Here is a 54,180-nt window from a genome sequence, read left to right on the forward strand (position 1 = left end):
CCCCGTCGAAGTCCTCCGCGGCGTGCACGTTCGTGCAGTACGCCAGGTGCACCGTCGCACCGTCGGCGTCGCGCAGCCGCATCACGAACCCCCGCGCAGGATCGAGTTGCCCGCGAACGTCGCCGCGGTGTCTGTCTCGTCGAGGTCGAGGCGGCCGGACTGGCCGTAGAACTCGACCGGGTTGCGCCACAGCACCCGGTCCACGTCGTCGTCGCTGAACCCGGCCGCCAGCATCGCCTCCCCCGTGCGCAGGGTCAGCAGCGGATCGGACTTGCCCCAGTCGGCGGCCGAGTTGACCAGCATGCGCTCCAGGCCGTACTCACGCAGGATGGCGACCATGCGGTCGGGCGACATCTTGGTGTCGGGGTAGATGGAGAAGCCCATCCAGCAGCCGCTGCCGGCGACCTCGCCGACGGTCGGCTCGTTCAGGTGGTCCAGCACGACCATGCCCGGGTCGATGCCCGACTCCTTGACCACGTCAAGGCTGCGCCGGGTGCCGACGACCTTGTCCCGGTGCGGGGTGTGCACCAGCGCGGGCAGCCCGAACTCGCGGGCCAGCTCCAGCTGCGCGGCGAAGACCTCGTCCTCCTCCGGCGTCATCGAGTCGTACCCGGTCTCGCCCACCGCCACGACCCGGTCCTTGGCCAGGTAGCGGGGCAGCACGGCCAGCACCTCGCGGCAGCGCGGGTCGTTGGCCTCCTTCGGGTTCAGCGCGATGGTGCAGTGGTGCGCGATGCCGTACTGGCTCGCCCGGAACGGCTCCCAGCCGATGAGCGCGTCGAAGTAGTCCGTGAACGACCCGGGGTTGGTGCGGGGCTGGCCGAGCCAGAAAGCCGGCTCGACCAGCGCTCGCACACCGGCCGCCGCCATCCGCTCATAGTCGTCGGTGGTGCGCGAGGTCATGTGGATGTGCGGATCGAAGATGCGCATCAATGCAGCCTCTCCAGGAGGTCGACGGCGTCGTCGGGCATGGTGCGGCCGGCCGCCTCGCGCTCGCGGCGCAGCGCCGCGAGCATCCGGCCGAGCTCGGCGTCGGCCCGGGACGCCAGTCCGTCGACGCCGGACAGCGGCAGGCCCATGAACACGCTCTTGAGCACGCCCTGGCGCCATTCGGCGTCGGGCAGGTCCCGGGCGCCGGGGCCGAGCGCGGCGGCCACCAGCCGGGTGTCGTTGCTGCGCAGGGCGTCGCGCAGCAGGTCGGGGTCGGGGCAGGCCAGCAGCACGGCCCGCTTCTCGTCGTTGTCGCCGTAGCGGTACAGCTCGGCGGCCTCGTCGCGGCCGGGCGCGGCGGCGCGCAGCAGGCGCACCCGGGCGTCCTCGGCGGCGGCGCGCCCGACTCCGCGGCGGGCCGCGGGCAGCAGCGTCGCGATCGCGGCGGGCTCGGTCTCGAGGCGGTGCAGCGCGTCGCCGAGCCACTGCGCGGCCCGCAGGAAACTCAGCGACCGGGCCGCGACGTCGGGGGCGGCGTGCGAGTGGCGGGGCAGCTCGACGGCGACCAGGCCGCGGTATCCGGTGTCGGCCAGCGCCCGCAGCACCGGCGGGAAGTCGATCTCGCCCGCACCGAACTCCAGGTGCTCGTGCACGCCCCGGCGCATGTCGTCGATCTGCACGTTGACCAGGTGCGGCCCGGCGATACGCACGCACTCGGCGACGTCTTGCGGCTCGTTGGCACGGCAGTGGCCGATGTCGAGGGTCAGCTTGAGGTCCGCGCCGACCAGCTCGCGCAGCCGGAACCAGTCGGCCAGCGTCTCCACGAGCATGCCCGGCTCGGGCTCGAACCCGGCCGCGACCCCGCGCCCGGCGGCGTACCCGACGACGTCGGCGCAGCCCTCGGCCAGCAGCTGCCAGGCGACCTCGGCCGACACGTGCGGCGGGCGCACCCCCGCCCAGAAGGACACGGCCTGCGCGCCGAGCCCTTCGGCGATGTCGATCGCCCGCTTGAGGAAGTCGATCCGCCGGGACGCGTCGTCGTGCAGGAAGGTCGGCGCGTGCTTGCGCCGCGGGTCGAGCAGGTAGCGCGCCCCGGTCTCCACGACCACGGCCAGCTCCCGCTCGGCGAGCAGCCGCGCGGTCCGCGCGACCCGGTCTTTCACCTCGGGGGCGTACGGGTCCAGGTGTGCGTGGTCGAGCGTCAGCGCGACGCCCGCGTAGCCCAGCTCGGCGATGACGTCGAGCGCGTCGGCCAGCCGGTGGTTGGCGAAGCCGTTGGTGCCGTAGCCGAAGCGCAGGCTCATGTCGGGGACACCTTCCTCGCGAGCTTGGCCGCGGCCGGGGCGGCGGTGGCCACCACGGCTCCGGCCAGCGGTCTGCCGTGCCGTGCGATGAGCGCGCCCTGCAGCGCGGGCAGCGAGGTGATGCCGGCCCCGACCGCGGCGCGCACCCGGCCCGCGTCGGGGTGGCGCAGCACCTCGCGCTGGGCCTTGCCGAACCGGGTGGCGTACCAGCCGGCCAGCAGCGCGGGCAGCCAGCCGCCGCTGCGGCCCGCCGCGTGGGTGGCCACCGCCGCGGTCGCGGTCATGGTCAGCGCGGGCAGTACCCGGTCGGTGCCGCTGACCTCGCGCCGCGACAGCGCGGTGACGGCGTAGGTGTGCGCGGCGACCGCCAGCGCCGGGCGGGCGGCCTTGCGCAGGTCGCCGGTGCTCGCGCCGAGCAGCACGTCCAGTCCCCGGCACAGCGCCATGCCGGCCGGCCCGACCGGTGAGTTCTTCCACTTCACGTCGTACGCCCACACCGCCCCTGCGAGCAGCCCGGCGGTGGCCAGGGTGCGCTTGCCGCCGCTGGCCGCGGCCAAGGCCAGCCCGGCGACGGTGAGGCCGCCCGCGACGGCGAGCGCGGTGTCGGGGCTGATCCGCCCGGACGGGATGGGGCGTTCGGGGCGCTCGACGGCGTCGAGTTCGCGGTCGGCCCAGTCGTTGGCGGCCATGCCGCCCCAGTACAGGCAGACCGACGCGGCCGCGATCCCGGCGGTGCGGGCGTCGAGCGTGCCCGCGGCGGTCGCGCCCGCTATCGCGTCGCCGGGCACCGACAGCGCGGCCGGTGCCCGGACCAGCTGTGCGAGGTCACGCAGTTTCATCGCGGCCCTCGCCGGGCACGGGCCAGCCCTGCACCCATTCGCACAGGTCGCGCCACTGCTCGGCCAGGCCGTGCGGGACGTCGCCGATCGGGTCCTTGAAGAAGAAGGCCAGCTGCGGCAGCGGGCCGGACAGGCCTTGGGCGTGGGCGGCGGCGGTGAGCCGGGCCAGGTCGAGCACGAGCGGCGCGGCCAGCGCGGAGTCGCAGCCGTGCCAGGTGAACTCCAGCCGCATGCGGCTGCCGAGGAAGCCGCTGAAGGTGATGAGGTCCCAGGCGGTCTTGAGGTCGCCGATGTCGGGCACGTAGTCGATGCGGGTGTGGCCCTCCGGCTCGTAGCCCAGCGTCTCGCGCAGCACCCGCTGCTTGCTGGCGACCTTGGCGGCGTTGGCCTCGGGCCGGGCCAGCGTCGCGCCGTCGCCGCCGCCGAGCAGGTTGGTGCCGGACCAGGACCGCACGTGCAGGTTGCGCATCGCGAACATGGGTGCGAGCACCGACTTGAGCAGCGTCTCGCCGGTCTTGCCGTCGCTGCCCGCGTACGGCACGCCATGGCGCGCCGCGAGCTGGTCGAGCGCGGGCAGCCGGGCTCCCGTGGACGGGGTGAAGTCGACGTAGCCGCAGCCGGCGGTGAACGCCGCGTACGCGTACCGGGAGCTGGGCGGCAGCACCGGTTCGTGGTGCAGCGCTGCGGCCAGCGCCGCCGCGTCGGCATTCGCCGGGTGCTCCGGCGGGATGGCCTCGGTCGAGGACACGTTGACCACCACCACCCGGGTGAGCCCGTGGCGTTCGCGGAAGTCGGCGAGGTCCGCGGCGATGCGGGCGACGGTGTCGTGCTGGGTCGCCCCGTCGGGGGCGTGCCGCACGTCGGCTTCGACGCCTGCCAGTTCGTCGGCCACGGCGGCGACGACCGCGGCGGGCAGGACGCCGGCGGCGACGAGCGCGTGGGCCTTCTTGACCAGCGACACGCAGGACACGTCGTGGCCGCCGAAGACGAGGTCGGACAGGGCCGGCAGCGCCGGGTGGCGCAGCGGGGGCAGTTCGGTGACGCAGCCGACCGGGTCGGCGAGCGAGGCCCGCACCGCCAGCGCGCCGACGATGCTGGTGACCGCGACCGAGCCGCGGGCGCCGACGAGCCATATACCAGTACGCACAGGGCCTCCTGTAACGCGTTCGTGGCGGCCATATTAAATCCAGATCTGCAAAAGTTTCTAGATAGGAACTCGTACTTTTTCTAGATCTAGCAAAAGTTCTGCGCTCATCAGCAAATCGGAGGGTCGCCGTCGCGAAAGTTGTCACGGTAGCCTTCCATGACCCGGTGCATTCCTATAGGATTCGACACCGATAGATATCGGATCCGTGTTTCGGCGACCGGCTCCGGTTCGCGGGTGAGAACCCGCCGAACGCCGTCAGCAGGGGCGTGCCCGCGCCCCCGAGGACGTGTCCTGTCCGGTCGCCGCACCCGCGTGGCCCTCGCCAGCGCGGACGGCAGTGCGGACCAGCACGCCTCGCGGCGTCCGCCGGTCCGAGCCCGCCCTCCGCGCTACCCTCATCGAAGGAGCGAGCCACATGCGAAAACGCGTACTGTCCCTGGTCGCCGGACTGGTCACGGTCCTGGCGACGACGCTGTTCGCCCCGGCCACCCCCGCGTCGGCCGCCCCGCTGACCAAGGTGCTGGTCTTCTCCAAGACCGCCGGCTTCCGCCACTCGTCCATCCCCAACGGCATCGCCGCGATCCAGGCACTCGGCACGGCCAACGGCTTCACGGTCACCGCCACCGAGGACGCCGCCCAGTTCACCACCGCCAACCTGGCCCAGTACCAGGCCGTCATCTGGCTGTCGACGACCGGCGACGTGCTCAACGCGACCCAGCAGACCGCGTTCCAGAGCTACATCGCCGCGGGCGGCGGCTACGTCGGCGTGCACGCCGCGGCCGACACCGAGTACGACTGGGCCTGGTACGGCGGCCTGGTCGGGGCCTACTTCCACTCCCACCCCGCGATCCAGACCGCGCAGCTGCGGATCGAGTCGCCGGTCAACGCCTCGACGGCGCACCTGCCGGCCACCTGGAGCCGCAGCGACGAGTGGTACAACTACCGCACCAATCCCCGTTCGGCCGTGCGCGTGCTGATGAACCTCAACGAGGGCAGCTACAGCGGCGGCAACATGGGCGACCACCCGATCACCTGGTGCCAGAACTACGGCGGCGGCCGGGCCTGGTACACCGGCCTCGGCCACACCGAGGCCAGCTACACCGAGAGCAACTTCACCCGCATGCTGCTCGGCGGCATCCAGATCGCGGCCGGCGCGGTCACCGCCGACTGCTCGCCGGCCACTCCGCCGCCCGCCGGGATCAGCCTGCGCGCCCGCGCCAACAACAAGTTCGTCACCGCCCCCAGCGGCGGGGCGGGCGCACTGATCGCCAGCGCCACCGCGGTCGGCACCGCCGAGCGGTTCGAGCTGATCGACCGCGGCAGCGGCAACATCGCGCTGCGCGCCCTGGTCAACTCGCGGTACGTGTGCGCGGACAACGCCGGCGCGAACCCGCTCATCGCCAACCGCACCGCGATCGGCGGCTGGGAGACCTTCGCGCTGATCCGCAACTCCAACGGTTCGGTGAGTTTGCGGGCCCAGGCGAACGGGAAGTACGTCGTCGCGGAGAACGCCGGAGCGGCGGCACTGATCGCCAACCGCACCTCGATCGGCCCGTGGGAACAGTTCGACCTGGTCAGCCCATAGTTCATGGGGGTCAGGCCGCCCGGTGAGACCGGGTGGCCTGACCCGGCTTGATCTTTGTCACAGAACTGTCATGGTTCGCAGGGTTATCACCCTGCCCGGTGGGGAATGGCTGCACTCACCGGCAAGGAGGTACCCCAGGTGGAAGACATGGTCCCGGCGACCGCGGCACAGGCAGTGCCACTGGTGGAGGTGCAGGTAAAGGGCGATCTGGACGCGCAGGCCGCCCCCGAGGTGAACCGCCTCCTGGAGGAGGCCCTGGCGCTGCGTCCCGAGCAGATCGTCGTCGACCTGGCCGACTGCGACACGATCGACGCGGCGGGCATCCTGCTGCTGCTGGACGCGCACCGGCGGGCCGTACGCGACGGCGGCGCGGTCGCCCTGCGCTCGCCGTCCGAGCGGGCCCGGCGCTCCCTGCGGCTGGCCAAGCTCGACCGGATCATGCAGCTGCTGCCGTACGCGGTGGTCGAGGAGCTGGCTCCGGCCGGGCCGGTGGTCGCGTGACCGCGCGCTACGAACTGATCGTGGCCGGTGACCGGGTCCCTGCCACCGATCCCGACGGCAGCAGCGACCATGTGGACGCCGCACTGGCCTCGCTGCGCCCGTTCGTCGCCGCGCAGGGCGGCACCTGGGCGGCGGTGACCGACGGCGTGAACCCTCCCGACGCCGACGCGCTGCACGTCGACGCCGGGGCCGACGACGCGCGGTTGGGCGCGGGCCTGCTGCGCGCGCTGTACCACCATCAGCCGGCCGAGTTCCCGACCGGCTGGTTCGAGCCGTACGAGCAGGCCAACACCGCCATCGCCGACGCCGTCGCGGGGTCCGCGGGGCTCGGCGGCACGGTCTGGGTGCACGGGCACCAGCTCCAGCTGCTGCCGCGGATGCTGCGCCGCCGGCGGCCCGATCTCGCCACCGCGGTGCACCTGCACAGCGCGTTCCCGCCCGCGGAGTCGTTCGCGCGGCTGCCCGAGCACCGCGAGCTGCTGGCCGGCCTGCTCGGCGCCGACGTCGTCGCGCTGCCGCACCGCCGCGCGGTGGACAACCTGCTCGACCTCGCCGGCCGGGTGCACGGCCTGCCCGTACGCGACAATCAGATCGCCGTGGGCAACCACCGGGTGCGCGTGGTGGCCTGCGCGCTGCCCGCCGACACCGGCGGCATGCGGCGGCTGACGCGGCTGCCCCAGGTGCGCGAACGCGCCGCCGAGATCCGCGCCGCGCTGCGGGTGGGCGGGCCGGTGCTGCTGTCGATCGCCGGCTGGAACCCGTCCGACGCCGTTGAGCAGCGGCTGCACGCGTTCGACCGGTTCCTGGCCGAGCACCGGCCGGAGCCCGCCACCGTCGCGCTGCTGCACGTCGCGCTCGGCGACCCGCACACGCCCGATGAGCAGGAGCAGCGCGAACGTGTCGACCGGCTGATCGCGAAGATCAACGGTACGCACGCCAACGTGGGCCAGGCCGTCGTGCACTACGTCCGCGACAACCCCGACCGGCGCGAGCTGGCCGCGCTGTACCTGGCCTGCGACGGCCTGCTGGCCACACCCGTGCACCACGGCACGGTCAACCCGGCGCACGAGTTCGTCGCGGCACGCGGCACGCTCGGCGCGACCGTGGTGCTCAGCGAGCTGACCAGCGACGCCGCCGACGTGCCCGGGGCGATCGTGGTCAACCCGCACGACACGGCCGCCTACGCCGAGGCCGTCGCGACGGCCGTGGGCCTGTGCGGTCCCACGCCGCAGGCCGGTCCGGCGCCCACCGAGACGGGCCTGGACGGTTGGGCCCGGCATGTGCTCAGCGTCGTGCGCGCCCGCGCCTCGGCAGGCCCCGTCCCAGCGGTGGTCCGCCCGCGGCGGGCGCCCACCACCCCCGGGCACACCAGGCCCGCCGTCGCCGACCGCGCCGAGCACCCGGGAACCGCGCCGGGCACGCCCGGCCGCACCGCGTCGCGGCCGGCCCGCCCGTGAGCCTGACGCCGTGAAAGCCCGCCCCGGGCCGCGAGCCGGGGGCGGGCCGCGACGGGAAGGAAGAAGATCCACCGTGACGACGATGCTCGACCAGTCGCAGCTGCTGCGCCGCGCGCACGGCTCCATCCTCATGGCCGCCCGCGCCGACCTGCTGGCCGCGCCGCTGCACGACGCGGCGATGCCCGATCCGGCGCAGGTGGAGGCGGTGCTGCGCGAACGGCGCGCCCGCCCGCCGCAGCCCGGCGCGGCCGCGACCCAGCTGCTGATCCTGGCCGAGCACCTGGGCCGCCACGCGGGCCGGGTGCACGACGACACGCTCGCCCTGGAGCTGGCTCGCGAATGGCCCGAGGACCGGCCCGAACTGGCCGACACCGGCACCGCCCGGGTGCTGTCCGCGGTGCGCCGCGGCGCGCGCTGGTCGCAGGTCGCCCCGACGGTCCACGACGGACAGGGCAGCTTCGGCAGTGTCGCCGCGGTGCGGGCGGGTGCGGTCGGCCTGCTGCCCGACACCGGCATGGGAACGGTCGCCGCGCTGGCCCGCCGCACGGCCGGAATCACGCACACCCATCCGCTGGCCCGCGACGCGGCTGCCGCGACCGCGACCGCGGTGGCGCTGGCCGCGCGCGGGCAGCCGCTGGCGCCCGCCGACAAGTACCACTTCCTCGACCTGGTCGGCGCGCAGCTGCGGACCAGCGAGTTCCGCGCGGCGCTCGGCGAGGTGCAGACCCTGGTCCGCCACCGCAGCGCCCCGGCCGACACGGCCGCGACGGTCGGTTCAGGACGCGCCGCGCTGCGCTGCGTGCCCGCCGCGTTGACGGCGTTCCTGCGCCACCCCGACGATCCGGTCGCCGCCATCCGGTACGCGATGATGATGGGCGGTCAGGCCCGGACCGTGGCGACGATCGTCGGCGCGGTCTGCGGGGCCCGCCACCCCGAGCACAACCTGGCCGTGGCGGCCCGGCCGGACGTCACCCGCGGGCTTCGCATCCAGGCCGCCGCAGCGGCGCTGGCCCGGCTGGCCACCGGCCGCCGGGCCGCCGGGCTGCGGCGGGGCCGTCCCGAGGGCGGCCCCGCGGCGCAGCTCAGCCCCAGTTCTGGCCGGCGGGCTGGCGGGTGACCGCGTTGATCCGGTTGAAGAAGTTCGTCGTCGCGATCCACAGCACCAGCGAGGCCAGCTCGGCCTCGCCGAAGTGCTTGGCGGCCGCCTCCCAGACCTGGTCCGGCACCGCTTCGCCCTTGTCGGCCAGCCGCGTGGCGTGCTCGGCGAGGTCGAGGGCGGCGCGCTCGGCCTCGGTGAAGTAGTCGGTCTCGCGCCACGCCGCGACCGCGAACAGCCGCTCGTCGGTCTCGCCGGCCTTGCGCATGCCGCGCGCACCGGAGTCGACACACGCGCTGCAGCCGTTGATCTGGCTGGCCCGCAGGTGCACCAGGTCCAGGGTGGACTTGGCCAGGCCGGCCGAGTGGGCGGCCTTGTAGATCAGGTTGATGCCCTTCACGGCGTCCGGCAGCAGTGCGGCGGGGTTGGTCATCCGAGCCTGCATGGTGTCCTCCAATAGGATCTTGTGGCCGGGCCTGTCACATCGGCCCGATCTCGTTCGTCATCGGTATGACGGGCCGCTTTCCGAAGATGTGACAGATGTGGCCTGGATCACGATTGACGGAGATTCGGGGAGATATGCACGACATGGACGAGCAGGACCGGCTGGCCGAGCGCTTCGAGCAGGACCGGGCGCGGCTGCGCGCGGTGGCGCTGCGGATGCTCGGCTCCTCGGCCGAGGCCGACGACGCCGTGCAGGAGGCCTGGTTGCGGCTGAGCCGCACCGACGTCGGCGAGGTCGGCAACCTCAGCGGCTGGCTGACCACCGTGGTCGGCCGGATCTGCCTGGACATGCTGCGCTCGCGCACCACCAGGCGCGAGGACCTGCTCGACGACACCGCCGACGCCAACCTGCCTCCGGTCGGGGCCACCGCCGTGCCCGACCCGGAGCACGAGGCCGTGCTCGCCGACTCGGTCGGGCTCGCGCTGCTGGTCGTGCTCGACACGCTCACCCCCGCCGAGCGGCTGGCGTTCGTGCTGCACGACATGTTCGCCGTGCCGTTCGACGAGCTGGCCCCGGTCATCGGCAAGTCACCCGACGCGGCCCGGCAGCTGGCCAGCCGCGCCCGGCGGCGGGTGCAGGGGCAGGCGCCGACCGGCGACGTCGACCAGGCCCGCCGCCGCGCGGTGGTCGAGGCCTTCCTGTCCGCCGCCCGCGAGGGCCGGTTCGAGGCGCTGGTCACCATGCTCGACCCCGACGTGGTGATGCGCGCCGACGCGACCGCCGTGTCGTACGGCTCGACCGCCGAGAAGCGCGGTGCGGCGACCGTGGCCGGCTACTGGAACGGCCAGGCCGCCGAGGCGCGCACCGCGCTCATCGACGGCATCGTCCAGGCGGTATGGGCCCCGAAGGGCAGGGTGCGGGTGGTCCTCGCGTTCACCGTCGTCGACGGCCGCATCGCCGCCATCGACCTCACCGCCGACAAGGACCGGCTCGCCGAGCTCGACGTGACGATTTTCTGAAGCCGCGACCGCGTGGCCGGGAGGCGTCCCTCGGCGTGCCCGGCCACGCGATGGTGAGCGGACAGCGTCGACCTGCTCGACGGCGGCGGGACGGTCAGGCCGCGTCGCGCAGGCGGCCGATCTCGGTCAGCAGGTAGCGCAGCTCGGGGCCGCTGGACGTGCCGAACGCGGCGGCACGTAGGTGCTCGATCGCGGCCGGGCGGTCGCCGGCCATCTCCAGCAGATGACCGCGCACGGCGGCCAGGCGGTGGTGGCCGGCCAGCGGCCCGTCGAGGGTGTCCAGCACCTTCAGGCCCGCCTGAGGACCGTCGACCATGGCCAGCGCGACGGCGCGGTTGAGGGTGACCATCGGGTTGGGCTGGACGCGCTCCAGCACGCCGTAGAGCGCGAGGATCTGCGGCCAGTCGGTCTCGGCGGCGGTGGCGGCCTCGTCGTGGACCGCGGCTATCGCCGCCTGCAGCTGGTACGGCCCCACGGCGCGCTGCCGCAGCGCCGCGCTGACCAGTTCGACTCCCTCGGTGATCGCGGCCCGGTCCCAGCGGGCGCGGTCCTGCTCGGGCAGCGGGATCAACTCCGCGTGCGGGCCGGTGCGCGCGCCGCGGCGGGCGTCGTTGAGCAGCATCAGCGCCAGCAGGCCGGTGACCTCGGGTTCGTGCGGGAGCAGCCGGTGCACCTCACGGGCGAGCCTGATCGACTCCTGGGACAGGTCGGTGCGCACCAGCTCGCCGCCGCCGCTGCTGGCGTACCCCTCACTGAAGATCAGGTAGAGCACGTGCAGCACGGCGTCGAGCCGGGGCCGCCAGTCCGCGCCCGAGGGCAGCCGGAACGGCTCGCCGGAGGCGTGGATGCGCTGCTTGGCACGGCTGATCCGCTGGCCCATGGTGGCCTCCGGGACCAGGAACGCCGCGGCGATCTCCGCGGTGGTCAGGCCGCCGACCGCGCGCAGCGTCAGCGCGATCGCCGACGGCGGTGTCAGCGCCGGATGGGCGCACCTGAACAGCAGCTGCAGGGTGTCGTCGTGGCCCGGGTCCGCCTCGTCGGCCGCGCTCGCCCGCACGGGCTCCCAGTCCTGCTCCTCGCGGCGGCGGCGGGCGTCGTCGGCCCGCCACATGTTGATCAGCCGCCGGGAGGCGGTGGCCACCAGCCACGCCTCGGGGCTGTCCGGCAGCCCCTCGGCGGGCCAGTGCAGGTGCGCCGCGAGCAGCGCCTCCTGCACGGCGTCCTCGGCGGTGTCGAAGTCGCGGTACTTGCGGGCGACCATGGCGAGGACCCGCGGCGCGAGTTCGCGCAGCAGGTCCTCGATCGGCCGGTCGGCCATCAGGCGTCGGCCGTCGGCGGCCCGACGATCGGGCGCACCTCGATCGGGATGCCCAGCGGCTGACCGTCCTTGCCCGGCGCGGACGACGCCTTGGCCGCGATCTCGTACGCCCGCTCGGGGCCCGCGCAGTCCACGATCCAGAAGCCGATCAGGAACTCCTTGGCCTCCGGGAACGGGCCGTCGGTGACCGCCGGTGCGCCCTTGCCGTCGTGGCGGACGATGCGCGCCTGGTCGGGGAAGGTCAGCCCCTCGTTGAAGACCATCTCGCCGGCCTCGCGCAGCTCGCGGTCGAAGTCGTGCTGGAACTCGAGGTGCCGCTTCACGTCCTGCTGCGACCAGTTCGCGATGCCCTCGGTGGCGTCCTGCCCGGTGTGCATCATGATCATGTACTTCATCGCGGTACTCCTCTTGGCGATCCGTGGTGGCGGCGGCCGCCCTTCGGGCCTGTCCCGCCACCCTCTCACCGGGTAGACACCGCGGGCCGCGCGCCTTCGACATCCGCGCGGCACATTTCTCAAGATTTTTGTCCCGGCGTAGACGTTGGCCTATCTCATCGAATCCGAGCGCCGGATTTTCGATGAGATAGGCCAACGTTTATGCGGCCAGGGCCCGGTTCGCTCAACAGAGCCCTCGGTCACGGCCGGCCGCTCAGTCCGGCCAGCTGCCGGTGAGCGCCTTGACGCCGTGTGCGCCACCGCGGTCCACCGCAGCCTTGACCAGGCCGAAGACCGCTCCCTGCAGCGCCGCGGCGATCAGGATCTCGGCCCATCCCTTCGTCGGGTCGGTGGCGTGCGGCGCCTCACGATTGCCGGAGACGACCCGCCAGACCTGCTTGAACGCCACCCCGGCGACCGCACCGGCCACGGCGCCGCCCACCATCCCGATCGGCTTGTAGACCAGCTTCTGCGTGTTCATGGCAGGCGCATACCCGGTTCAGCCGACGTGTACCGCCAGCTTGCCGACGCTGCCGGCGGCGAAGTCGGCGAACGCCTGCGGCACCTCCGCCAGGCGGTAGATGCGTTGCACCGGCACCTCCACCCGGCCCGCGACCACCTCGGCGGCCAGGCGCTCCAGCCCGGCCGGGGCGAGGTCGGCGTTGACCGGCAGCGCGACCACGTCGCGTACGCCCATCTGGTCCGGGCCGATGCCGAGCAGCGAGGCGAACCGGCCGCCCGGCGCGATGAGGTCGGCCAGCGCGAACGGGTCGCCGGCCAGGTGCACGGCCGCTTTGACGCCGCCCGGGGCGATCGCGGCGACCTGGCCGATGAGGTCGCTGCCGCGGTCGATGACGTAGTGCGCGCCGAGGCGGCGTACCAGCCGGGTGCCTTCGCCGGGCTCGGCGGTGGCCAGCACGACCGCGCCGCGTGCGGCGGCCAGCTGCACCGCGACGCTGCCCACGCCACCGGTCGCGCCCATGATCAGCACAGTCTCGCCGGGTGACGGCGCGATGGCGTCGACGACCGTGGCGGCGGCCGCCCCGGCCAGGCCGAGCGCCCCGGCGGTGGTGAGGTCCAGCCCGCCCGGCACCCGGGCGAGGCTCGCGGACGGCACCACGACGTACTCGCCGAAGCCGCCCGCGTGCAGCGGATGGTCCAGCACCACCCCGAAGACGGCGTCGCCGGCGGCGAAGCCGGTGACCCCGTCACCGACCTGGTCGACGGCGCCCGCGAAGTCCCGGCCGAGCACCACCGGGAAGCGGTGCTCCAGCAGTGTTGCCATGTATCCGCTGATCACCGCGGTGTCGAACCCGTTGAGCGAGGACGCGGCCACCTTGACCCGCACTTCGCCCGGCCCGGCCGACGGCGTCGGCACGTCCGCCAGTTTCGCCGCCGCACCCAGTTCCGCGCTGATGATCGCGCGCATATGTACTCCTCACCTGGTGTCCACGATGGAATACGCGCGACGTTAGGGCAGCGCGCCAGGCGCTCGATACTGTCCGTAACGACGTTGCCACGCGCCCTCCGGCCGTACGGCCTGACCCGTCGGAGGTCGCCGCCCTCCGCATGGACGTCACTTTCAGTGATCGCCGACGCCGATCAGATCGCCCCCCTCGGCGGAAGCGCCGACGACAGCGGGCCCACCGCCTGATATTGCTGATCCACATCGGACCGATGCCGATCTCATAGAGAGCGCTCTCTTGACGGCGGCACGACTCCGCCCTAACGTGACGGTTGTCAATTTATTAACAGTGCTTACCAAAAGTGTTCTGCCCGGAACTCCTGGTAGCACGCCCCGCACGTTCCCTGGGAGGTAGTCCCATGCGCAGAACGACCCGACTGCTGGCCCGCCTGACCGTGGCCGCAATCGCCGCCGCCGGCCTCACCGTGCCCGCCACCGTCATCACCGCCACTCCGGCTCTCGCCGTCGGCCCGCAGACCTGGTCCGACGAGTTCAACGCGGCCGCCGGCACGCCCGTCAACGGCAACAAGTGGAAGTTCGACATCGGCGGCGGCGGCTGGGGCAACAACGAGCTGCAGTACTACACCAACAGCACCAGCAACGCCGTCCACGACGGCGCGGGCAACCTCGTCATCACCGCCCGCCGGGAGAACCCCGCCGGCTACGGCTGCTGGTACGGCAGCTGCCAGTACACCTCCGCCCGCCTGCTCACCGCCGACCGGTTCACCCAGACCTACGGCCGCTTCGAGGCCCGCATCAAGATCCCGCGCGGGCAGGGCATCTGGCCCGCGTTCTGGATGCTCGGCAGCGACATCGCCACCAACCCGTGGCCGAACAGCGGCGAGATCGACATCATGGAGAACATCGGCAAGGAGCCCGGCACCGTCCACGGCAGCCTGCACGGCCCCGGCTACTCCGGCTGCTGCTCGCTGACCGGCCAGTACACCCTGCCCGGCGGAGCGCGCCTCGCCGACGCCTTCCACACCTACGCCGTCGACTGGGCCCCCGACTCGGTGACCTGGTACATCGACGGCATCCAGTACTCCCGCAAGACCCGCGCCGACGCCGGCGCCAACCGCTGGGTCTTCGACCACCCGTTCTTCATGCTGCTGAACGTGGCGGTCGGCGGCAACTGGCCCGGCTCCCCCGACGGCAGCACCGTCTTCCCGCAGTCGATGGTCATCGACTACGTCCGGGTCTTCGCCCAGGACGGCACCACCCCGCCCACCGGCGGCACCCCGCTGATCGGCCAGAGCAGCAACCGCTGCATCGACATCCCGAACTCCAACACCGCCAACGCCACCCGGCTGCAGATCTGGGACTGCAACGGCACCGGCGCGCAGCGCTGGTCCTTCGAGTCCGACGGAAGCCTGCGGGCGCTGGGCAAGTGCATGGACGTCGCGGCTGGCTCCTCGGCCGACGGCGCGGCCATCCAGCTCTACGACTGCAACGGCACCGGCGCGCAGAAGTTCGTCCTCAGCGGAGCCGGCGACCTGGTCAACATCCAGGCCAACAAGTGCGTCGACGTCACCGCGAACGGCACCGCCAACGGCACCAAGCTCCAGCTCTACACCTGCAACGGCACCGGCGCCCAGAAGTGGCGCAAGGGCTGACGCCTCTCCTGGCTGGTGCGGTTTCGGGGAAAGTGCAGCTATCGAGCCCGACTTAGCGGCAGTTTCCCCGAAACCGCGAGCCCCACCGAGTGCGAGACCGCCCCGTCTTCCGGGTACGCCGAGTCCGGGGGGGCGGGGCACTCGCGTCAGGTGGTGCAGGAGACGGTGACCTCGGCGAAGAAGACGTGGCCGAAGTAGGGGTGGTCGAAGACCTCCCAGATGCCGGGCTCGCCGACCGGGACACAGGTGTTGAGCAGCTCGGCGCTCGCCGACGCCTCGGCGTCCCAGGTCGCGGACTGGATCGCCGAAGCGGCCGTCAGACCCCGGCCGCCGCCGGTGAACTCCTTGGCGGTGGCCGCAGTCGCGGGTGCGGCGGCTGCCACCAGCAGCGCCGTCGCGGCCGTCGCCACACCGGCCGCCTTGGCGAGACGTCGCCTGATCCTGAAGCGGTGCACGTGGTGCTCCTTCCGGGCAGGAGGGCAGGACAGAACATCGAAGTTGAGCATTCAACCGATGCCTCGATCAGCATCGCGTAATCCGACCGCGTGCCACACCCACCTCGATGCAGCCGAGCGTCTGCTCGGCGGACCCGAGCACCAGTCGACTTCCGCCTGGGTCAGCATTTTCGACGCGGGAGCGCTGGCCGTGGAGAAGGCACGCTGTTATCAGCAGCTGGGCCGGCCGATGCAGGTGCGCACGGAAACCGCCACGGCAATCGCCTCGCGGACGCCTGACCGAGTTCGTGGCCGGGCATTCGCGCAGACGAAGGTAGCCTTGATGAGGCCTGCTCGGCGGCCGGCGAGGTCGTCGACGCTACACGGCTGTTGGGCTCACGGCTCGTGCACAGGCAGCTGGAGGAGTTGCTCCCACGGTTCGCCCCGTACGCTGGCAATCGTGACGTCGCCGAATTCCTCGACCATCTGCGGGATCGGCTCTCCGACCGCTACAGAAAGCCCCGAGACGTCAACTGATGGCCGCCGCCATGACCGGTGAGCAGCCGTTCTACGAGCGTGACCCGGAGGCCTGGCAGGCCCACCTGGCGGAGGGCAACCGCATTCAGCCACGCAAGCGCGTCGGCGCTGACGTGGTCTTCCGTGACCAGGCGGGCAACGTGCTCATCGTCGAGCCTCGGTACAAGCCCGGTTGGGACCTTCCCGGCGGTATGGCCGAGGCCAACGAACCGCCGCTGGCCGCGGCGGCCCGCGAGGTCGCCGAAGAACTCGGGCTCACCTGGAGCGGCGGTCGGCTGCTGGTCCTCGACTGGGTGGCACCACATGGCCCGTGGGATGACAGCCTGATGTTCGTCTTCGACGGCGGCGTGCTCACAGCCGCGGAGCAGCAGGCCATCGCAACGGATGACGACGAGTTGGCGTCACATGCCTTCGTGGCAGCGGACGTGGCACAGGCCCGCGTCGGCCCCCGACTGGCGCGGCGGCTCGCTGCGGCTCTGTGTGCGGCGGCAAGCGGCGCGACGGTGTACCTGCAGGACGGCGCAACCGTCGAAAACGTCGCCCCTTCTCCGTAACCTGACCGGGTGACCCGCGACGTCCTTCCCGGCGCGCACACGACGCCGACCCAACGGTGCCCTCAGTGTTCGAGTATCGGGCGGCCCGTCCTGATCGGACTGGCTGACGAGACGGCCATGGAGGCCGCCGCCGCAGGTGAGCTGGTTCTCGGCGGCTGCATGATGGGGCTCGACGGCTACGCCTGGGAGTGTCCTGCGGGCCACGAGTGGACGGGCGACGAGCAGACCTGGACGCGAGCCGTCGACCTCGCCTTGGCCGGGCGGCCCCGCTGCCGCGATTGCGGTGGCCGGACGCGCCGCCTGGTCTACCCTCGCGCGCTGGCCCATCCCGGGGAGACGGATGGACTCGCCGACGACATCGCCGCCGGTCTGGCCGAGATGGCGCCTGGCGAAGGGCCGCCCGGCGTCCACTCCACCCGGATCTGCCACGACTGCCGAGCCCTCTTGGCATGACCTCGCCGAGACCGCGGCGCACGCCAAAGCCACTGCACGTGCTCGACGCACGGCGCTGGCTGACGCCGCGGGCGCGGGCCTACCTCGCCGCGTACGGGGTCCGGCGTGAGGTGTGGTCGCCCGAGCAGCATCGCAGGCACTGGCACCGCTATCACCGCCCTGCGGCCGCGATCGAGCACTTGGCTGTCTTCCAGGGCCGTTGGGGTGGGCTGGAGCTGCCGCCGACTTCCGAGTACGAAGGCGGCCCGCACGTGCTCGACGGCGACGACCCGGCCGTGGCGGAAGGCAGGGGCGCCTGTTTCACGGCCGGTCGCCCACGGTCCGCGTCGGCGTATGGGTTCATGGTCGACGGCGACGGCCGGTTCGGCATCGTTGCGGATGACACCTGGGTGCCGTTGCACGGCTCGGTCGAAGGCTGGGTGGAGTCGATCGCGCTGCGCCACCTCGCCGACCGGATGCCCGCCGAGGTGGCGCTCGCGACCGGGGCCAGGCTCGACGGGCTGCCGGAGCGGCTGCGGCTTCGCCCGGTGACCGAGGTCGCCGGGGCCGCCGATGGCTGGTGGCGCGGAGAGGACACCCTGCTCGCGGTCTACCGGGGTGAGGCCCGGCTGTTCGACAACGCGCAGTACCAGACGGCATACCTCTACACCGGCATCGACGGGCTCACCGACCGCCTCCGCGCGGGTTGAGCTGTCAGGCCTGTTCGGACAGGCGGGCGGCAAGCGCCGCGGAGCCGGCTCCCGACAGGGCGGGCAGGGCCGTCAGCCGCCCGGTGAGGACCAGCAGGAGAGCCTCCATCGGTGCGCTGACCTCCACACCCTCGCCCATGGCCCAGTCCGTGTCGGTCGCGGTGAGCCGGAAGCCCGCCATCCGGCGGCGGGCCTGGAACGGCCAGTTCAGCGCCCATACGCGGGTCGCGGCGGCTGCTGCGGCAGCCGGGTCCAGGGCGAGCCGGTGGCCCACCGGCACCGCGATGTCCTGGCTGTGCACCAGGATGTCGATCAGCGTCTCCAGCGGCGTGACGCCGAGGTTGTGCCGGCGGGAGCCGATCGTGGCGCGGATGCGCGCGACGAGTTCCTCGGTGGGCAGCGCCGCGCGGCGACGGGCCAGGTCGAGGATCAGCCGGTTCATCCCGCCGGGACGCGCGTGCGGCAACGCGCGCAGGATGTCGCGCAGCCCCATCTGCTGCAGCGTCAGGTGCGCGGCGACGTCGCGTACGGTCCAGCCCTCGCACAGCGAAGGCCGCCGCCAGTCCTCGTCGGACAGCCGATCGAGCAGGTCGGCGACCGACTGCCGCTTGATGTCGATGGCCTGCCACACCTGGTCACGATCCATGACCGCCTCGCTTTCCACGTGGCGACCGGCCGGGGACCAGGGCGGCGACGAGCGGGCCGAGCTGCCCGAGCGGGTCGAAGTTCGGGTTCGGGTAGGACAGCTGGTGCAGGACCAGCCCGGTCCAGCAGTTCATGATGATCGGCGCGTCCCGCTCCAGATCGCTGGAACCGGACACACGGATCCAGGTCAGGACGTGCGCGCGGACCCGGCCGCCGACGGCGGCGAGATGCGCCCGCAACTGCGGGCGGTGGGCCGCCTCGACGAGCACGGCGTAGCGGGCCAGCGTCAGCGTGCGATGCGAGCCGGTCGCCTGGTGGGCGAACTCGGCCAGCAGCTCGGCCAGCTCGGCGGGCGTGGTCGGGCAGCGCGTCGCCCACAGCTCGTCGAAGTTGTCGCGTTCGCGGTCGGCGACACGCGACACCACCGCTTCGAGCAGGGCGTCCCGGGTGCTGAAGTAGTTCGCGGTCGAGCCGGGCACCAGCCCGGCCCCGGAGTCGACGGCACGATGGGTCAGTCCGTGCAGGCCACGCTCGCCAAGCAGGGCGATCGCCGCGTCCAACAGCAGCTCACGCCGATTCGACATGAACCGACACTACGATAGTTGTTTCAAGAACAACATATGTAGTTTAGGCACTTCACGACACCGCGCTCCGAATCGACCCATCGCCAGTCGACATAACCCCGGGTACGCGCGAGCTATGCGCCGATGCGAGCCACCGTTCGGATGAGGCCGTCCCGCTCCAGCTGCGCCAGCACGTCATGAGCCGTCTGCGGCCGCAGTGTGCGGGCGTCGGCGATCTGCTGGCCACAGCTCCACACGACGGGATGTGACTCCTCTATCAAGGCACAGATGAAGTCATCAGGAGTCTGCGCATGGAGTCCGTGCGCAGCGAGCCGGTCTGCCGGGAAGTCCCGGAGATTCCAGGTGATGATCGAGTGCGCGCCGGCGGCGATGGCCGCCGCGACCACGTGGCGGTCGTCCTTGTCCGGCAGATCAATGGACGGGCGAGACGGATCAGCAGGTCTCGAAGGGTGTTCGGGTGAGCACATTGGCGTCGTATATGACGGTCACCGGCATCCGACTTCGCCCCCACTGGTCAGATAAGGCCGAGTTCCTCGTCAAGTGCGCTGAGTTCGTTGGCCGCACGCAGTGTGCGGGCGTCGTCGGCTCGCTGGTAGTCCAGCAGCGACTGCAGGTCGACGCGACGGTGGCTGCCGACCATGCGATACCGGATCGCGCCGGACTCCAGGAGTCTGATCAGAAACGGCCGGGAGACATGCAGCAGGTCCGCCGCCTGCTGGGTGGTCAGCTCAGCATCGGCCGGCAGCACGGTCACCGCGTGCCCGTCGGCGAGATGCGAGAGAGCACGGGCCAGCAGGACGACCGCCTCGCGAGGCACGGTCAGTTCGGCACCGGGTTCGTCGGTCACCTGGACTCGAACATCGGCTGGGCCTTCGGGATGATCGCGCAGATAGGAGCGGATCCGCTCCAATGCGCGGGAAGCGAGCTCCACCACATGCGCACTGGGCGGTTCCGTACTCATGGCCCCGACGCTCACCGCTCCACCTCCTCACCGACAGCCCCCATACTATCCGCAATAAACGAAACATGGCGGGTGCCCGCTACGCTCGGCCGGTGACCGCGCGCCGCCCCTACCCACAGAGGATCCTGATCTACGGGGTGTACGGGGCGGGCAAGTCCACCCTCGCCCTGGAGCTCTCCCGGCGGCTGGGCCTGCCCTGGCAGCCGGTCGACGAGCTGACCTGGGAGCCCGGCTGGAAAGAGGTCCCGATGCCGGTCCAGCGCGACCGGATCGCCGCGATCTGCCGCAAGAAGTCCTGGATCCTCGACGGCGCGTACAAGGACTGGCTGGACCTCCCGCTCGCCTCCGCCGACCTGGTCATCGGCCTGGACTTCTCCCGCGGCCTGACCCTGCGGCGGCTGCTGCGGCGCACCGCGCGGCTGATCTCGACCGGCGAGGTCATCTGCAACGGCAACCGGGAGACGCTCGGCAGCGCGCTGTCCTCCGAGTCGATCATCCTCTGGCACTTCGCTTCGTACGGGCGCAAGCGCCGCCGCATGCGCCGGTGGGCGGCCGACTCCCCCGGCCCGCAGGTGCTGCTGTTCCGCACCCCCGCCGAGCTGGACGGCTGGCTGGCCGAGCTGAGCCCGGTCAGCTCCGAAGGAAGGGCACCTTCTTAACGCTATTGGTGCGCAGGGTGCCCTTCCTTATCGACCACCACGGTGAAGGTGAGCTGGCGGCGGACGGCGAAGCCCATCGCCTCGTAGAGCCGGATCGCGGCGGTGTTGTCGCTGGCCGCGTGCAGGAACGGCGTCTCGCCGCGACGACGCACGCCCGCCGCGACCGCGCGGATCAGCCTGGTGGCCAGCCCCTGGCCGCGGTACGCCGGGTCGGTGCAGACGGCGCTGATCTCGGTGAATCCGGGCGGGTGCATGCGCTCGCCGGCCATCGCGACGAGCCTGCCGTCCTGCCTGATGCCGAGGTAGGAGCCCATCTCGACGGTGCGGGCGAGGAAGGGGCCCGGTTTGGTGCGCTCGACCAGGTCGAGCATCTCCGGCACGTCGGCCGCACCGAGCGGCACCGCCTCGGGCTCGTCCGCGACCGCGAGGGCGTCGTCGACCAGCTGGACGACCTCGTCCTGCCAGGTGATCTCCCAGCCGGGCGGCACCGGGTAGTCGCCGATGAGCACCGCGCGGCCACCGGCTCCCACCAGCACTGCGAGGTCCTGCCAGGCCTGGGCGTCGGCACCCGCGGGCAGCGCGGCGAACGGCGTCACCGCCGGGTCGTAGCAGCGCGCTTGGCCGTGCCGCCGGGCGAATCCGCCTTGCGGGCCGGACAGGGCGGCCCCGGCCGGGTCGTCGAGCACACCGGTGTCGATCGCGTGCGCGCCGCTCATCGAAAGACCACTCCCCCGCGACGATGTCCTGGTCAGCAGTGGCCATCGTAGTCGCCGTGGCGGTCCATCGACCTGGGCGGTCAGAACAGCAGTCGCTGGCCGGCGCTCAGGGCGATGTGCGCGGCGAGCCGGTCGCCGTCGGCGATCAGGAGGTCGCTGAACCGGACCCGGCCACCGGGCAGGTGCACGGTGAAGTCGCGGCGGGTGGTGGTGAACGCGCCGTTGCTGGTGTTGACGGTGACGCCTTCGACGTACGCGACCTCGTGCCAGGTCACCACGTGCCGCACCCGGCCGAGCGCGCCGACCGTGATCATCCCCCGTTCGAACACGTGAATCGCCCGGTTGCGGTGGATGAGCAGGGCCTGCGCGAGCAGTCCGACGGTGATCGCGGTGCCGGCGAGCTGGTAGGCGACGACGTGTGCGCCGAGGCCCAGGATCAGCGTGGTCGCGGCCACGATGGGGGCGGTGAGCAGTTGGGCGACCGGTCGGGTGCCGTAGCGCCGCAGCTGGTTGCCGAGTCCGGCGTGGGCCGCCCTGTCCTGGACGCTCGAACCGCGCTTCATCGACAACCCTCCACATAAGACATACGGAGGGTACAGCAGCAGTACACGTTAGGTTAGGGCGGGTCGGCCGGGCCATCTCCTCAGCCAGCGGTCGATGCGGCGCAGCTGCCGCGGCGTCAGTCCGGCCTGCACCGGCGGCGCCAGCACCAGCGCCCGGTTGCCCCACCGCCTCGTGTCGGCGGCGCGCAGCTGGTGGCGTACGTCGTCGTCGGTCCAGAGCAGCGGGCGGCCCTCGTCGAGCACCCGCAGCGCGGCGGGCAGCTTCCACCACGTGTGCTTCCTGGTGACCAGCGGGCTCGCCAGGACGGCGTCCATCGACACGAACTCGGGGCAGTCCCGCACCGGCCAGGACGGCAGTCCCAGCGCCGTGCCGACGTTGACCGAGTTGTGCTGCCAGGTGCTGTGCCACCAGATCTCGGCGCGGCCCTGCTCGTGGACCCGGCGCAGGAAGTCCAGCACCGGCGTCGCGGCCAGGATGGGCCACTCGATGTCCTCGTTGCTGGCCGCGGCGGTCCGCACCCACTGGTGGCCGCGCCACACCCGGCGATCCGGCAGATCGGTGACCGCGTTGATGACCCCGTCGATGTCCAGCAGCCAGATCGGCACCCCCTTGGCCACCGGCCGATTCCGCCGTAACAGCGCGATCACTCCCTGAGCCGCCCGTCCGTGTCGGCTCCATCATTTCGCCGTCCGGCAAGCCCGGCAAGGCCGCGACCGGCCCGTCCTGGTGTAGCCGGGCGGGTCGGCGCTGTCCGCCCACGCCAGTACGCTGCCCGCCATGACGCACACCGAGCGGACCCTGGCCGCATTGCTCGCCGAGGCGAAAGCCCTGCCCGCAGGCCGCACGAAGTGCGAGCGCCTGGACGAGGTGATCCGCCTGGCCGACGCCGCGGGGTGGGACGCCTTCGCCTTCGACACCCGGCTCGGGGCCCTGGGCGACTACACCCAGGCCGGGCAGACCCAGCGCGAACTGCTGGCCCTGTCGAGGTGCCTGGCAACGCTCGACCGCACGCCGGAGCTCGTGACGCCGTGGCAGCACCGGCGGCTGCTGTGGTCGCTGGTGTACGCGCCGATGAACCTGGTCCGCTTCCCCACGGTGGCCCGGCAGCAGATCGAGCAGGTGTTCGCCGACGCGGAGCGGCACTTGCGCGGCTCCGGCTACCAGATGCACGCGATCTACCAGCTGCGCATGTACGTCGCCCTGCATCTCGGGGACCACGAGGCGGCGCTGACCTGGCACGACCGCTTCGTCGTGGCCAAGCCCGACCAGATGTCAAGCTGCAACGCCTGCGTGCCGTCGTATCTCATCGAGTGCTACCAGGAGACCGGCCAGTTCGCCCGGGCGGTCGAACTCACCGAGAAGGTGAAACACCTGACCTGCCACGGGCAGCCGTACTGGCTGCTCAGCCACGCCCTGCTGCCCTACGTTCGCACCGGTGACCTCGACGGGGCCCGCGAGGCCCAGCGGCGCGCCTATCCGGGCATGACCGACGCGAACTGGCTGCACGGCATCGGCCTGCACCTGGTGTACTTCGCGCTGGCCGGCAACGAGGTACGCGGGCTCGATCTGGTCGAACGCCATCTGCCCTGGCTGGACAGCTCGCCGTCGCCGTTCCAGACGATGGAGTTCGCCTCGGGCGCGGTGATGGTACTGCGCGCGCTGGCGCAGGCCGGGCACGGCGGCACGGTGGTCCGCGACGGCCGGCGCGGCGGCGAGCCGCTGACCACCGTCGCCGCGCTGTGCGACGAGCTCTCCACGACCGCGAACGACCTCGCCTGGCAGTTCGACGCCCGCAACGGCAACGACCACTTCCGGCGTCGCCTGGCGGCCCGGTCGGTGCCCACCGCCGACGCACCGGCGCGCTGACGGCCGGGGCGTCGTTGCCCACCGGGCGGGTTACCGATAATGTCCGCGCCTGACGCGGCCCGTACCGCCGCGGCCAGGCGAAGGGGGCACGATGGCGTCGTCCGGGGTGGTCTTCCCCGTCAGCACCGGCACCGAGCGCAGCACGTCCGCGCTGGGCCGGGCGGTGGTCGCCGACGCGCTGCGGCCGGTGGACCCGGTCGGGGCGCGGGCGGCCGAGCACGAGACCAACTGGCGCGCCGACTACCTGGTGCACTTCCGGCGGCTGGTGGAGGCGGGGCTGCTGTCCGGTGACGCGGCACGCGGCAGCGCGGCGGCGGGCCTGGCCTCCTTGCACCAGCGCATGCGCGTGGTCACCGGCGACGGCGAGACCGGGCTGCGCGAGGTGTTCGAGGGCAAGCCCGACCCGGCCGCCGAGCTGGGCACGGTGACCGTCGGCGGCGACGGCGACACCGACCGCGAGCTGTCGCTGCCGTACCGGGGCGAGCGGTTGCGCGGTGACGCGCTGGCCCGGCAGCTGGACGCGTGGGTGACCGCCGGGGTCGTGGAGCCGAGCTGCGCCGAGGCGGTGCGGGCGGTGCTGGCCAATCCGGACTGGCTCGACCTGTCCGACGTGCGGGTGGTGGCGCTGGGCGCGGGGGCCGAGATGGGCCCGACGCATTCGCTGCTGCGCTGGGGCGGCGAGGTCGTCGCGGTGGACCTGCCGCGGCCGCAGCTGTGGCGGGGCCTGCTGGAGACCGCCCGGCGCTACGGCGGCCGGCTGCGCGTCCCGGTCGCCGCCGCGCGCCGCGACCACGCGGACCTGGCCGAGGTGGCCGGCGCGGATCTGCTGCACCAGCTGCCCGCGGTCGCGGACTGGCTGCTCGGCGTGGACGGCCGGCTGGTGATCGGCAACTACGTCTACGCCGACGGGGCGACCAACGTGCGGGTGTGCGCCGCGGTCGACGCGCTGTCCGAGCACCTGCGCGGGCAGCGCCCGGACACGGCGCTGGCGTTCCTGGCCACCCCGACGGACGTGTTCGCCGCGCCGGGCGAGGCGGTCGCGCAGGCCGACGAGAAGTACCGGCAGCCCTCGACGCTGCGTACGCTGCGCGGGCCGCTGCGGTTCGTGTCGGCGGGGCGGCTGCTGCGGCGCAACTACGCGCCGGACGCCGACCCGGGCATCTGCGACAGCCTCGTGGCGCAGCAGGGCCCGAACTACGCGCTGGCCAAGCGGCTGCAGCGGTGGCGGGCGGCGGTGGCCCGGCACGAGGGGGCGACGGTCAGCTTCAAGGTCGCGCCGCCGACGCGTACCCGCTCGGTGGTGAAGAACCGGGTGCTGGCCGCGGCGTACGCGGGTGCGCCGGCGTTCGGGGTGGAGGTGTTCGAGCCGGCCACGTCCAACACGCTGATGGCCGCGCTGCTCGTGCACGACCTGCGCAATCCCCCGCCGGTACGCGAGCACGTGTGGCAGGAGGAGGCGCAGGGCGCGGCGCACGGCGGGCTGTGGCGCATGCCGTACGCCCCGCGCAGCGCCCTCGGGCTGGCGGCGCTGCTCGGCCTGGGCGGCGCGCGCAACTGAGACGGCGCGGCCCGCACCGGCGGTCGTCCGCCGGTGCGGGCCGCCGCGCCGGTCAGACCAGCGTCTTGAGGTAGGCGTCCAGGGCCCGGTAGGACTCGTTGGCCCCGCCCTCCATGCCGGAGGCGACCATGCCGTCGCGGTCCTCCTTGTTGGCGAACGTCGAGGTGCCGGTGAGCGTGGTCTTGCCGTCCTTGTGCTCGAAGACGAGGCGCTCGACGGAGATGTGGCCGGGCAGGCCCTCCCACTCGAAGGTCTGCACGATCAGCTCCATCGGCACGATCTCGCGGACCTCGCCGCGGAAGGCCCACTGCTCGCCGTTGTCGCCGTGCTCGACGATGCGCCACTTGCCGCCGGGCCGGAAGTCGAACGCGGTCACGTCGGCCTCGTGGCCGCGGGCCCACCACTTCTTCAGGTGCTCGGCCTTGGTGTGCACCTCCCAGACCAGCGCGAGCGGCGCGTCGAAGCTGCGCGTCATCACGATCTCGAGGTCACCCTGCAGTTTGACGTCCAGGGTCTTGGTCTCGCCCATCTCACTTCTCCTCTTCCGAGGGACCCGTCTGCTGAAGGGTCCGCAGGTAGTCGTCCAGCCGGTCGTAGCGCTCGTCCCAGAAGCGGCGGTATTGCTCCGCCCAGGCGGAGATGTCGCGCAGCGGGGCGGCCTCCAGCCGGCAGGGCCGCCACTGGGCGTCCCGGCCGCGGGTGATCAGGCCCGCCTGCTCCAGCACCTTCAGGTGTTTGGAGACCGCCTGGAGGCTGATCGGGAACGGCTCGGCGAGCTGGTTCACGGTGGCCTCGCCGTCGGCCAGTCGGGCGAGGATCGCCCGTCGGGTCGGGTCGGCCAGCGCCGCGAAGACCAGGCTCAGTCGGTCCATGACCGCCTCTCTATTCAACCATCCGGTTAATCAACCGACCAGTTGAGTATGCACCTCACGCCACCCCTCCGCAACCCATACCCCGGAAACACGAACGGGCGGCCGGCGGTCCGCGAGGACCACCGGCCGCTCACGGGCGGCGCGGTCGGGAAACCGTCAGCGGACGGCCGGCGGAGACCGTTGCCATACTGTGTGGCACACACTATCGTGTGACGCATGGTGAACGACGAGCAGCTCTCGACGCATCTGCAGGAACTGCGCCGGGGCACCGTCGTGCTGGCCTGCCTGCTCGTGCTGAGGCAAGCCAACTACGGATACGCACTGCTCGACCTGCTGGAGCAGCGCGGTTTCGCGGTCGACGCGAACACCCTCTACCCGCTGCTGCGGCGCCTGGAGAAACAGGGGCTGCTGACCAGCGACTGGAACACCGACGAAGCCCGGCCGCGCAAGTTCTACCGCACCAGTGCCGAGGGCGAGCACCTCGCCGAGACGCTGGGCCGTGACTGGGACGCCCTCGACGCCGCATTCCGTGCTCTGAAAGGCCGGCCATGACCACCCTCACCGACCGCTATGTGGACGCCGCGCTGCGCCGCCTGCCCGGCCGCCAGCGCGCCGACATCGAGAAGGAGCTGCGCACCGCGATCGCCGACGCCGTGGACGACCGGGTCGAAGCCGGTGAAGAACCCGCCGCGGCTGAGATCGAGGTGCTGACCGGCCTCGGCGACCCGGCCCGGCTCGCCGCCGGCTACGCGGACCGGCCGCTGCACCTGATCGGCCCCGCGCTCTACCACGACTACGCCCGCCTGCTCACGGTGCTGCTGGCCACGGTCGTGCCCGCGGCGGCCGCGGGGGTGGGCCTGGTCCGCGCGCTGCACGGCGCGGACCCCCTGGCCCTGGCCGGTGACGTGCTGTCGGCGGCGTTCACCACGGCCGTCCACATCGTCTGCTGGACCACGCTGGCCTTCGCGGCCATCGACCGGCTGCCTCGGCTGCGCCGCGGCCCGGCCCGGCCCTGGAGCGTCGAGGCGCTGCCCGTGCCGCCCAGCCGCCGGGCCCGCTACGCGGAGCTGGCGACGTTGACCGTGATCACCGTGCTGTTCTCGACGTTCGTGCTGCTGACACCCGTGGTGAGCACGCAGAGCGACCCGAACGGAGAGCCGATCGGGCTGTTCGCGCCGCGGCTGTGGGAGACGGGCCTGGTCTACGCGTTCCTGGCCGTGGTGCTGGCCGGGCTCGGCTTCGCGTTCGCTCGGCACTACGCGCGCTGGAGCGTGCCGCTGGCCGTCGCCGGCTCGCTCGTCGACGTCGCGGCCTCGCTCGCACTGATCTGGCTCGTGACGACGGACCGGCTGCTCAACCCCGCGTTCGTCAGCGCGGCCGGATGGGGCCCCGAGGTGCCCCGGTGGATCGGCATCGGCCTGGTCGCCGTGTCCGTGGTCACCCTGCTGCACACCGTCGCCGAAGCGGTGGGCCAGGCCCGCCGCGCCACCCCGAGCTGAGGAGAGCACCCGTGAAAGCCATCGTCTACGACAGGTACGGCTCCCCCGACGTGATCCGCCACGCCGACGTGCCCACCCCCGCCATCCGTCCTGATCAGGTGCTGGTGCGCGTACACGCCTGCTCGCTCAACTTCGGCGACCGAGCCGCGCTGCTCGGCGAGCCGCGGCTGATCCGGATCGCGTTCGGGCTGCGCCGGCCCAAGGCCCCGATCCTGGGCCGCGACGTGGCCGGCACCGTCACCGAGGTCGGCGCGCAGGTCACCGCCTGGCAGCCGGGAGACGACGTCTTCGGCGAGGTCAACCAGCGCGGCTTCGCCGAGTACGTCGCCGTGCCCGCCGCCCACCTGGCCCGCAAGCCGGCCGGGGTGACGTTCGAGCAGGCCGCGACGCTGCCGGTGGCCGCGTCCACGGCGCTGCAGGCGCTGCGGCTGGGCGGGGTCACCACCGGCACCCGGCTGCTGGTCAACGGGGCCTCCGGCGGCGTGGGCACGTTCGCCGTGCAGCTCGCTGCCGACCTGGGGGCCCGGGTCACCGGCGTGTGCAGCACGCGCAACGCCGAGCTGGTGCGCTCGCTGGGCGCGGAGGTCGTCGACTACACCCGGGAGGACTTCACCGCGGCGGATCGCAGCTACGACGTGATCTTCGACCTGGCGGGCGGGCACTCGCTGGGCGCGTACCGGCGGGTGCTCGCGCCCGGCGGCGTCTACCTGTCCTCCAGCGGCGCGGGCGGCCGGACCCTGGGCCCGATCCCGCACCTGCTGAAGGTGACCGCGGCCGGTGTGGTGTCCCGGCAGCGGCTGCGCGTGGTGGCCAACCGCCGCGACACCGCCGACCTGGAACACCTCGCCGCCCTGATCGCCGCGGGCCGGCTCACGCCGGTCATCGAGCACGTCCGCCCCCTCGCCGAGGCGGCCGAGGCCTTCCGCGCCCAGCTCGCCGACCACGCCCGCGGCAAGACCGTCCTCGTCGTCCCCGAAGCCTGACGCGCTTGCAGTTTCGGGGAAAGTGCACGAACTAGCGCCCTCGAAGGTGCACTTTCCCCGAAACTGCGAGGCACCCGTGATCGGGGCGTCCACGTCAGGGCACGGTGGCGGTGCCTTGGGCGAGGCGCAGTTCGCGGCCGGTGTGGTCGGCGCGGATCCGGCGGTCGTGGGTCACCAGGACCACCGTGCCCGGGTAGTCGCGCAGCGCCGACCCCAGCTCCTCGACCAGGCCCGGTGACAGGTGGTTGGTCGGCTCGTCGAGCAGCAGCAGGTCCACCGGCTGCCGCACGATGCGGGCCAGTTCCAGCCTGCGGCGCTGGCCGGCCGACAGCACCCGCACCGGCTGCGACAGGTCGTCGCGCCGGAACAGGCCCAGGTTGAGCAGCTCCGCCGCGTACTCGCCGGGTTCGCCGGGCAGCCCGGCCGCGTAGGCGGCGAGCAGCGTACGGCGGTCGTCGGCGGCGCCGTGCTGGCGCAGGAACCCGAGGCGCGCCGGGCGATGGCGTACCGTGCCCCCGTGCGGGCCGGCCTCCCCCGCGATCACCTGCAGCAGCGTGCTCTTGCCCGAGCCGTTGGGTCCGGTGACGAGCAGCCGCTCCCCTGGCGCGAGCCGCAGCGCGTCCAGCCGCAGCCGCCCCGGCACCGCGACGTCCACCAGCTCCAGCGGCGGCTGTTCAGCCAGGTCACCGGCGGTGACCCGGGCGGACAGGCGCAACGGCTCCGGCGGTGGCGGCACGGGATCGTCGAGCAGCCGGGCCAGCTGCTCCCGGGACGCCCGGATGCGCCCGGCCGCACCGTGCGTACGCGAGCGGGCCCGGAACGCCCCCGCGCCGCTGAACCCGCGCGGGCCCTTGCGCGGGATGGCCGCCAGCCGGTCGGCGTTGGCCGCCAGCAGCTCGCCGTGGCGGGCGACGTCGGCCTGCCACTGCTCGTGCCGTTGCCGCTGCCGGGCCCGGTCGGCGGCCTTGGCGGCGAGGTAGCCGTCGTAGCCGTCGCCGTGGCGGCGGACCGCGCCGGCGTCGACCTCCAGCACGGTCGTGGCGACCCGGGCCAGGAACTCCCGGTCGTGGGTGACCGCGACGACGGTGCCCCGGTGCGCCAGCAGGTGCTGCTCCAGCCAGTCGAGGGCGGTGTCGTCGAGGTCGTTGGTGGGTTCGTCGAGCAGCAGCAGCCGGGGCCGTGCGGCCAGGGTCGCGGCGAGCGCGAGCCGGGCCCGGTCGCCGGCGGACAGCGCGTCCAGGCGGCGGCTTCGGTCCAGCCCCGGCCGGCCGAGCGCATGCAGGGCGATCTCGACGCGGCTGTCGGCTTCGTATCCGCCGCGGGACTCGAACAGGTCGAGCAGGTCGGCGTACGCGGCCAGGCGGGTGCCGTCGTCGCCGTCGAGGTCGCGTTCGGCGGCGCGCAGCCTTGTCTCGATGTGCCGCAGCTCGCTCAGGGCGAGGTCGACGGCGTCCTGCACGGTGGCGTGGCCGGGCAGGTCGAGGGTCTGCGGGAGGTAGCCGACCCCGCCGAGGGTGGTGACCGTGACGGTGCCGTTGCCCGGTCGCAGGCGGCCGGCGACGATGCGGAGCAGGGTCGACTTGCCGGAGCCGTTGTCGCCGATGACGCCGACCCGTTCGCCGGGGCGGATGGTGAGGTCGACCCGGTCGAGCACGACGCGGTCGCCGTAGCGGTGGGTGACGTCGGAGAGGGTCAGCTGGGTGTCTGCGGGTGATGGCGCGGTGCGCATGGTTGTCCTGCGATTCTCGGCATGGCCGATCGGCGGGGCGATGGGCGGACCGCGCGCAGGTGTGGCCTTCAGACGGGGAAGGATTGCCGGGTGACGGCCGTCTCCTGCGCGCGTACACGGCCGGACGGAGCGGAGCTCGACGTCGTAGGGGCCGCGGCCGCGAGAATCACAGGAACATCAGTGCCATGCGGACGAGGTTAGCGCGGGGTCCAGGACGCGCCAACAGGTTTTCGCGCTGCGGCCCGGCGCGGGAGATCCCGGCGCCGGGCCGCTGACGGTACGGGTCAGGGCATGGACACCAGGTGGTTGTGGACGGTGTTGGCGAAGTTGTAGCCGTTGGACGCGTCCCAGTTGATGGACCAGGTCATCGCGCCGCGGATCGTGGGCCAGCGCGCCGGGGGCACGAAGCTGCCGCAGTTGGTGCCGGCGGCCAGGCAGTTCAGCGCGTTGTTGACCACGGTCGGGTTGACGTAGCCGCCGCCCGCGGCCTGGGTGGTGGCGGGCAGGCCGAGCGCGATCTGGTCGGGCCGCAGCGCCGACTGCAGCTGGATGCAGGCCAACGCCGTGAGGAAGTTGATCGTGGCCTGCGAGTACGCGAACTGCTGGTCGCAGCCGAGCATGCTGCCCGAGTTGTAGAACTGGGTGTGCACGATCGTCAGGATGTCGCGGATGTTGAGCGCGAGCGAGAAGTAGCCCGCCCCCGTCGACTGCATGTCGATGGTCTGCGGGGCCATCGTGATGATCAGTCCTGACCCGACCCGGGAGCGCAGGTTGCGCAGCGCCTGCTCCATGTACGTCGCGTTGAGCCCGTTCTCCAGGTCGATGTCGACACCGTTGAAGCCGAAGTCGGTGATCAGGGTGTAGAGGCTGTTGGCGAAGTTGGTCGCCGCCGTCGAGCTGTTCACCGAGACCGAGCCCAGCTCGCCGCCGACGGACAGGATGACCTTCTGGTTGCGGGCCTTGAGCGTGGCGACGTCGGTGCGGAACTGGGCGTTGGTGTAACCGCCGAGCGCCGAGGACAGCCCGGAGTCGACGTTGAAGGTCACCGCGCCTGGGGTGCCGGACACGGCGTCGGCGAACGCGACGGCCACGATGTCGTACGTGGTCGGCACCGACGACAGCCGCAGCGGGGTGGCCCCGTTGACGAAGTTCTGCCAGTACCCGGTGAGCAGGTGCTTGGGCAGGGTGCCGGTGGTGCAGCCGGTGGTGGTGCCGGACGCGGCCGCCGACGCCGGGGACTCGCCGGTGGCGTTGTAGGCGCGCACGGTGTAGGTGTGGCTGGAGCAGGTGGCCAGGCCGGTGATCGTGGCGGAGGTGCCGGTGACGGTGGCGCGCACGGTGCTGCCCTCGTACACCCGGTAGCCGGTGACGGTGCCGGACGAGGCGCTCCAGGAGACGTTCAGCGAGGTGTTGGTCGCGCCGCCGACGCTGACGTTGCCGGGGGTGCCGGGCACGCCGGTGCCGCAGCCGGTGGTGGTGACGGTGACGTTGCCCGAACGCGGGGACTCGCCGGCGCTGTTGTACGCCGCGACCGAGTAGGTGTGCGTGGTGCACGCGCCCAGGCCGCTGATCGTGGCCGAGGTGCCGGTGGGGTTGGCGACGACGGTGCTGCCCTCGTACACCCGGTAGCCGGTGACCGTGCCGGACGAGGCGCCCCAGCTCAGCGCGACCGACGTGTTGGTGATCGAGCCGGCGGTCGGGCTGCCGGGCGTGCCGGGCACCGGGTTGGTACCGCCCTGGCCCTGCAGGGACACGTCGTCGGCGAAGTAGGTGCCGGTGCCGTACCAGCCGTGCAGGTAGACCTGGATCGAGCTGCTCGCGGCGGTGAAGTTCAGGGTGAGCTGGGTCCAGTTCGTCGCGTTCGGGGTCCAGGTGGACGCGCCGCCGTTGACGCCGAGGTAGACGTAGCTGCCCCGGACCCAGGCCGACAGCGTGTACTGGGTGCCGGAGACGACGGAGACCGTCTGGGTGCACTTGGAGTTGTCGGATGCGCTCGCCGCGCCCTGCAGCGCCTTCGTGCCGGTGCGCACCGGGGTGGACACGACGCTGCCCAGGTTGCCGGTGCAGCTCCACGGCGACAGCGCGCCGGTCTCGAAGCCGCCGTTGACGAGCACCTCGGCGGCGGAGGCGGGGGCGGACAGCGCCGCCACCGCGAACGTGGTGACCAGCGCGGTGGCCAGGGCCGCCGCCGCTGTTCGCAGTCTGTTCATGCAAGCTCCGATCTCAGGACACGGGGGAGCCGTTCTCCTGGGATCGTCGCGGGTCGATAATTAACAGTCAATAAGCCTTACTATTAATTCCCACCAATTGAGACGATGCGCCGACGACACGGCCCGCTCGCCTGACGCGAGCGGGCCTGTGCTGCCGGTACGTGACTACTCGACGTCCGCGCCGACGCGCTCCGGCTGACGCTGCGCCGGAACGGCGAGCTCGGCGTCACGGCGGCCGTTGGCGTACTCAGCCAGCTCGGGGTCACCCTCGTGCCGGCGCTGCTCGGCCTGCTCCTCGTGCGCCTCGGCCACGGCCTCCTCGCCCTGCGGCGGGCCCTCCAGCTCCAGCACCGCCTCGACCTGCTCCGCCTGCACCTCGACCTCGTCGGGCTCGGCAGCCGAGTGGCGGGGGTTCGGGCGCATCTGCACGCGCGGGTACTCGCCGGTCTCGACCCCGCCGACGGCGGCGGCCATGACGGCGGCGGCGGCCAGGTTGGCCACTCGCTCCGCCTCGCGCTGCACCCGGGCCCGCACCGCCACGGCGTGGCGCTCGGCGGACTCGGCCGAACGCCGGGCCTCCTCCAGCCGATGCAGCTCGTGGTTGAGCTCCTGGGTGGTCTCGCTGAGGCGCTGCTGCAGCTGGGCCACGTCGCGCTCGGCGGTGGCGCCGTCCTGGCGCGACTGCACCAGGCGCTGCTGGGCGATGTCGAGCTCGGCCTGCAGCTGGGCCAGCGCCTGGCGGCGGGCCCGGATCTCCTGCTGCACGACGGTGAGCTGCTGCTGGTGCGCGGCGTTCTGGTCGTCGGCGCGGCGGCGCAGGTCGGCCGCGTGCTGCTGGGCCTCGGCGTGCAGCGCGGCGTTCTTCTGGTTCACCGCGGTGCGCTGGCCGGCCAGCTCACGCTCGGCGGCCGCGCGCAGCTCGACGAGCTCGCGCTCGACGTTGGCCTTCCACTGCGAGACCTCCTGCTGGGTCTGCGCGCGGGCGGCCTCGACCTCCTGCTGCACCCGGACGCGAGCCGCCTCGACCAGCGCGTCGGCCTCGGCACGGGCGTGCTCGGCCTGCTGGGCGTTCTGGTCGTGCACCCGCTTGAGCTCCTGCTCGGCGCGCTCCAGGGCGCCCTCGCTCTCGGCGCGCAGCCGGTCGGCCTGCTCCCGGGCGTCGGAGAGGATCTTCTCCGCCTCATCCTTGTGGTGGGCCATCTGCTGGGCCGTGGTGGTGGTGATCGCCTCGGCCTGCTTCTCGGCCAGCTCCAGGATCTGGTCCACCATCGGGCCCAGGTGGCGGAAAGACGCCCGCTCGACCTGCGCCGGGCGCTGGCGCAGCTCGGCCAGCTCGGACAGGTCGGTGTGCTGGCGCTTCAGCCGCTCGGTCAGGTCGCGGACCTGCCCGAGGGCGCGCTCGCGCTCTGCCGACAGCGACGACACCTCGGCGTTGATGCGCGCGATGTACTGCTCGACCTGCCGCTGGTCGTAGCCGCGCAGTTTGACCTCGAAGTCGGGCCGTGCCGCCAGGTCGTCGCGTAGTGCGAGCACGTCCTCGTCCTGAGACATACGTCTTCCTCCACAAGATCACGATCGCGTCGGCCGGTGGTGGCCGCGCCGCCGGGGGTAGCGGTGCGTTCGGCGTACCCGCCTGCGCATCCGCAGACGGTACCGGCGTCCCTATGTTCGCCGTCACCCCGCCCCGCCACCAGTCCACCGACCGTTCACGTTTGTGTCGGATCGGGGCCTGCCGGACAGGTTGGCACCACAGTTGAGCCAGATAGGCTTGCCTATGGCACCATCGTGGTGCCATAGTGGTGCCATGGAACTGACGCCCTACGTGGAGAAGCTCCGGGCGGAGCTGGCAGTCGCGGCCGAGACCGGCGGCGCGGAGGCCCGCGCCCTCGCCGAGCGCCTGACCGTGCCGCTGGAGTCGGCGATCCGGCTCACGCTGCTGGAGGCGATCTCGGCCGCCGCCGACGAGATCACCCGCGACCTCGCGCCCGGCTCGGTCGAGGTGCGGCTGCGCGGGCTCAACCCGGTCTTCGTGGTGAACACCCGGCAGAGCCCGCCCGAGGAGCACCCGGTTGCCCCCGCCGCCGCACCGGCCTGGGACGAGACCACCGGGGAGAAGGGCGCGACCTCGCGCATCAACCTGCGCCTGCCCGACGAGCTGAAGGCGCGCATCGACGAGGCCGCCGCCCGCGAGCGGCTGTCGGCCAACTCCTGGCTGGTCCGGGCTGCCGCGGCCGCGTTGGACGCCACCGCCGCGCCGCGCCCCGCAGCCCGCCCCAGCGGCACGGACCTCGGCCAGCGCTACACCGGCTGGGCGCGCTGACCCTGCCCCGCCACCCACCCCCGCCCACCAGCGGATTCACCGAACAGACCGAGGTAAGGGGAGCACCATGCCCACTTTCGCCACACCCGATCCGATCACCGTGTCCGTCAGCGTCATCGCCGCCGACGTGCGCATCGTCGCGACCGAGCGCACCGACACCGTGGTCGAGGTGCGTCCCGCCGACAACGGCAGCAAATCGATCAAGTTGGCCGAGCAGACCCGCGTGGAGTACGCCGACGGCCGCCTGCTCATCAAGACGCCCAAGCACCTCGGCACGCTGATCGGCCGCACCGGCTCCCTCGACGTCGACATCCACCTGCCCGCCGGGTCGGCCCTCGACGGCGACTCGGGCCTCGGCGACCTGCACGTCGACGGCCCGCTGGGCGACTGCCGCTACAGCTCCGGCTACGGCCGGCTGCACTTCCAGCAGACCGGCAACCTGCGCGCCAGCACCGGCGCGGGCGAGATCAGCGCCGACCTGGTGTCCGGGGACGCCGACCTGTCCACCGGTGCCGGGCGCACCCGCGTCGGCGTCGTCGCGGGCAACGCGGTCATCAAGAGCTCGACCGGCGGCTGCGAGGTCGGCACGATCGCCGGCACCGGCCGGATCAACGGCGCCGACGGCCCCATCACCGTCGGCCGGGCCGCCGCCGAGCTGACCGCCAAGACCGCCAACGGCGACGTCACCGTCGACCGGGCCGAGGGCGGGCTCACCGCCAAGACCGCGTTCGGCGACATCCGTGTCGGCGCGGCGGTGCGCGGCACGCACGTGCTGGAGACCTCCGCCGGGCGCATCGACGTCGGCATCCCCGAAGGCACCGCGGCCTGGCTGGACCTGAGGTCGAGCCGCTCGGTGCGCAACACCCTCGACAACGTGCCCGGCCCGGAGGAGTCCGACGAGCGCGTCGAGGTGCGCGCCCGGACCCACTGGGGCGACATCACCATCCGCCGCTCCTGAGAGGACACTCCCCCATGCCCACCCCCGCGAACGCCATCGAGGTCGCCGGCCTGCGCAAGGCGTACGGTGACAAGACCGTTCTGGACGGCATCGACCTGCAGGTCCCCGCCGGCACCGTATTCTCCCTGCTCGGGCCCAACGGCGCCGGCAAGACCACGATGGTCAACATCCTGTCCACCCTGCTGCGCCCCGACGCCGGCCGGATCCGGGTGGCGGGCCACGACCCGGCCACCCATCCCGACGACGTACGCGCCGCGATCGGCCTGACCGGACAGTTCTCCGCATTGGACACCTTCCTCACCGGCGCGGAGAACCTGGCCTTGATGGCCGACCTGAACCACCTCGACCGCCGCGAGGGCCGCCGCCGCGTCGCCGACCTGCTGGAGCGCTTCGACCTGACCGAGGCGGCGGCGAAACCGGCCACCACCTACTCGGGCGGCATGAAGCGCCGGCTCGACCTGGCCATGACCCTGGTCGGCAACCCGCGGGTGGTGTTCCTCGACGAGCCGACCACCGGCCTGGACCCGCGCAGCCGCCGGACCATGTGGGACAGCATCCGCGCCCTGGTCGCCGACGGCGTCACCATCTTCCTCACCACGCAGTACCTGGAGGAGGCCGACCAGCTCGCCGACCGGGTAGCCCTGCTCGACCACGGCCGCATCATCGCCGAGGGCACCCCAGCCGAACTCAAGCGGCTCATCCCCGGCGGGCACCTCCGACTGCGCTTCGCCGGACTCGCCGAGCTGGAGGCCGCCACCCGCCTGTTCGGCACCTCGACCCGCGACGACGACGCGCTCACCCTGCAGGTGCCCAGCGACGGCGGCGTCCGCTCGCTGCGCGAGGTGCTGGAACGGCTCGACGGAGCGTCCGTCGAGATCGCCGAGCTGACCGTGCACACCCCCGACCTCGACGACGTCTTCCTCACCCTGACCGGCCGGCCCGAGGCCGCCACCCTCCAAGGAGCGGACAACCGATGAGCACCACCGCGTACGCCCTGCGCGACTCGTCCACCATGCTGCGGCGCTACCTGCTGCGCGCCCGCCGCTACCCGCTGATCGGCTTCCTGATCGGCATCCCGGTCATCATGCTGCTGCTGTTCGTGTACGTCTTCGGCGGCACGCTCGGCGACGGCATCGCCGCGGGCGGCGGCCGGGCCGCGTACGCCAACTACGTCACCCCCGGCATCCTGCTGCTCGCCATCGCCAGCGCGCCGCAGCTCACCGCGATCGGCGTGGCGCAGGACATGACCGAGGGCATCATCGCCCGGTTCCGCACCATGGCCATCTTCCGGCCCGCCGTGCTCACCGGGCACGTGCTGGGCAACCTGGTGCAGCTCGTCGTCGCCCTGGCCGTCGTCGTCGGCGTCGCGGTGCTCGTCGGCTTCCGCCCGAACGCGACCCCGGTCGAGTGGCTGGCCGCCGCCGGGCTGCTGACCTTGGTCTCGTTCGCCGTGACCTGGTTCGGCGTGGCCTGCGGGCTGACCGCGCGCACCGTCGAGTCGGCCAGCAACCTGCCCATGCCGTTGATCCTGCTGCCGTTCCTGGGCAGCGGCTTCGTGCCCACCGACTCCATGCCGAGCGGCGTGAGCTGGGCCGCCGAGTACCAGCCGTTCACGCCGGTCATGGAGACGCTGCGCGGCCTGCTGCTGGGCACGGGCATCGGCGACAGCGGCTGGCTGGCGCTGGCCTGGAGCCTTGCCATCACGGTGTTCTGCTACATCTGGGCCAAGCGCCGCTTCAACCGCGAAGGCGCCTGAACCCGGACCGCTGTTGCGCCGGTGGGTGCAGAGCAAGGCTTTGGGTGCAGAGCAAATGCGTTCCGCACCACATACGGCGGCGGCCACGGGACTTCCCGGCGGCCGCCGCCGCGCACTCGCCCCGGACCATGCTTGATCGTTCGACTTGCCGGGCAGATGTGCGAATCATGAACGCGCTTTCGACCAGGTGCCCGGCAAGTCGAACGATCGAGGCGGATCCGGGGCCGCTGCGGGGAGAAGGCGGCAGGCCGTGGGTCGCGGGCATCGCGCTAACCTGCCGGGATGAGCGATGCCGCTGCACCCCCTGAACGCCGTGGCTCGGCCATCTTCGCGGGCCTGATCGGGGCCGTCGCCGGCCTGTCCCTGGCCGCGTCCTGGGGCGTCGCCGCGATGGCGGCGGGCGCGCTGGCGGGCGCGGTGCTGCTCGGGCTGGTCGACGTGCTGGCGCGGGCACGGCAGCGGCCGGGCGAGATCCCGGCATTGTGGTCGCGCATCGTGATGAGCGCCGCGCTGGCCGCGCCGTGCGGCTGGGCGATGGCCGCGCTGGGCGCGAACTCGCTGCTGATCGGTGTCGTCACCGGCGGGGTGGCGGGGCTGCTGGGCGTACGCCCGCACAAGGTCGTGCTCGGCCCGCTGGTCGGCGCGGCCCTCGGCTGGGCGATGGCGGGCGTGCCGGGCGCGATCGTGGCGGCGGTGACCGTCGCGGTGTTCCGCGTCCTGTCCGCGCTGCTGTTCCGCGACCCGCAGGTGAGCCTGCTGGCCGAGCGGGTCGATGCGGCCCGGCTGCCGTTCGTGGTGCCGCTGGCCGCCCGCACCCGCTACGTCGGCACCGGCTACGTCGCCGACCTGGCCGAGCGCCTCGGCGGCGAGCACCGGCCCGACCACGCCGACATCGGCATCGTCGCCTCGCTGGACGAGCTGGCCGGGCCGGGTTTCGACCCCTCCGGCGCCGATCCGCTGGTGCGCGAGTTCTACGAGCACACCACCCGGTTCACCCTCGACATCGAGCCGCGCTGGCGGGCCTGGGTCCGGCCCGGCTACCTGCTCTACCGGCACCTGCTGGCCCGGCCGCTGGGGCAGGCCGACGTGCCGATGAACCAGCGCGAGACCCAGCGCGGGGTGCGCAGCCGGATCGACACGGTCAGCGTGGACGGCGAGGTCACGGTGCGCGGCTGGATCCGTTCGTACGCCGACACCGACGCGCCCATCTACGTTGGCGTGTACACCACGTACCGGCACGACGGGCGCGGCTATGTCAGCGTGGGTTTTCCTCTGCCGCAGGCCAGCTTCACCGCCACCCTGGAACCCCGGACCCGGCCGGGCGGCGGGCTGGTGCTGACCAGCCGCAGCAAGCTGGACCAGCCCGGCCACTACCTGACCTTCGTCGACCCGGCTGACCAGCGGCTGACCGCCATGGCGGTGCACGGCTTCGCCGAGGACCTCGACGTCTACGTACAGGACGGGCAGTTGCGGGCAGAGCACGCGTTCCGGGTGTTCGGCCTGCCGTTCCTGGTCCTGCACTACCGCATCAGCCGCAAACCCACGGCTTGAGCCGGCCCATGATCTGTTTTTGTGGACGATAGACGTCGTCATAGCAACGTCCATCGTCCACAAAAACAGATCATGCAGCTCGGCAGCCGAAGGCCTATGGTTCATGTGGGGCAAAGCGGACAGACTGTGGCCGAAAAAGGCCGTGGCCGACGGCCGTGCCGACACGGGGATGCGGTCAAGCCGAGGGTCCGTGGCCGGTCGCTCACGGCCCGTAGCTTTACGTTGCTCGTACACGCAGCGCGAGCGATCCGGATCTCCGCCTGCCTAGGATCGGCGCATGGCGGAACGGGAGAAGGTCGCGCACCTGCTGCGGAGGGCAACGTTCGGGCCCACCGCCGACGAGGTGGATCGGGCCGAGCGGGCCGGATACCAGGCGACCGTCGAGGAACTGCTCACGCCGGCCGGCGCCGACCGGGGCGCGCAGCGCACGCCCGCGCCGAAGCTGGGGGCGGACCCCTACACGGACCTGCCCAAGAAGCCGAGCCGGGAGCAGCGCCAGCGCGCCCAGCAGGCCCGCAAGGAGCAGGTGCAGCAGCTCACCCAGTGGTGGGTGGACCGGATGGTCGCCGCTGATCACCAGTTCACCGAGAAGCTGGTCTTCTTCTGGCACGGGCACTGGGCCACCAGCGTGCAGAAGGTCAAGTCGGCCGGGTTGATGCTGGCGCAGCAGGAGACCTTCCGGCGCGACGGCCGGGGCGACTTCGGAGTGCTGGTGCGGGCGATGCTGCGCGACGGCGCGCTGATCCACTGGCTGGACGGGCAGCGCAACACCCGCAAGGCCCCCAACGAGAACCTGGCCCGCGAGCTGATGGAGCTGTTCACGCTCGGCATCGGCGCGTACACCGAAGCCGACGTCAAGGCCGCGGCCCGCGCGCTGACCGGCTGGACCGTGGACCGGGTCGACGGCACGGCCACCTTCCAGCAGGCCCGCCACGACCCCGGCAAGAAGACGGTGCTCGGGCGCACCGGCCCACTGGACGCCGACACGCTCGCCGGGGTCATTCTGGAGCAGCCCGCCGCGAAGACGTTCCTGCCCGCGCGGCTGTGGTTCCGGTTCGCCTCCGGCGAGCCCATGCCTGAGGGCGTACGCGATCGGCTGTCGGCCGCGTTCGCCGGGCACGACGTCACCGCGCTGGTCCGGGCGCTGCTGCTGGACGAGCAGTTCGCGACGACCGGTGGGCAGCTGGTCAAGCAGCCGGTGGAGTGGCTGGTCGGCGCGGTGCGCCAGCTCGGCGTCGCCGCGGCGGCCGACAAGCAGCGCAAGCAGCTCTACCAGGGTCTCAACCGGCTCGACCAGGTGCCGTTCAAGCCGCCGAGCGTCGGCGGCTGGCCGTCGGGCACGGCCTGGCTCAACACGTTCGCCACGCAGACCCGGGTGCAGCTGGCGCAGGCCCTGACCGCCGCGGCGAGCCCCACGTTCCTGGAGCGGCTGTCGGCCGCACCGGTCGCCGGCCGGCCCGAGGCGCTGGCCCGGCTGCTGGTCGTGGACGCCTGGACCGACCGCACCCGCAAGGTGCTGGCCGAAGCCGCCAAGGACGCCAAGAAGCTGACCGTGCTGGGGCTGATCAGCCCCGAGTACGCGGTGCACTGAGAGTTCGAGGAGACGACCGATGGACACCACGACCCGGCGAAAGTTCCTGATCGCCAGCGGCGTCGTCGGCGGCGCGGCGCTGGCCGCGGGCGCGACGACACTGGCCCTGTCCGACATCCTCGACACCGCCGGCGACCGCCCGGACGGCGCGAAGACGCTGGTCGTCATCACGCTGTACGGCGGCAACGACGGCCTCAACACCGTCATCCCGTACGCCGACCGCGCCTACCAGGACGCCCGCCCCGAGCTGGCCTACGACGGCGGCGAGGTGCTCAAGCTCGACGACGCCACCGGCCTGAACCCGGCCCTGAAGGGCCTGCACGAGCTGTTCGGCGGCAAGAAGCTGGCGATCGTCCGCGGCGTCGGCTACCCCAAGCCCGACCGCAGCCACTTCCGCTCGATGGACATCTGGCAGACCGCGAACCCCGAGCGGCCCGGCAATACCGGCTGGATCGGCCGGTGGCTCGACGGTGCGGGCGGTGACCCGCGGCTGGCCGTGTCGTTCGAGAAGGTGCTCCCGCCGCTGCTGGCCGGTGAACGCAGTGCGGGCGCGGTGATCGGCGCGGCCGACGTGAAGCTGCCCAAGGCGGTCACCGCCGACGCGCTCGCCGGGTTCGCCGCGCCGTCGGCCGGGGAGCCGCCGCTGCAGGCGCGGGCCGCGGCGTGCTTCGGCGACCTGGCCCGGGTGCGGGAGATGGCCCAGCAGGTCAAGGACGCCGACGGCGACGACAACGGCGACGACGAGAAGGTCCCGGCGACCGGCACCGGCGGCCTGGCCGGGCTGCAGGCGCAGCTCGACCTGGTCGCGCAGTGCATCGAGGCCGGGGTGTCGACCCGGATGTTCTCGGTGTCGCTGGGCGGCTTCGACACCCACGCCGACGAGCGCGATCTGCAGGAGACGCTGCTGTCCTACCTGGACAAGGGCCTGACCGCGTTCTACAGGCGGATCACGGCGCATCCGGCGGGCAAGGACGTGGTGGTGCTGGTGTACTCCGAGTTCGGGCGGCGGGTGCGGGCCAACGCCTCGGACGGCACCGACCACGGCACGGCGTCCAACGTGTTCGTGCTGGGCGAGTCGATCCCCGGCGGCCTGTACGGCGAGCAGCCCAGCCTCACCGACCTCGACGACGGGGATCTGAAGTTCACGACCGACTTCCGCGACGTGTACGCCAGTGCCCTGGACCGGGTGCTGCAGGCCGACCCGCAGGCGGCGCTGCAGGGCTGGAAGGGCCGACTGGACTGGTGGTGACGGCGGGGATGGTGCGGGCGACGGCGATGGCTTAGCTTCATGCGCATGTCTCGAAAGATCGCCGCCGTCCTCGCCGCGGTGGCCGTGGCCGTGCTACTGCCCTCCCCCGCGCAGGCACACGGCCAGCTGGCCTTCTCCGACCCCGCCGACCGCAGCACCGTGACCGAGCCTCGTGAGAGCGTGCGGCTGGTGTTCACCGAGAAGCCGACCCAGGCCGCGTACTTCACGGTGAAGGCGCCCGACGGCACCCGTGTCGACCACGGCTGGTCGGGTGGCGAGCCCAAGCCCCTGCCCACCCCCGTGCAGGAGCTGACGCTGCGCGACGGCAACTGGGAACCCCAGCTCTACAAGATCGGGTTCCCGACCGTGATCCCCGTGTCGCACTGGCCGCAGACCGGCGTCTACACCATCACCTACCTGTCGGTGGCCTCCGACGGCGACAAGGTCAGCGGTGAGATCCGCTTCGACTACCAGGGCAGGCTGACCGCTGCCCCAGCCGGCTGGACCGCGCCGACCAACCAGCCCGACCCGCAGCTGCTCGGCCAGACCGCGCCGCCGCAGCAGCCCGCCGGGTCGGGGAACGCGACGTCCGGCGTCGAGGCTGCCCCAGCCCCCGATCCGGCCTCGACGACGTGGCCCTACTGGGTGCTGGCCGGGCTCGTGGCGGCGCTGGTCGTCGGCGGCGTGCTCGTGCACCGGCGGCGCACCGCGCGCTGACCTCGGCCGGCCTCCCGCGTCGCACCCGCTGTGCGACGCGGGAGGACCGACGTCCGTGAATCTCGTTCACAGGCGCGCCCGCAGGGGCGCGCGGCCGAGGGGGACGAGATGACCCGGATCGTCGAGAAGGTGCAGGGTTCGGCTGCGGAGCGCCGCCTCCAGCAGGCCCACGGGACCACCGAGCGGGCGCAGCGCTTCTACGACCAGCAGATGCTGGACCACCTCAACGAGCGGATGGCGGAGTTCGTCAGCCGCCAGGAGATGATGTTCGTCGCGACGTCCGACGCCGCCGGGGAGTGCGACAACACGTTCCGGGCCGGGCCCGCGGGCTTCGTGCACGTGCTCGACGCCACCCACCTGACCTGGCCGGAGTACCGCGGGAACGGGGTGATGGCGAGCCTGGGCAACATCACCGAGAACGGCCACGTGGGACTGCTGTTCGTCGACTTCGTCACCGACGTCATCGGCCTGCACGTCAACGGCCGAGCGACGGTCCTGGAGGACGGGCCGGCCCGGGCCGCCTTCCCGGACCTGCCGGTCGACACGGTCCCGGGACGGCGGCCCGAGCGCTGGGTGGTGGTCGACGTGCAGGAGGCCTACATCCACTGCGCCAAGCACATCCCACGGATGACCAAGGCGCCGAGCAAGCGGGAATGGGGCACCGACGATGTGCGGCGCAAGGGAGGCGACTTCTTCGGCGCGGCGGCCGGCGCCGCCGCGCGCACCGCGTCGCCGGTCGACGCCGCCCGCCCCACCCTGCTGCGGCGCTGGCTGCGGCGGATGAAGCCCAGCGGCCGGGTCGATTCGGCCGCCGGCACCCGATGACCCGGCCGGTGGTCAGCTCGGCGGGGTGACCAGGCCCAGTTCGTACGCGGTGATGACGAGCTGGACGCGGTCGCGGGCGGCCAGCTTGGTGAGCAGGCGGGCCACGTGCGACTTGGCGGTGGCCGGGGAGATGAACAGCTCCTGGGCGATCTCGCCGTTGGACAGCCCGCGCCCGATCAGGGTGAGCACCTCGCGTTCCCGGTCGGTGATGCCGGGATCGGGGCGGGCCGCCCGGGGCGCGGCCGGTCCGGCGGCGAAGTCCGCGATGAGGCGGCGAGTGACGCTCGGCGCGATCAGGGCGTCCCCGGCCGCGACGACCCGGATCGCGGCCAGGATGTCGTCGAGTGCCATGTCCTTGACCAGGAACCCGCTGGCCCCGGCGCGCAGCGCACCATAGACGTGCTCGTCCTCGTCGAAGGTGGTGAGCATGAGCACCCGGGCGGGGCCCGACGCGGCGGTGATCTGCCGGGTGGCCTCGATGCCGTCCATGCCGGGCATGCGGATGTCCATCACGACCACGTCGGGGCGCTCCTGGGCGGTCAACCGGACCGCGTCCGCGCCCGTACCGGCCTCCGCGACTACGGCCAGGTCGGACGTCTCGTTGATCAGCACCCGCAGCCCGGACCGCACCAGCGGCTGGTCGTCGGCGAGCAGCACCCGGACCGTCATCGCGCGACCGCCCTGGCAGCGGGCGGGTCCGCCGGTGCGTGTTCCGGGGTCGCCTGCACCGGCCCGGCCGCCGACGACGCCTCCGGCGCGGCGGCCACCGGTTCGGGCAGCGGGAACCGGGCGGTGACCAGAAACCCGCCGTGCTCGCCCGGCCCGGCGGTGAACTCGCCGCCGAGCAGGGCGACCCGTTCCCGCATGCCGGTGATGCCGTAGCCGGATCCGGGCTGCGGGCAGCCGCGACCCTCGTCGGCGATCGTCAGGCGCAGCTCGGTGTCGCGGTAGTCGACGGTGACCGCGCACCGGGGCGTCGCCGCGTGGCGTACCACGTTGGTGACGGCCTCCTGCACCACCCGGTATGCCGACAGCTCCAGGTCGCCGGGCAGCGGCCGCCGGTGGCCGCGCCAGTCCAGGTCGACCCGCACTCCCGCACCCGCTGTCGTCGCGGCCAAACGGTCCAGGTCGGCCAGCGTCGGCGCGGGCGGCGCGACGTCGCCGTCCCGGCGCAGCCCGACCAGCATGCGCCGCAGCCCCGCGAGGCTCTCCCGGCTGGTGTCCTCGATGGCCCGCAGGGCGTTGCGTGCCTCGTCGGGCTGCGAGTCGATGACGCGGCGGCCCATGCCCGCCTGGATGGCGATGACGCCGACGCTGTGCGCGACCATGTCGTGCAGCTCCCGGGCGATGCGCAGCCGCTGTTCGGCGGCGGCCTGATCGGCGGCCCGCGCCCGGATCGCCTCGGCGTGCTCGCGGCGGGTGCGCACCGAGTTGCCGACGGTCCAAGCGAAGGCCATGGCCAGGGTGGGGATCTCGAACTCGAACACGGGCGTGTTCAGCCCGTTGCCGTACCCGATGAGGACCTGGACCAGCAGCGCGACGAACGCCACGGTGGCGGAGACACGCCGCGAGCGGTTCGCCGCGACCACGGCCACGGCGAGGTCGACGGCGATGAGCTCCAGGTAGCGCATGTCGGTGAGGTACGCGACCTGCTCGGTGTGGATCGCGACCGTGGTCAGGGCCGAGCCGACCAGCAGCACGCCCAGCGCGGCCAGCGGGCGGCGGCGCAGCAGCGCGAACGGCAGCGCCAGCGCCAGCGCGGGCAGCAGGTGGCGCATCGACAGCCACGGCACCAGGTCGATGCTCCCGCCGCCGGCGCCGTCGGCGACCACGACGTACAGCAGGACCGGCGACGCCAGCGCACCGGTCCACGCGAGCACGGCACGCGACCACCCGGCGGCGGAGCGGCGGGCCTTCGGGCCAGGGGTGATGGGGTCCACCCGGTGAGGGTAGCCAGCTCGGCGGGGTGCGGCATCCGCCCGCGGGCGTACGCCCACGGGATGCCACTCGTCCCGTGGTTGCCGTCCGCGGCCCGATGCCGGCCGCCGCCGGGCCGGACAGGATCGTTCCCATGATCGAAGTCATCGGCCTGACCAAGCGCTACGGCGGCAAGACCGCCGTCGACGACCTGTCCTTCACCGTGCGCCCCGGGCACGTGACCGGCTTCTTGGGACCGAACGGCGCCGGCAAGACCACCACGCTGCGGGTCATCCTGGGCCTGGACGCGCCCACGTCCGGCGCGGCGACGGTCGGCGGGGTCCTGTTCGGCTCGCACCGGCGCGGCCTGCACCACGTCGGCGCGCTGCTCGACGCGCAGCAGGTGCACGGCGGGCGCAGCGCCACGGCCCACCTGACCGCGCTGGCCCGCAGCAACGGCATCGGGCGGCGGCGTGTCGCCGAGGTCCTGGCCGAGGTCGGCCTGACCGACGCGGCCCACCGCCGCGTGGGCGGCTTCTCGCTGGGCATGAAGCAGCGGCTGGGCATCGCGGCGGCGCTTTTGGGCGACCCGCCGGTGCTGATGTTCGACGAGCCGATCAACGGCATGGACCCGGAGGGCGTGCGCTGGGTGCGCCACCTGTTCCGGCGGCTGGCCGCGCAGGGCCGCACCGTGTTCCTGTCCAGCCACCTGATGACCGAGATGGAGCACACCGCCGACCACCTCGTGGTCATCGGCCAGGGGCGGCTGATCGCCGCCGAGCCGCTGCGCGCGTTCGCCGACCGGGGCACGCGGCAGCGGGTCACCGTACGCACCCCGCAGCCCGCCGTGCTCGCCGCGGCCCTGACCGCGGCGGGCGCGAGCGTCGACACCGCGCCCGACCACCTCGCCGTACGCGGGCTGTCCGCCGACCGCATCGGCGCGCTCGCCTTCGCCAACGCCGTCGAACTGCACGAGCTGACCACCCGCACCACCAGCCTGGAGGAAGCCTTCATGGAGATCACCGCCGGTCACGCCGACCACCTGGCCGGGTCCCGATGACCACGTCCCCGCACCCGGCCCCGTCCGCTGTACGCGCCGCGGCACCGCGGGCCCGCTTCACCGACCTGGTCGCCGCCGAGTGGATCAAGCTGTGGTCGCTGCGATCCACCCCGTGGACGCTCGGCCTGGCCACGCTGTTCGTCATCGGCGCGGCCGCGCTGGCCGCCAAGGCCGACTACGACAACTTCCCGTCCTACGACCCCGAGGCGCAGCGTGAGCACATGTTCTCCCTCGGCGACGCGTTCCCGCAGGAGGGTTACCTGACGCTGATGCTGGTCGCGGCGAGCCTTGGCGCACTGACCATGGTGTCGGAGTACGGCAGCGGCCTGATCCGGACCACGACGGCGGCGGTGCCCGCCCGCGGGGCGGTCGTGCTGGCCAAGGCGGTCGTCACGGCAGCGGTCTGGACCATGACCGGCGTCGTCGTGGCCGTCGGCTCGTTCGCGGTGTCACAGGCGATCCTCGCCGGGCGCGACGCCGCGGTGTCCATCTCGGACCCCGTCTCGCTGCGCGCCGTGGCCGCCTCCGCTCTGCTCGCCCCCGTGTGCGCGCTCATCGGACTCGGTCTGGGCGTGCTGATCCGGCACGCCGCCACCACCATGGTCACCGGCGCGTTCCTGCTGCTGATGCTCCCGACGATGTTCTCCTCGGACAAACGCTGGTCGGCCGAACTGGGCCACCTGATGCCCGGCATCGCCTGGAACCGCCTCACCACCGACTGGATGCCGCCCCCACACCCCGGCTACTACCCCGCCACCGTCACCGAATCCTGGCTCGTCCTGGCCGCCTGGCCGCTGGCCCTGCTCATCCCCGCCCTCCTCACCATCCGCCGCCGCGACGTCTGAAAGGAAGGGCACCTTCACAACGCTCCGCGTTGTAGAAGGTGCCCTTCCCATCGCCGGGAGGTGACGGCCTGCGGCTGTCGGGATGTGCGCACATCGAAGCAGGTGCAGGCCGCGCGTCTCGCGGTTCGGCGGAACGGATGACGCGCCTTCCCCGCCAGCGGCGGGGCGACTACCATCGGCGCTGTTCTCGACGGTGCAAGCTGCGCGGGAACGTCGACCCGGGCCGGCGGGAGTCGCGGCGTTGAGAACACTGGGGTGAGGAGAACCTGCGATGACCGACAACCGGTTGAAGGGTCGGGTCAAGGGCCTGTTCAGCGGCCCGGCCGAGAACGAGCCGATCGAGCAGCAGGCCAGTGTGCTCGCGGACCCGGACGCCGAGCGGCAGGCGCTGCAGGTGCTGGTGCTGGCCCGGCGCACCGCCGACGAGCACGTCGCCACCGCGCAGGCCGAAGCCGACCGGATCAAGGGCGATGCCCGGGCCAAGGCCGACGACCTGGCCCGTGACGCGCGCGGCATCGTGGAGAGCGCCCGGCAGGACGCGGCGCAGATCCAGGCCGCCGCCCAGGCAAGGTCGGTGGAGATCAACCGCGAGGCGCAGGCGAACGCCGACACCGCCCGCCGGGAGACCGAGCAGATGATCGCCGAGGCGCGCTCCACCGCGACGAAGATCGTGGAAGCCGCCCAGGCCAAGGCCGACGAGCTGGAACGCGACGCCCTGCAGCAGTACGAGGACGTGGTGGGCAGCCTGGAGAACAAGCGCTCGGTGCTGCAGCGGCGCATCGAGGCGCTGCAGAACTTCGACCGCGACTACCGGGCCAGGCTGCGCAAGTTCATGAACAGCCAGCTGGACGCCCTCGACCTGGACGAGCACCCCGCGCCCGAGGGCGACGACGAGCTCGCCGAGGTCGCGGCGGGCCCGGAGCACAAGCAGCCCGCGGTGGTGCGCCGCCAGCCGGCCGCCGTCGTGGTGCCGCAGGAGCGCCGCCGCCCCTGAGCGGCGGCCCGCGGGTGGCATCATCACGAGCATGACCGCCGACCGATCCGACCGGGTGGCCGGCGCGCTGCTCGGCGTGCACGCCGGTGACGCGCTCGGCGCTACCGTCGAGTTCGACTCCTGGGAGTACATCCGGTTCCGGTATCCCGACGGCGTCCGGGAGATCACCGGCGGTGGCGTGTTCGAGTGGCCGCCGGGCCACGCCACCGACGACACCGACCTGACCCGTGCCGTCGCACTGGCCTATCTGGACCCGGGTGAGGACGTCGTGCTCGCCGCCGCCCGGCTGATGCTGAGCTGGTACGAGGGTGACTGGCCGGGCCGGGTGCCCGGCCGCCCGCCGGTGGACGTCGGCGGAGCCACCGAGGACGGGCTGCGCGCGTTCGCCCGTACCGGAGATCCGGACGGCTCCGGCGCGGGGCCTGGCCGGGCGGGGAACGGCTCGCTGATGCGCTGCATCCCGACCGCGCTGGCGGTGCGCGACCGCGAGCGGCGGATCCGGGAGTCGGTGCGGATCTCCGCGGTCACCCACTCCGACGTGCGGTGCACGGTCGCCTGCGCGGCGTACAACGAGATCGTCGCGGTGCTGGTCGACGGCGGCTCGGCGGCCGATGCCGTGGCCGCCGGGACGGCCGCCGCACAGGAGCTGGGCGAGCGGTCCGTGGTGGATGCCATCGCGCTGGGCGAGCGGCTGGACCTGGCCGAACTGGCCCGGACCGGGGTGACCGGCCTGCCCGACGACGGCAACGGATACGTGCTCGACTCTCTCGCGCTGGCGGTCGCCGCCGTGCTCGACTTCCGCGACCTGAGCGACGTGCTGATCGACATCGTCGCGCTGGGCAACGACAGCGACACCAACGCCGCGATCGCGGGCGGGCTGCTGGGGGCTCGGGACGGGGCGTCGTCCATCCCGGACGCATGGCTGTCGGTGCTGCAGTTCCGCACCGAGTTCACCGGCCTCGCCGCGGAGTTCGCCCGGCGCTGAACGCGGGTCGCGGCTCCCCTCCGACACTAATAACCTAACAAGGATCATGGCGTCGCGCCATCGGGCAGTCGAGGGACTGCGCAGCTCAGCGGCGCTGGCTATGGTCAGCCGATGCCTACTCCCCTGATCAACGCGAACGCGGCGGGCACCTGGACGCTCGGTGACCTGACCGTCAACCGGATCGGCTTCGGCGCGATGCGCCTGCCCGGCGGCGCCAACTACGGCTACGGCGCGTCCAGCGACCGCGACCGGGTCATCGGTGTGCTGCGGCAGGCCGTCGAGCTCGGCGTGAACCACATCGACACGGCGGCGTTCTACTTCTCGCCGCTGCGCTCGGCCAACGAGCTGATCAACCGGGCACTCGCGCCGTACGCCGACGACGTCGTCATCGCCGTGAAGGTCGGGCCGGGCCGTGACCCGTCCGGCGAGTGGCTGCCGCTGGCCCGGCCCGACCAGCTGCGCGGGCAGGTCGAGGAGAACCTGCGCCAGCTCGGCCGCGACCACCTGGACGTCGTCTACCTGCGCCAGCACGGCCTGGACTCGGTCGCCGAGCACTTCGGGGCGCTGGCCGAGCTGCGCGACGCGGGGCTGATCCGGCACCTGGCCCTGTCCAACATCCGGCCGCAGCACCTGGCGCAGGCGCAGGCGATCGCCCCCGTGGTGAGCGTGCAGAACCCGTACGGCGTCGACACCCGGCGCATGCACGACGAGTTCGTGCGGGTCTGCGGTGAGCAGGGGGTCGCGTTCGTGCCGTTCTACGCGATCGCCGGCGAGGGCAAGGAGTCGGGCGGTGTCGCCCGCAACGACGCGGTGCTGGCCGTGGCGCAGGCACGTGGTGTGACGGCGGCGCAGGTGCGGATCGCGTGGACGCTCAGCCGCGGGCCGCACATGCTGGCCATCCCGGGCACCGGCAACCCCGACCACCTGGTGGAGAACATCGCCGCCGGGGCGCTGCGCCTGTCCGCCGAGGAGCTGGCCTGCCTGGAGTAGCGCGACCGTCCGCCTTCGACACGATCAGGTCCATTCCACGGGGGAAGGAACCACATCTCTGATGACGATCACGAGCCTGGCCACCGAATCGACACCGCACCGTTCCTGGCTGGTCAGCCGGGGGCTCATCCCGGAACGCGGCCCGCAGCGTGTGATCGCGCTGGCGACCTTCGTGAACATGGTCGGCACCGGCGTCTTCATGACCAGTGCCGCGCTCTTCTTCACCCGCTCGGTCGGCCTGCCGCTGCCGAAAGTGGCGCTGGGCATGGGCATCGCCGCCCTGGTCGGCATGCTCGCCGGGATGCCGGTCGGGCACCTGGCCGACCGGCGCGGGCCGCGCGAGATCTACCTGCTCACCCTCGTCGTGCGGGCCGTATCGATGGCGTCGCTGGTGTTCGTGCACACGTTCTGGCTGTTCGTGGTCGTGGTCTGCCTGACCCAGCTGGCCAACTCCGCCGGGGGCGCGGCCCGCGGGCCGCTGGTGCGAGGTTTCGGCGGCACGAACCTGACGGAGTTCCGCTCGTATTTGCGCTCGGTGGCCAACCTCGCCGGGTGCTGCGGGGCGCTGGCGGCGGGCACGGCGGTGCAGCTGGACACGCGCGCCGCGTACCTGGCGCTGGTGCTCGGCAACGCGCTGAGCTTCGTCGCGTGCGCGGCGGTCATCACCCGGTTGCCCTCACTGCCGCCGGTGCCGGTGCCGGCGGAGTCCGCCGGGCGCTGGGTCGTCCTGAAGGACCGGCCCTATCTCGTGGTCACCGTGCTCGACGCGGTCATGTCGATCCAGGGTCAGGTGCTGGTCTTCGCGCTGCCGCTGTGGATCACGCTGCGCACCGACGCGCCGCGCTGGTTCATCGGGGTGGCTGTCGCCGTCAACACCGCCCTGGTCGCGGCCTTGCAGGTCAGGGCGAGCCGGGGCATCGACACGGGTCGGGCCGCCGGGCGGGCGCTACGCCGCTGCGGTGTCGCGTTCTTGATCGGCATGGCGTTGATGGCCGCGGCCGCGGGCACCCCCGCCTGGCTGGCCGTGGCCCTGCTTGCCGTAGGGATCGCCACCCACACCGTCGGCGAGCTGTGGCACGCGGCGGCCTCGCTCGAACTGCAGTTCCGGCTGGCGCCGGCGCACGCGCAGGGCCAGTACACCGGCGTGTCCGGGTTCGGCACCGGCACGGCGAACGTGGTCGCCCCTTCGGTGCTCGGTCTGCTCTGCATCACCTGGGGAGCGCCTGGCTGGCTGCTGATGGGCGGGGTGTTCGTCGCGGTCGGACTGGCCGCACCGGTGGTGGTCCGCTGGGCCGAGCGGGCCCGCCTACAGGCGCCGGTAGCCGCCTGAACTGCCATGCGGGTGGTCCGGACCGTCCGGACCACCCGCAGCCCCGACCTCCACGGGGAGCAGGCATGACAATCCACATTCGACGGCCTGGGATATTGGCATCCGTCCACCCATGGACATTGACAGTAAAGCTTCCTAATAATGACGCCATGCCGAACTCCTCTCGAACGCTGCGCCGCTCAGCCCGCTGGGTGATCGCCGTCGCCACCAGCGCGGCGGCCACCCTCGCGGTCGCGGTCGTCTCCATGCCGAGCGGCCAGGCCGCGCCGACCCCGGTCGCCGCCCTCGTCGCCTGCTCCGCCCCGGCCTGGGCCGAGGGCAACACCTACACCGCCGGCACCCAGGTCACCTACAACGGCCGGCTCTACCGCGCCCTGGTGACGCACACCGCCCACGTGGGCGCGGGCTGGAACCCCGCCGCGACCCCGTCGCTGTGGACCGACCTCGGCGCCTGTGACGGCACCCCGCCGTCGCCGAGCCCGTCGGCCTCGCCGTCGCGGCCCCCGTCGCCCTCGGCCTCCCCCTCGCGCCCGCCGTCGCCGTCCCCGTCGGTGTCGCCGCCGTCGTCCCCGTCGCCGTCCACCTCCCCCGGCGGCACCACCTGCGCCGTGAAGTCCCGCCCGACCGGCAAGGTCCTGCACGGTTACTGGGAGAACTGGGACGGTTCGTCCAACGGCGTGCACCCGCCGTTCGGCTGGACGCCGATCACCGACTCCCGCATCCGCCAGCACGGCTACAACGTCATCAACGCGGCGTTCCCGGTCATCCGCTCCGACGGCACGGTGCTGTGGGAGGACGGCATGGACGCGGGCGTGAAGGTCGCCACCCCGGCCGAGATGTGCGCGGCCAAGGCCGCCGGCCTGACGATCCTGATGTCGATCGGCGGGGCCACCGCGGGCATCGACCTCAGCTCGTCGACGGTCGCCGACCGCTTCGTCGCCACCGTCGTGCCGCTGCTCAAGAAGTACAACTTCGACGGCATCGACATCGACATCGAGACCGGCCTCACCGGCAGCGGCAACATCAACACGCTGTCGACCTCGCAGGCCAACCTGATCCGCATCATCGACGGCGTGCTGGCGCAGATGCCGTCGAACTTCGGCCTGACCATGGCCCCGGAGACCGCCTACGTCACCGGCGGCAGCGTCGTCTACGGCTCGATCTGGGGCTCCTACCTGCCCATCATCAAGAAGTACGCGGACAACGGCCGCCTGTGGTGGTTGAACATGCAGTACTACAACGGCAGCATGTACGGCTGCTCTGGCGACTCCTACTCGGCCGGCACGGTGCAGGGCTTCGTCGCGCAGACCACCTGCCTCAACACCGGCCTGGTCATCCAGGGTGTCACCATCCGCGTGCCGTACGACAAGCAGGTCCCGGGCCTGCCGGCGCAGGTCGGCGCGGGCGGCGGCTACATGACGCCGTCGCTGGTGTCGCAGTCGTGGAACAGCTTCAACGGCCAGCTCAAGGGCCTGATGACCTGGTCCATCAACTGGGACGGGTCGAAGAACTGGACCTTCGGCGACAACGTCAAGGCGCTCCAGGGCCGCTGACGTCAGCCTGGGCTCCGTCCCGCCCCACCGCGGCGGGACGGAGCCTTGGCCTTCGGCTCCTGGTACGGCCCGACCCGGAAGACCCCGGTCATGTCCTCGTGCCGGCGGTAGCCGAACGTCGCGTACAGGCGCATCGAGTCGCCCGCGGCGAACAGCCCGACGAACGAGCGCGGCCCCGCCTGCGTCGCGATCCAGCGCTCCAGCGCGGTGACGATCGCCCGGCCGACCCCGCGCCCCTGGTGCTCCGGCAGCACGGCGATGTCGTGCAGGTAGAAGTAGATCGCGCCGTCGCCGATCACCCGCCCGACGCCGACGACCTCGCCCTCGTGCACCGCGACGACGGCGTGCAGGGAACGGGCCAGCGACACCGGCAGGGCGTCCACGTCGTACGCGTGCTGCCAGCCCACCGCGCCGGTGACGGCGGTGAACTCGTCGAGCGTGGGCAGCCGGTCGATCACGTCATAGGACACGGGCGGCGACTCTAGCCGACGTTCGCGCCCGCTTCCGGCCGCCACACCGCGGCGACGTCGCAGGTCAAGTGGCATGAGCGCGGCCGGGCGCGTCAGTCCGGCGGGCGCAGGCCGCGCTCGCGGGCCAGGATCGCGGCCTGGACCCGGCTGCGCAGGCCGAGTTTGGCGAGGATCCGGCTGACGTGCGTCTTCACGGTCGCCTCGGCCATCGCCAGCGCGCTCGCTGCCTCGCCGTTGGACATGCCCGCGCCGAGGCAGCCGAGCACCTCCCGCTCCCGGCCGGTCAGGGTGTCCAGGTCGGCTGCCGCGGCGGGGTCGGTCCACTGCGGCGCGGCCAGGAACCGGTCCAGCAGCCGCCGGGTCGCGGCCGGGGCGATGATCGCGTCGCCGCGGGCCACGGTGC

At 72.7% G+C, this 54,180-nt stretch carries 58 protein-coding genes (2 of these 58 running past the window's edge); 31 read left to right on the top strand and 27 right to left on the bottom strand.

Annotated features, from left to right (window positions below; genetic code table 11):
* The 5 genes in view from eboE to AB0B66_RS19990 are tightly spaced (each overlapping or abutting the next) and all read right to left on the bottom strand, a layout consistent with a single transcriptional unit that may run on beyond the window.
* On the bottom strand, nt 1-82 hold the start of the coding sequence (gene eboE / locus AB0B66_RS19970) for a metabolite traffic protein EboE (RefSeq protein ID WP_360531542.1). It extends 1,037 nt beyond the left edge of the window; only the first 82 of its 1,119 coding nucleotides appear in the window; its start codon is at nt 80-82; the stop codon falls past the left edge of the window.
* Nucleotides 82-930: a TatD family hydrolase gene (locus AB0B66_RS19975; RefSeq protein WP_360531545.1), complete on the bottom strand. Its 849-nt coding sequence runs from the start codon at nt 928-930 to the stop codon at nt 82-84. The genes eboE and AB0B66_RS19975 overlap by 1 nt, the downstream gene beginning before the upstream one ends.
* A complete protein-coding gene (locus AB0B66_RS19980) occupies nt 930-2,234 on the bottom strand; it encodes a TIM barrel protein (protein ID WP_360531548.1) in 1,305 nt (434 codons plus the stop codon). The genes AB0B66_RS19975 and AB0B66_RS19980 overlap by 1 nt, the downstream gene beginning before the upstream one ends.
* Nucleotides 2,231-3,073 carry an SCO3242 family prenyltransferase gene (locus tag AB0B66_RS19985; protein WP_360531551.1) on the bottom strand — a complete coding sequence of 281 codons (843 nt, stop codon included), beginning with the start codon at nt 3,071-3,073 and terminating at the stop codon, nt 2,231-2,233. The genes AB0B66_RS19980 and AB0B66_RS19985 overlap by 4 nt, the downstream gene beginning before the upstream one ends.
* Entirely contained in the window at nt 3,060-4,220 is a 1,161-nt protein-coding gene (locus AB0B66_RS19990; protein WP_360531553.1) for an inositol-3-phosphate synthase, read from the bottom strand. Before AB0B66_RS19990 ends, AB0B66_RS19985 begins: the two co-directional genes overlap by 14 nt.
* Nucleotides 4,221-4,635: 415 nt before the next feature.
* Between AB0B66_RS19990 and AB0B66_RS19995 the strand changes: the two genes are divergently transcribed.
* The 4 genes from AB0B66_RS19995 (at nt 4,636) to AB0B66_RS20010 (ending at nt 8,880) form a co-directional block, all read left to right on the top strand.
* Entirely contained in the window at nt 4,636-5,805 is a 1,170-nt protein-coding gene (locus AB0B66_RS19995; protein ID WP_360531556.1) for a ThuA domain-containing protein, read from the top strand.
* A 147-nt stretch (nt 5,806-5,952) separates the two neighbouring features.
* The gene (locus AB0B66_RS20000) at nt 5,953-6,306 is read left to right on the top strand and encodes an STAS domain-containing protein (RefSeq protein WP_360531894.1); all 354 of its coding nucleotides are present in this window, start codon (nt 5,953-5,955) and stop codon (nt 6,304-6,306) included.
* Entirely contained in the window at nt 6,303-7,763 is a 1,461-nt protein-coding gene (locus AB0B66_RS20005) for a trehalose-6-phosphate synthase (RefSeq protein ID WP_360531559.1), read from the top strand. Before AB0B66_RS20000 ends, AB0B66_RS20005 begins: the two co-directional genes overlap by 4 nt.
* 82 nt (nt 7,764-7,845) lie before the next feature.
* Nucleotides 7,846-8,880, top strand: a complete 1,035-nt coding sequence (locus tag AB0B66_RS20010; RefSeq protein WP_360531897.1) for an ADP-ribosylglycohydrolase family protein — start codon at nt 7,846-7,848, stop codon at nt 8,878-8,880.
* Here AB0B66_RS20010 and AB0B66_RS20015 read toward each other — a convergent pair.
* Nucleotides 8,846-9,304 carry a carboxymuconolactone decarboxylase family protein gene (locus AB0B66_RS20015; protein WP_360531562.1) on the bottom strand — a complete coding sequence of 153 codons (459 nt, stop codon included), beginning with the start codon at nt 9,302-9,304 and terminating at the stop codon, nt 8,846-8,848. The genes AB0B66_RS20010 and AB0B66_RS20015 overlap by 35 nt on opposite strands.
* A gap of 143 nt (nt 9,305-9,447) precedes the next feature.
* On the opposite strand from AB0B66_RS20015, the gene AB0B66_RS20020 reads away from it, so the two are divergent.
* A complete protein-coding gene (locus tag AB0B66_RS20020; RefSeq protein WP_360531565.1) occupies nt 9,448-10,323 on the top strand; it encodes a sigma-70 family RNA polymerase sigma factor in 876 nt (291 codons plus the stop codon).
* A 94-nt stretch (nt 10,324-10,417) separates the two neighbouring features.
* On the opposite strand, the gene AB0B66_RS20025 is transcribed toward AB0B66_RS20020, so the two are convergent.
* The 4 genes from AB0B66_RS20025 to AB0B66_RS20040 form a co-directional block, all read right to left on the bottom strand.
* Nucleotides 10,418-11,641, bottom strand: coding sequence for a DUF6596 domain-containing protein (locus tag AB0B66_RS20025; protein WP_360531568.1), 1,224 nt, complete (start codon nt 11,639-11,641; stop codon nt 10,418-10,420).
* On the bottom strand, nt 11,641-12,036 hold the full coding sequence (locus AB0B66_RS20030; protein WP_360531571.1) for a YciI family protein: 396 nt from the start codon (nt 12,034-12,036) through the stop codon (nt 11,641-11,643). The genes AB0B66_RS20025 and AB0B66_RS20030 overlap by 1 nt, the downstream gene beginning before the upstream one ends.
* A 253-nt stretch (nt 12,037-12,289) precedes the next feature.
* A complete protein-coding gene (locus AB0B66_RS20035) occupies nt 12,290-12,556 on the bottom strand; it encodes a DUF4235 domain-containing protein (protein WP_360531574.1) in 267 nt (88 codons plus the stop codon).
* An 18-nt stretch (nt 12,557-12,574) separates the two neighbouring features.
* Nucleotides 12,575-13,504, bottom strand: a complete 930-nt coding sequence (locus AB0B66_RS20040) for an NADP-dependent oxidoreductase (RefSeq protein WP_360531577.1) — start codon at nt 13,502-13,504, stop codon at nt 12,575-12,577.
* 395 nt (nt 13,505-13,899) lie between these two features.
* Here AB0B66_RS20040 and AB0B66_RS20045 point away from each other — a divergent pair, with 395 nt between their 5' ends.
* The gene (locus AB0B66_RS20045) at nt 13,900-15,153 is read left to right on the top strand and encodes a family 16 glycosylhydrolase (protein ID WP_360531580.1); all 1,254 of its coding nucleotides are present in this window, start codon (nt 13,900-13,902) and stop codon (nt 15,151-15,153) included.
* Between the two features lie 146 nt (nt 15,154-15,299).
* On the opposite strand, the gene AB0B66_RS20050 is transcribed toward AB0B66_RS20045, so the two are convergent.
* A complete protein-coding gene (locus AB0B66_RS20050; RefSeq protein ID WP_360531583.1) occupies nt 15,300-15,608 on the bottom strand; it encodes a hypothetical protein in 309 nt (102 codons plus the stop codon).
* A gap of 515 nt (nt 15,609-16,123) precedes the next feature.
* Between AB0B66_RS20050 and AB0B66_RS20055 the strand changes: the two genes are divergently transcribed.
* The 3 genes from AB0B66_RS20055 to AB0B66_RS20065 are packed head-to-tail and all read left to right on the top strand — an operon-like array spanning nt 16,124 to nt 17,820.
* Nucleotides 16,124-16,678 (top strand): NUDIX hydrolase, encoded by a 555-nt coding sequence (locus tag AB0B66_RS20055; RefSeq protein WP_360531586.1) that lies wholly within the window; start codon nt 16,124-16,126, stop codon nt 16,676-16,678.
* A 9-nt stretch (nt 16,679-16,687) separates the two neighbouring features.
* Entirely contained in the window at nt 16,688-17,131 is a 444-nt protein-coding gene (locus AB0B66_RS20060; protein ID WP_360531589.1) for a hypothetical protein, read from the top strand.
* Between the two features lie 38 nt (nt 17,132-17,169).
* Nucleotides 17,170-17,820 carry a hypothetical protein gene (locus AB0B66_RS20065; protein ID WP_360531592.1) on the top strand — a complete coding sequence of 217 codons (651 nt, stop codon included), beginning with the start codon at nt 17,170-17,172 and terminating at the stop codon, nt 17,818-17,820.
* 4 nt (nt 17,821-17,824) lie between these two features.
* Here the strand turns inward: AB0B66_RS20065 and AB0B66_RS20070 are convergent, their stop codons facing one another.
* The 4 genes from AB0B66_RS20070 to AB0B66_RS20085 form a co-directional block, all read right to left on the bottom strand.
* A complete protein-coding gene (locus tag AB0B66_RS20070; RefSeq protein ID WP_360531595.1) occupies nt 17,825-18,466 on the bottom strand; it encodes a maleylpyruvate isomerase family mycothiol-dependent enzyme in 642 nt (213 codons plus the stop codon).
* A complete protein-coding gene (locus tag AB0B66_RS20075) occupies nt 18,456-19,049 on the bottom strand; it encodes a TetR family transcriptional regulator (RefSeq protein ID WP_360531598.1) in 594 nt (197 codons plus the stop codon). Before AB0B66_RS20075 ends, AB0B66_RS20070 begins: the two co-directional genes overlap by 11 nt.
* A 113-nt stretch (nt 19,050-19,162) precedes the next feature.
* Complete coding sequence (locus tag AB0B66_RS20080) at nt 19,163-19,516, bottom strand: PIN domain-containing protein (protein ID WP_360531601.1); 354 nt, start codon at nt 19,514-19,516, stop codon at nt 19,163-19,165.
* Nucleotides 19,517-19,563: 47 nt separating this feature from the next.
* On the bottom strand, nt 19,564-20,025 hold the full coding sequence (locus AB0B66_RS20085; protein WP_360531604.1) for a helix-turn-helix domain-containing protein: 462 nt from the start codon (nt 20,023-20,025) through the stop codon (nt 19,564-19,566).
* A 77-nt stretch (nt 20,026-20,102) separates the two neighbouring features.
* Here AB0B66_RS20085 and AB0B66_RS20090 point away from each other — a divergent pair, with 77 nt between their 5' ends.
* Nucleotides 20,103-20,669 (top strand): adenylate kinase, encoded by a 567-nt coding sequence (locus AB0B66_RS20090; protein WP_360531607.1) that lies wholly within the window; start codon nt 20,103-20,105, stop codon nt 20,667-20,669.
* A gap of 2 nt (nt 20,670-20,671) precedes the next feature.
* Here the strand turns inward: AB0B66_RS20090 and AB0B66_RS20095 are convergent, their stop codons facing one another.
* The 3 genes from AB0B66_RS20095 to AB0B66_RS20105 all read right to left on the bottom strand — a co-directional run bounded on the left by AB0B66_RS20095 (nt 20,672) and on the right by AB0B66_RS20105 (nt 22,566).
* The gene (locus AB0B66_RS20095) at nt 20,672-21,385 is read right to left on the bottom strand and encodes a GNAT family N-acetyltransferase (protein ID WP_360531610.1); all 714 of its coding nucleotides are present in this window, start codon (nt 21,383-21,385) and stop codon (nt 20,672-20,674) included.
* Between the two features lie 80 nt (nt 21,386-21,465).
* On the bottom strand, nt 21,466-21,948 hold the full coding sequence (locus tag AB0B66_RS20100) for a hypothetical protein (RefSeq protein ID WP_360531613.1): 483 nt from the start codon (nt 21,946-21,948) through the stop codon (nt 21,466-21,468).
* A 48-nt stretch (nt 21,949-21,996) separates the two neighbouring features.
* Nucleotides 21,997-22,566, bottom strand: a complete 570-nt coding sequence (locus AB0B66_RS20105; RefSeq protein ID WP_360531616.1) for a hypothetical protein — start codon at nt 22,564-22,566, stop codon at nt 21,997-21,999.
* A 160-nt stretch (nt 22,567-22,726) separates the two neighbouring features.
* Between AB0B66_RS20105 and AB0B66_RS20110 the strand changes: the two genes are divergently transcribed.
* Both AB0B66_RS20110 and AB0B66_RS20115 read left to right on the top strand, forming a co-directional pair.
* Nucleotides 22,727-23,815, top strand: coding sequence for a hypothetical protein (locus tag AB0B66_RS20110; protein ID WP_360531619.1), 1,089 nt, complete (start codon nt 22,727-22,729; stop codon nt 23,813-23,815).
* Nucleotides 23,816-23,906: 91 nt separating this feature from the next.
* On the top strand, nt 23,907-25,373 hold the full coding sequence (locus AB0B66_RS20115; RefSeq protein WP_360531622.1) for a hypothetical protein: 1,467 nt from the start codon (nt 23,907-23,909) through the stop codon (nt 25,371-25,373).
* Nucleotides 25,374-25,425: 52 nt separating this feature from the next.
* On the opposite strand, the gene AB0B66_RS20120 is transcribed toward AB0B66_RS20115, so the two are convergent.
* Both AB0B66_RS20120 and AB0B66_RS20125 read right to left on the bottom strand, forming a co-directional pair.
* Nucleotides 25,426-25,902 carry an SRPBCC family protein gene (locus AB0B66_RS20120; protein ID WP_360531625.1) on the bottom strand — a complete coding sequence of 159 codons (477 nt, stop codon included), beginning with the start codon at nt 25,900-25,902 and terminating at the stop codon, nt 25,426-25,428.
* Between the two features lies 1 nt (nt 25,903).
* Complete coding sequence (locus tag AB0B66_RS20125; RefSeq protein WP_360531628.1) at nt 25,904-26,245, bottom strand: metalloregulator ArsR/SmtB family transcription factor; 342 nt, start codon at nt 26,243-26,245, stop codon at nt 25,904-25,906.
* Nucleotides 26,246-26,461: 216 nt separating this feature from the next.
* Between AB0B66_RS20125 and AB0B66_RS20130 the strand changes: the two genes are divergently transcribed.
* Genes AB0B66_RS20130 through AB0B66_RS20140 form a run of 3 tightly spaced genes read left to right on the top strand, consistent with a single transcriptional unit; the run spans nt 26,462 to nt 28,727 of the window.
* Complete coding sequence (locus AB0B66_RS20130; RefSeq protein ID WP_360531631.1) at nt 26,462-26,797, top strand: PadR family transcriptional regulator; 336 nt, start codon at nt 26,462-26,464, stop codon at nt 26,795-26,797.
* On the top strand, nt 26,794-27,744 hold the full coding sequence (locus AB0B66_RS20135) for a permease prefix domain 1-containing protein (protein WP_360531634.1): 951 nt from the start codon (nt 26,794-26,796) through the stop codon (nt 27,742-27,744). The genes AB0B66_RS20130 and AB0B66_RS20135 overlap by 4 nt, the downstream gene beginning before the upstream one ends.
* An 11-nt stretch (nt 27,745-27,755) precedes the next feature.
* Complete coding sequence (locus AB0B66_RS20140) at nt 27,756-28,727, top strand: NAD(P)-dependent alcohol dehydrogenase (protein WP_360531637.1); 972 nt, start codon at nt 27,756-27,758, stop codon at nt 28,725-28,727.
* A gap of 94 nt (nt 28,728-28,821) precedes the next feature.
* Here the strand turns inward: AB0B66_RS20140 and abc-f are convergent, their stop codons facing one another.
* The 3 genes from abc-f to AB0B66_RS20155 form a co-directional block, all read right to left on the bottom strand.
* Nucleotides 28,822-30,456 (bottom strand): ribosomal protection-like ABC-F family protein, encoded by a 1,635-nt coding sequence (gene abc-f, locus AB0B66_RS20145; RefSeq protein ID WP_360531640.1) that lies wholly within the window; start codon nt 30,454-30,456, stop codon nt 28,822-28,824.
* Nucleotides 30,457-30,740: 284 nt separating this feature from the next.
* Nucleotides 30,741-32,666, bottom strand: coding sequence for a glycoside hydrolase family 18 protein (locus tag AB0B66_RS20150; RefSeq protein WP_360531643.1), 1,926 nt, complete (start codon nt 32,664-32,666; stop codon nt 30,741-30,743).
* 165 nt (nt 32,667-32,831) lie between these two features.
* Nucleotides 32,832-34,217 (bottom strand): hypothetical protein, encoded by a 1,386-nt coding sequence (locus AB0B66_RS20155; RefSeq protein ID WP_360531646.1) that lies wholly within the window; start codon nt 34,215-34,217, stop codon nt 32,832-32,834.
* Nucleotides 34,218-34,470: 253 nt separating this feature from the next.
* Here AB0B66_RS20155 and AB0B66_RS20160 point away from each other — a divergent pair, with 253 nt between their 5' ends.
* From AB0B66_RS20160 to AB0B66_RS20200, 9 genes are all read left to right on the top strand, one after another.
* Nucleotides 34,471-34,986, top strand: coding sequence for a ribbon-helix-helix protein, CopG family (locus tag AB0B66_RS20160; protein ID WP_360531649.1), 516 nt, complete (start codon nt 34,471-34,473; stop codon nt 34,984-34,986).
* A 67-nt stretch (nt 34,987-35,053) separates the two neighbouring features.
* Nucleotides 35,054-35,944, top strand: a complete 891-nt coding sequence (locus AB0B66_RS20165) for a DUF4097 family beta strand repeat-containing protein (RefSeq protein WP_360531652.1) — start codon at nt 35,054-35,056, stop codon at nt 35,942-35,944.
* A 14-nt stretch (nt 35,945-35,958) separates the two neighbouring features.
* Nucleotides 35,959-36,921: an ATP-binding cassette domain-containing protein gene (locus tag AB0B66_RS20170; RefSeq protein WP_360531655.1), complete on the top strand. Its 963-nt coding sequence runs from the start codon at nt 35,959-35,961 to the stop codon at nt 36,919-36,921.
* Entirely contained in the window at nt 36,918-37,700 is a 783-nt protein-coding gene (locus AB0B66_RS20175; protein ID WP_360531658.1) for an ABC transporter permease, read from the top strand. The genes AB0B66_RS20170 and AB0B66_RS20175 overlap by 4 nt, the downstream gene beginning before the upstream one ends.
* Before the next feature lie 282 nt (nt 37,701-37,982).
* Entirely contained in the window at nt 37,983-39,251 is a 1,269-nt protein-coding gene (locus tag AB0B66_RS20180; RefSeq protein WP_360531661.1) for a hypothetical protein, read from the top strand.
* A gap of 277 nt (nt 39,252-39,528) precedes the next feature.
* Nucleotides 39,529-40,842, top strand: coding sequence for a DUF1800 domain-containing protein (locus AB0B66_RS20185; protein ID WP_360531663.1), 1,314 nt, complete (start codon nt 39,529-39,531; stop codon nt 40,840-40,842).
* A gap of 19 nt (nt 40,843-40,861) precedes the next feature.
* Nucleotides 40,862-42,091 carry a DUF1501 domain-containing protein gene (locus AB0B66_RS20190; RefSeq protein ID WP_360531666.1) on the top strand — a complete coding sequence of 410 codons (1,230 nt, stop codon included), beginning with the start codon at nt 40,862-40,864 and terminating at the stop codon, nt 42,089-42,091.
* Nucleotides 42,092-42,136: 45 nt separating this feature from the next.
* Nucleotides 42,137-42,808 (top strand): copper resistance protein CopC, encoded by a 672-nt coding sequence (locus tag AB0B66_RS20195; RefSeq protein WP_360531668.1) that lies wholly within the window; start codon nt 42,137-42,139, stop codon nt 42,806-42,808.
* Nucleotides 42,809-42,916: 108 nt separating this feature from the next.
* The gene (locus AB0B66_RS20200; RefSeq protein WP_360531671.1) at nt 42,917-43,633 is read left to right on the top strand and encodes a pyridoxamine 5'-phosphate oxidase family protein; all 717 of its coding nucleotides are present in this window, start codon (nt 42,917-42,919) and stop codon (nt 43,631-43,633) included.
* Between the two features lie 12 nt (nt 43,634-43,645).
* Here AB0B66_RS20200 and AB0B66_RS20205 read toward each other — a convergent pair whose 3' ends face one another.
* Both AB0B66_RS20205 and AB0B66_RS20210 read right to left on the bottom strand, forming a co-directional pair.
* A complete protein-coding gene (locus AB0B66_RS20205) occupies nt 43,646-44,302 on the bottom strand; it encodes a response regulator transcription factor (protein WP_360531674.1) in 657 nt (218 codons plus the stop codon).
* Complete coding sequence (locus tag AB0B66_RS20210; RefSeq protein WP_360531677.1) at nt 44,299-45,573, bottom strand: sensor histidine kinase; 1,275 nt, start codon at nt 45,571-45,573, stop codon at nt 44,299-44,301. Before AB0B66_RS20210 ends, AB0B66_RS20205 begins: the two co-directional genes overlap by 4 nt.
* Nucleotides 45,574-45,704: 131 nt before the next feature.
* Here AB0B66_RS20210 and AB0B66_RS20215 point away from each other — a divergent pair, with 131 nt between their 5' ends.
* The 7 genes from AB0B66_RS20215 (at nt 45,705) to AB0B66_RS20245 (ending at nt 53,307) form a co-directional block, all read left to right on the top strand.
* Entirely contained in the window at nt 45,705-46,610 is a 906-nt protein-coding gene (locus AB0B66_RS20215) for an ATP-binding cassette domain-containing protein (RefSeq protein WP_360531680.1), read from the top strand.
* The gene (locus AB0B66_RS20220; protein ID WP_360531683.1) at nt 46,607-47,455 is read left to right on the top strand and encodes an ABC transporter permease subunit; all 849 of its coding nucleotides are present in this window, start codon (nt 46,607-46,609) and stop codon (nt 47,453-47,455) included. Before AB0B66_RS20215 ends, AB0B66_RS20220 begins: the two co-directional genes overlap by 4 nt.
* 271 nt (nt 47,456-47,726) lie before the next feature.
* A complete protein-coding gene (locus AB0B66_RS20225) occupies nt 47,727-48,449 on the top strand; it encodes a hypothetical protein (RefSeq protein ID WP_360531686.1) in 723 nt (240 codons plus the stop codon).
* A 31-nt stretch (nt 48,450-48,480) separates the two neighbouring features.
* Entirely contained in the window at nt 48,481-49,434 is a 954-nt protein-coding gene (locus AB0B66_RS20230) for an ADP-ribosylglycohydrolase family protein (RefSeq protein WP_360531689.1), read from the top strand.
* Nucleotides 49,435-49,545: 111 nt separating this feature from the next.
* Nucleotides 49,546-50,424: an aldo/keto reductase gene (locus AB0B66_RS20235; protein WP_360531692.1), complete on the top strand. Its 879-nt coding sequence runs from the start codon at nt 49,546-49,548 to the stop codon at nt 50,422-50,424.
* 61 nt (nt 50,425-50,485) lie between these two features.
* The gene (locus tag AB0B66_RS20240; RefSeq protein ID WP_360531695.1) at nt 50,486-51,754 is read left to right on the top strand and encodes an MFS transporter; all 1,269 of its coding nucleotides are present in this window, start codon (nt 50,486-50,488) and stop codon (nt 51,752-51,754) included.
* Nucleotides 51,755-51,999: 245 nt separating this feature from the next.
* Nucleotides 52,000-53,307 (top strand): glycosyl hydrolase family 18 protein, encoded by a 1,308-nt coding sequence (locus AB0B66_RS20245; protein WP_360531900.1) that lies wholly within the window; start codon nt 52,000-52,002, stop codon nt 53,305-53,307.
* Between the two features lie 2 nt (nt 53,308-53,309).
* On the opposite strand, the gene AB0B66_RS20250 is transcribed toward AB0B66_RS20245, so the two are convergent.
* Together AB0B66_RS20250 and AB0B66_RS20255 are read right to left on the bottom strand one after the other, a co-directional pair.
* Nucleotides 53,310-53,777, bottom strand: a complete 468-nt coding sequence (locus AB0B66_RS20250) for a GNAT family N-acetyltransferase (protein WP_360531698.1) — start codon at nt 53,775-53,777, stop codon at nt 53,310-53,312.
* Nucleotides 53,778-53,869: 92 nt separating this feature from the next.
* Nucleotides 53,870-54,180, bottom strand: the 3' end of a protein-coding gene (locus AB0B66_RS20255) for a response regulator transcription factor (protein WP_360531701.1). It continues 346 nt past the right edge of the window; the window shows 311 of its 657 coding nt (coding positions 347-657); the start codon falls outside the window, past its right edge; its stop codon occupies nt 53,870-53,872.

Origin of the sequence: Catellatospora sp. NPDC049111 (assembly GCF_040648615.1) — a bacterium.
Taxonomy (GTDB): domain Bacteria; phylum Actinomycetota; class Actinomycetes; order Mycobacteriales; family Micromonosporaceae; genus Catellatospora; species Catellatospora aurea.

Coding starts and splice junctions, on each gene's coding strand:
- AB0B66_RS20200 (WP_360531671.1), top strand. CDS start 42,917: ATGACCCGGATCGTCGAGAAGGTGCAGGGTTCGGCTGCGGAGCGCCGC.
- AB0B66_RS20170 (WP_360531655.1), top strand. CDS start 35,959: ATGCCCACCCCCGCGAACGCCATCGAGGTCGCCGGCCTGCGCAAGGCG.
- AB0B66_RS20000 (WP_360531894.1), top strand. CDS start 5,953: ATGGTCCCGGCGACCGCGGCACAGGCAGTGCCACTGGTGGAGGTGCAG.
- AB0B66_RS20240 (WP_360531695.1), top strand. CDS start 50,486: ATGACGATCACGAGCCTGGCCACCGAATCGACACCGCACCGTTCCTGG.
- AB0B66_RS20055 (WP_360531586.1), top strand. CDS start 16,124: ATGGCCGCCGCCATGACCGGTGAGCAGCCGTTCTACGAGCGTGACCCG.
- AB0B66_RS19985 (WP_360531551.1), bottom strand. CDS start 3,073: ATGAAACTGCGTGACCTCGCACAGCTGGTCCGGGCACCGGCCGCGCTG.
- AB0B66_RS20130 (WP_360531631.1), top strand. CDS start 26,462: ATGGTGAACGACGAGCAGCTCTCGACGCATCTGCAGGAACTGCGCCGG.
- AB0B66_RS19995 (WP_360531556.1), top strand. CDS start 4,636: ATGCGAAAACGCGTACTGTCCCTGGTCGCCGGACTGGTCACGGTCCTG.
- AB0B66_RS20095 (WP_360531610.1), bottom strand. CDS start 21,385: ATGAGCGGCGCGCACGCGATCGACACCGGTGTGCTCGACGACCCGGCC.
- AB0B66_RS20175 (WP_360531658.1), top strand. CDS start 36,918: ATGAGCACCACCGCGTACGCCCTGCGCGACTCGTCCACCATGCTGCGG.
- AB0B66_RS20155 (WP_360531646.1), bottom strand. CDS start 34,217: ATGTCTCAGGACGAGGACGTGCTCGCACTACGCGACGACCTGGCGGCA.
- AB0B66_RS20015 (WP_360531562.1), bottom strand. CDS start 9,304: ATGCAGGCTCGGATGACCAACCCCGCCGCACTGCTGCCGGACGCCGTG.
- AB0B66_RS20030 (WP_360531571.1), bottom strand. CDS start 12,036: ATGAAGTACATGATCATGATGCACACCGGGCAGGACGCCACCGAGGGC.
- AB0B66_RS20230 (WP_360531689.1), top strand. CDS start 48,481: ATGACCGCCGACCGATCCGACCGGGTGGCCGGCGCGCTGCTCGGCGTG.
- AB0B66_RS19975 (WP_360531545.1), bottom strand. CDS start 930: ATGCGCATCTTCGATCCGCACATCCACATGACCTCGCGCACCACCGAC.
- AB0B66_RS20070 (WP_360531595.1), bottom strand. CDS start 18,466: ATGGATCGTGACCAGGTGTGGCAGGCCATCGACATCAAGCGGCAGTCG.
- AB0B66_RS20020 (WP_360531565.1), top strand. CDS start 9,448: ATGGACGAGCAGGACCGGCTGGCCGAGCGCTTCGAGCAGGACCGGGCG.
- AB0B66_RS20160 (WP_360531649.1), top strand. CDS start 34,471: ATGGAACTGACGCCCTACGTGGAGAAGCTCCGGGCGGAGCTGGCAGTC.
- AB0B66_RS19980 (WP_360531548.1), bottom strand. CDS start 2,234: ATGAGCCTGCGCTTCGGCTACGGCACCAACGGCTTCGCCAACCACCGG.
- AB0B66_RS20110 (WP_360531619.1), top strand. CDS start 22,727: ATGACGCACACCGAGCGGACCCTGGCCGCATTGCTCGCCGAGGCGAAA.
- AB0B66_RS20075 (WP_360531598.1), bottom strand. CDS start 19,049: ATGTCGAATCGGCGTGAGCTGCTGTTGGACGCGGCGATCGCCCTGCTT.
- AB0B66_RS20040 (WP_360531577.1), bottom strand. CDS start 13,504: ATGCGCGCGATCATCAGCGCGGAACTGGGTGCGGCGGCGAAACTGGCG.
- AB0B66_RS20185 (WP_360531663.1), top strand. CDS start 39,529: ATGGCGGAACGGGAGAAGGTCGCGCACCTGCTGCGGAGGGCAACGTTC.
- AB0B66_RS20150 (WP_360531643.1), bottom strand. CDS start 32,666: ATGAACAGACTGCGAACAGCGGCGGCGGCCCTGGCCACCGCGCTGGTC.
- AB0B66_RS20045 (WP_360531580.1), top strand. CDS start 13,900: ATGCGCAGAACGACCCGACTGCTGGCCCGCCTGACCGTGGCCGCAATC.
- AB0B66_RS20120 (WP_360531625.1), bottom strand. CDS start 25,902: ATGGGCGAGACCAAGACCCTGGACGTCAAACTGCAGGGTGACCTCGAG.
- abc-f (WP_360531640.1), bottom strand. CDS start 30,456: ATGCGCACCGCGCCATCACCCGCAGACACCCAGCTGACCCTCTCCGAC.
- AB0B66_RS20035 (WP_360531574.1), bottom strand. CDS start 12,556: ATGAACACGCAGAAGCTGGTCTACAAGCCGATCGGGATGGTGGGCGGC.
- AB0B66_RS20220 (WP_360531683.1), top strand. CDS start 46,607: ATGACCACGTCCCCGCACCCGGCCCCGTCCGCTGTACGCGCCGCGGCA.
- AB0B66_RS20225 (WP_360531686.1), top strand. CDS start 47,727: ATGACCGACAACCGGTTGAAGGGTCGGGTCAAGGGCCTGTTCAGCGGC.
- AB0B66_RS20025 (WP_360531568.1), bottom strand. CDS start 11,641: ATGGCCGACCGGCCGATCGAGGACCTGCTGCGCGAACTCGCGCCGCGG.
- AB0B66_RS20245 (WP_360531900.1), top strand. CDS start 52,000: ATGCCGAGCGGCCAGGCCGCGCCGACCCCGGTCGCCGCCCTCGTCGCC.
- AB0B66_RS20100 (WP_360531613.1), bottom strand. CDS start 21,948: ATGAAGCGCGGTTCGAGCGTCCAGGACAGGGCGGCCCACGCCGGACTC.
- AB0B66_RS20010 (WP_360531897.1), top strand. CDS start 7,846: ATGCTCGACCAGTCGCAGCTGCTGCGCCGCGCGCACGGCTCCATCCTC.
- AB0B66_RS20190 (WP_360531666.1), top strand. CDS start 40,862: ATGGACACCACGACCCGGCGAAAGTTCCTGATCGCCAGCGGCGTCGTC.
- AB0B66_RS20180 (WP_360531661.1), top strand. CDS start 37,983: ATGAGCGATGCCGCTGCACCCCCTGAACGCCGTGGCTCGGCCATCTTC.
- AB0B66_RS20125 (WP_360531628.1), bottom strand. CDS start 26,245: ATGGACCGACTGAGCCTGGTCTTCGCGGCGCTGGCCGACCCGACCCGA.
- AB0B66_RS20195 (WP_360531668.1), top strand. CDS start 42,137: ATGTCTCGAAAGATCGCCGCCGTCCTCGCCGCGGTGGCCGTGGCCGTG.
- AB0B66_RS20165 (WP_360531652.1), top strand. CDS start 35,054: ATGCCCACTTTCGCCACACCCGATCCGATCACCGTGTCCGTCAGCGTC.
- AB0B66_RS20205 (WP_360531674.1), bottom strand. CDS start 44,302: ATGACGGTCCGGGTGCTGCTCGCCGACGACCAGCCGCTGGTGCGGTCC.
- AB0B66_RS20080 (WP_360531601.1), bottom strand. CDS start 19,516: ATGTGCTCACCCGAACACCCTTCGAGACCTGCTGATCCGTCTCGCCCG.
- AB0B66_RS20235 (WP_360531692.1), top strand. CDS start 49,546: ATGCCTACTCCCCTGATCAACGCGAACGCGGCGGGCACCTGGACGCTC.
- AB0B66_RS20215 (WP_360531680.1), top strand. CDS start 45,705: ATGATCGAAGTCATCGGCCTGACCAAGCGCTACGGCGGCAAGACCGCC.
- AB0B66_RS20135 (WP_360531634.1), top strand. CDS start 26,794: ATGACCACCCTCACCGACCGCTATGTGGACGCCGCGCTGCGCCGCCTG.
- AB0B66_RS20115 (WP_360531622.1), top strand. CDS start 23,907: ATGGCGTCGTCCGGGGTGGTCTTCCCCGTCAGCACCGGCACCGAGCGC.